This is a genomic window from Cellvibrio sp. KY-GH-1, from assembly GCF_008806975.1.
In the GTDB taxonomy this organism is placed as follows: domain Bacteria; phylum Pseudomonadota; class Gammaproteobacteria; order Pseudomonadales; family Cellvibrionaceae; genus Cellvibrio.
Genome location: NZ_CP031728.1, coordinates 4,474,638 through 4,532,308, shown reverse-complemented (window position 1 = coordinate 4,532,308; position 57,671 = coordinate 4,474,638). Strand labels below are relative to the sequence as shown.

Here is a 57,671-nt window from a genome sequence, read left to right as displayed (position 1 = left end):
GTTTGATTTGAGTCATGATCAGTGCACCTGCACGGGTTCAATTTTGAGGATAGATACTTCAAACAAGATATCGCGACCAGAAAGCGGGTGATTAAAATCTACCACAACCACCTCATCATCAAACCGCTGCACCACACCTGGCAACTCGGTTTTTTGTGCATCGGCAAACGACAACATTAAGCCTTCGCTCAATTCGAGGTCCGGGCTAAATTGGCTACGTGCAATTTCCTGAATATTGTTTGGGTTACGCTGTCCGAAGCCATCCTCGGGTTTAATCACCAGGGTTTTGTGCTCGCCTTCAAACATCCCAAATAACGCTTTTTCAAAACCGGGCAACAAATTGCCATCACCCACCGTAAAAGTGGCGGGGTTGCGTTCAAAATTGGAATCGACTACGTCGCCGTTATCCAACTGTAACGCAAAATGCAAAGTCACTTTGGTACCGGGGCCAACTGCCAAGTTACGCATGGGCTTTTTTCTCTTTACTAAACAACATATCAATAATTAACACCGCAGCCCCCAGGGTAATGGCCGAGTCGGCGAGATTAAACGCGGGCCAATAATTATCCTGATAGTGAACCACGATAAAGTCGACCACATGACCCAGCACAATCCGGTCATACAAGTTACCCAATGCGCCACCCAGAATAAAAGCCAGCGCAAACGCCTCACGTACTTTGGTGGCAGCAACTCGACCAATCCACACGATCAACAATACGCTCGCCACCATCGCAACGACACCGAAAAACCAACGCTGCCAACCACCTGCATCTGCCAGAAAGCTAAATGCAGCGCCAGTGTTATAAGCCAGAGTGAAATTAAAGAACGAGGTGAATACTTTGGTTTCACCAAACTCAAACACAGCTTCGATGGCGTGCTTGCTTGCCTGATCCAACACCAACACCACAAAAGCGACGGCATACCAAAACCAGGATTTTTGATAGATTTTTTCGGTCATTAAATTCTTACCTTTGAATCCCCTCCCAACTTCCCCTTTGACAAAGAGGAGGAGCCAACTCCCATCTTTGATGGTCAGACTGGTACTCCCTCCCTTTGGAAAAGGGAGGGTCGGGGAGGGATTTAATTACGCAAACGCGCGACTTTCGCCAGCTCCGTCCACATTGGTGACGCAACGTAAACAAATGGTTGGATGCACCGCGTTTGCACCTACGTCAGCACGATGATGCCAGCAGCGCTCGCACTTGATGTATTCCGATTTTTTCACCGCCACTTGCAGACCGGCCACTTCCGTTACTTCAGCATTTTGCGCAACGCTCAGCGCCTGCACGTTCGCCGTTGAGGTGATCAGCACAAAGCGCAATTCATCGCCCAATTTCTGCAGCTCGGTTTGCAATTTATCATCTACAAACAAGGTTACTTCCGTACCGAGCGCCCCTCCCACTTCACCAGCGGCGCGCTTGGCTTCTATAACTTTATTCACCGCCGTTTTCACATCTGCAATCAATGCCCAGTAATCATCGGCAAAAGAATCAGCCGGTAATGCTGGAACACTAAACCACTCAGCGACAAACACATTTGCATCGCGTTTGCCCGGCAATACTTGCCAGATTTCATCCGCCGTGAAACTTAAAATTGGTGCGATCCAACGCACCAGGGCTTCAATCACATAATACAAAGCAGTTTGTGCAGAGCGACGCGCGTGCGCATCGGCCTTAACGGTGTACTGGCGATCTTTAATAATATCCAGATAAAAACCACCCAGCTCCACCACGCAGAAGTTATGCAGCTTCTGATAAATCATATGCAGTTCGTAGCTATTGTAGTAACCGATAATTTCCTGCTGCAGCTTGGCAGTCTGACCAACGATCCAGCGATCCAGTTGCACCATTTGTTCCATAGGAACCAGATCCGTCTCGGGATTAAATCCCACCAGATTCGACAAAATAAAGCGCGCAGTATTACGAATACGACGATAGGAATCGGCCGTGCGTTTTAAAATTTCATCTGACACACGCATGTCGTTGCTGAAATCAGTAGCGGCAATCCACAAGCGCAACACGTCCGCGCCGTATTCATTCATGACTTTTTGCGGCGGCACTACATTGCCCAGGGATTTGGACATTTTGTTGCCGTTAGCATCCACAGTGAAACCATGGGTCAACACAGTTTTGTATGGCGGTACGGCGTGCATTGCCATAGAGGTTTTCAGCGATGACTGGAACCAGCCGCGATGCTGATCCGAACCTTCCAGGTACAAATCTGCCGGGAAACGCAGGCCCGCGCGTTGCGCCAGAACAGCGTAGTGAGTGACACCAGAGTCGAACCACACATCCAGGGTATCGGTAACTTTTTGGTAAGCCTCTGCATCGGCGCCGAGCAATGCTTTTGCATCCAGTTCAAACCAGGCATCCATTCCGCCCTGTTCAACTTTTTGTGCAACGGCTTCAATCAAACGCGGTGTATCCGGATGCAAATCCTGAGTTTCCTTGTGCACAAACAATGCAATAGGTACGCCCCAGGTGCGCTGACGAGAGATACACCAATCCGGCGAGCTTGCCAGCATTGAGTCAATGCGCGCCTTACCCCAATCAGGTACCCATTGGACACCATCAACGGCGGCAGCAACCTGATCGCGCAAATTATTTTTACTCATGCTCACAAACCATTGCGGCGTCGCGCGGAAAATCAGCGGGGTTTTAGTGCGCCAGCAATGCGGGAAGCTGTGAGTAATTTTGCCCTGCGCAAGCAGTGCGTGTTTTTCAATTAGTAATTCAACAACTTTTTCATCCACTTTATACACGTGCTCGCCCGCAAAAATTTCCACATTGGGGCGATAGGTTCCGTGGTCATCGATGTAATTGAGTGTGCCGATTCCATATTTCAAACCGACATTAAAGTCTTCTGCACCATGATCAGGTGCGGTGTGAACAAAACCCGTACCAGCATCGGTAGTCACGTGATCACCAAGAATCACCGGCACCTGCCGTGCATAGAAAGGATGTTGCACCAGTAAATGCTCGAGCGCTGCGCCCTTTACACGACCAACGATTTCGGCATTTTCCACTTGTGCACGCGCAACAACGCTGCTAACCAAAGTCTCTGCAACCAGCAAACGCTCCACACCCACCTGCACCACGGCATAGTCGATTTCGGCATTGGCAGACACCGCCTGGTTAGCAGGCAAGGTCCATGGAGTGGTGGTCCAGATCACCAGCGAAATTTTTCCGCAGCCGGTTAGACCCTCGATGACATTCTCAACCGCATGCTGATCAACAAAGGCAAACTTTACGTCGATCGAGAAGGATGTTTTATCGTGGTATTCCACTTCCGCTTCAGCAAGTGCAGAGCCACCCACTACGCTCCAGTAAACTGGTTTAAAACCACGCAGCAAATGGCCGTTCTCGGCGATCTTACCCAGTGAACGAATGATGTCAGCTTCAAATTTGTAATCCATGGTGAGATAGGGATTTTCCCAATCTCCCAACACACCCAGGCGAATAAAATCTTTGCGCTGGCCTTCAAGCTGGCCGGCGGCATATTCGCGACATTTTTGGCGAAAGGTTTTCACATCAACCTTGTCGCCAGCTTTGCCGATTTTTTTCTCCACATTATGTTCGATCGGCAGACCATGACAGTCCCATCCGGGCACATAGGGTGCGTCAAAACCGCTCAGGGTTTTGCTTTTGATAATGATGTCTTTGAGAATTTTGTTAACCGCGTGACCAATGTGAATATCGCCATTCGCATAGGGTGGACCGTCGTGCAAAATAAATTGCTCGCGACCAGCGCGCGCTGTGCGAATTTGTTGGTATAAATTATTCGCTTGCCAGTTTTTCAGCATTTCCGGCTCGCGTTGCGCGAGGTTCGCCTTCATGGCGAAATCGGTGTTAGGCAGGTTCAGTGTTGCTTTGTAATCGGTCATGATTCACGGTCAACTTTGTTAACAAATTTAAAGTAGAAAAAATTGTTTGGCCTGGGCAATGTCCATTTGCAATTGGGTTTGCAATTCATCCAGTGAATTGAATTTTTTTTCATCGCGCAATTTAGTGTGGAAAGTCACATCAATCATGGCGCCATAGGCCATGCGCGAAAAATCAAATAAATGTACTTCCAGCAGCGGTTTTTTATCGCCGGTCACTGTCGGTCGCACGCCAACGTTGGCAACACCCTTGTAAACACTGCCATCAGCAAATTTAACCGTAACAGTGAAGACACCGTGCAAAGGCGATCTATACCGACGCAAATGCACATTAGCGGTAGGCACACCCAGTTTGCGCCCCAATTGCTGACCGTAGGCAATGCGACCATTGATGCTGTAGGGCTTGCCGAGCAACTGTTCGGCACTGGCAAAATCGCCCTGTTCCAGCAGTTGGCGGATACGGGTACTGCTAACCCGTTCGCCCCCCACCTCCAGCGTGACCGTATCAGTCACACTAAAACCGCGTTGGCTGCCGATAGTTCGCAGAAGCGCAAAATCGCCGCGCCTGTCGCAGCCAAAACGAAAATCGTCCCCCACCACCAGGTGTTTAATACCCAATCCATCAATCAGCACCTTTTCCACAAAGGCTTCTGCCGAGAGGCGGCGCAAGGCATCGTTAAATTGCAGGCAGAGAACACGATTGACGCCCGCCGCTAATAACGCCTGGACTTTCTCGCGCAGGCGCATCAAGCGCGCCGGCGCTTTATCGCCGGCAAAAAACTCGTGCGGCTGGGGCTCAAAAATAATCACAACTGAGGGCAATTTGCATGCGTTGGCAACTTGCTGCAGCTGCTGGAGGATCGCCTGGTGGCCAAGGTGAACGCCATCAAAGGAGCCAATCGTAGCAACGCAGCCGCGGTGCGAGGGGCGCAGGTTGTGTAAACCGCGAATAAACGCTGGTGCCGCCGGATTCACGCTGGGTACAGCCCTCAATCAAATCGACCAAAAAATGAAGGCGGGCAGTATACAGGAGCGACAACGCCTGAGCCTACCCCGACTCAAAATCCCCGGTGCAGAATCACAAAAGGGCGACATTAGTGGTGCGCTTTGAAATCGCGCAGTCGAACACCGACCGCCAGCAGTGTCAGTATGTAGGCCAGCAACCCAGCGACACAGACCGCAGTCAGACGGATAACTCGTTCCAGCAGGTGCCATTCGGCCCACCCGGACCAAAACTGCAATAGCGCCAGAAGCACCGCTACCATGGCCAGATTCGCGGCGCCGTAACGCAACCAGATAGTCGCCCATTGGCTGGCCGGAGCGTAGACCCCGGCCTTGCGCAGGCCACGATAAAGCAGGAAGGCATTAACGTAAGCCGCCATGGCCGTCGTGAAAGCAAGGCCAACATGCCCCAAACCCCAGAGCATTGCCAGTGGAATTACCACCAGAGGCTTCATCAGAATGTTGGCGATAATCGCCACAATACCGGTACGCACCGGGGTTTTCATGTCCTGACGGGCGAAGAATCCGGGCACCAACACCTTGATCAGCATGAAGGCAAACAAGCCCAGCGCATAGGCTTTGAGACTGTAGGTGGACATAAGAATGTCTGCTAACTTCATCTCGCCGTGATAGAACAGTGTGAACAGAATTGGCTCGGCGAGAATAATCAGCGCCAGGGTGGCCGGCAATGCAATCAGCACCACAAAGCGGATTGCCCAATCGAGCATATCGCTAAATTTCTCACCAGACTGGGCCGCACTAAGGCGCGATAGCCCCGGCATAATTACCGTTGCTATGGCCACACCAAACACCCCCAGCGGCAACTCCACCAGACGATCCGAATAGAACAGCCAGCTCACTGCACCATCTCCCAACATGGTGGCGATGACCGAATCCAGCAGCAGATTAAGCTGACTTACCGAGACACCAAAAAGCGCCGGTGCCATTAACACTAAAATGCGCTTCACCCCTGGGTGAGACCAATCCAATTTGGGCGACGGCAGCAGATGAATCTGCTTTAAAAACGGCAGCTGAAACAGCAGAGAGAAAACACCTGCCGCCAAAATACTCCACGCCAGCGCATAGGCGGGATTGGGGAAAAAATCGGCCAGCAACAACGCCGCCGCGATCATAAAAATATTCAGGAACACCGGAGTTACGGCGGGAATCGCAAAGCGGTCGTAGCTATTTAAAATCGCCCCGGCAAAACCGGTGAGGGAGATCAGCATCAAATAGGGAAAGGTAATGCGCACCAGCTCCACCAACAGCGAGAACTTTTCCGGCTCATCCGCATAACCCCAGCCAAAGACGTAGGCAAAACCCGCCGCACCCAGAACCCCCAAAAGAGTAAACAGCAGCAAAATCGAACCCAGGCAGCCGGCAACCTTATCCACCAGTTCTTTTACCGCCTCACGCCCGCCCTTTTCCTTGTACTCGGCCAGCACCGGAATAAATGCCTGTGAAAAAGCGCCTTCGGCAAACAAACGGCGAAAGAAGTTGGGAATTTTTTGCGCAACGGCAAAGGCGTCCATGGCACCACCGGCACCCAATACACTGGCCAGCACTATATCGCGCACCAACCCCAAGACCCGCGAGGTCATGGTCATGGAGCCAGTCAGCAAACTTGAACGCAGCAGGCTTTTGGGGCGGGGCTTGGATTCAGGGGCGGACGGTGTTGGATCTGTAGGACGGGGAGATTCGGACACTAGGAAATCCTGTGGGGACAAAAAGATACGGCATTATCCATGGCTGATATACTCAGGCACAACACCCAAACCCACTCCAGGAATGATACCGAGGTGCCACTATGATATTAGCCGCCTATTGGTTGAGACGTTCACTATGGATCGCCGTCGCCAGTGCTTCGATAAACAGTTGGGCTACACCACCCAAGACAATCCATCCAAGCTGGGATCTGGATAAAGACGGCATCAACGATTGTGAAAAAGATGGCTCCTGTGACCACACGCAGAATTACTCCTTGCCGCGCCCGACCACAAAATCTACCCCAAGCTTTAATTGCACCAAGGCAAAATCGTCCATAGAAACGCTGATCTGCGAATCGCCTGATCTGGCGATTCTGGACAACAAACTACACGGCATTTACCACGCTGCACAACAAAAGGCGAAAAACCAACACCCTCCCCTGCTTAAAGCCGAACAACGCGGCTGGATTAAAGGGCGCAACGACTGCTGGAAAAGCGAGACGCCGAAAGATTGCGTGAACCAAGCCTACCAACTGCGCATTGCAGAGCTTCAAGCCCGCTATCAATTGGTGCCCCATCTGGGCCCATTTCGCTATCAATGCGGAGCGTCACCCGCGGATGAATTATTCGTCACTTTCCATCAAACCGAGCCACCCACCTTGATTGCCGAGCGCGGCGATAAATCATCGCTCATGTATTTGTCGCAAGCCGCCAGCGGCGCCCAATATCTCGGTCAAAATGAAAGCTTTTGGGAGCATCATGGTGAAGCCAGAGTCGTCTGGGGATTTAACGCTCAGGAGCTGGTGTGCACAAAAGAACAATAGCTTTCGCTTGCTGCAACCTTTCGATCCTCGGCACCACCTTCGGATTCTCACCACCGGTGCTTGCAGACCAGGTACGCCTCACCAACGGTGACCAAATAAGCGGATCCATCACTGCATTGGCTGAAGGGTCATTAACCATTCAAACGGCTTATGCAGGCTTATTGACGATTAACCTCAATGCCGTCCAAAGCCTGGAAACCGATCAACCACAATTCTGGAGAATTGACTCGAACACCCAGTCAACGAGGCTCCAATTTAGCGAAAAGGCTGGCCATGTAACTACCGCTGGCGCTACTTATCCACTGACGAAGCTCGCTTTGGAAAAACCCTCTTCCACGTGGAAAAAATCCGGCCGGCTCGAAGGGGCGATGGACATAGACAATGACTCCGAGCGAAAAGAAAAACAGCATTTCTATACCGAACTAGACCTCGAATCCAACGACTGGCGCCATGAATTGAAGGCCGAAACCAAGCGCGACAAATCGCATAATCGTGTCACCGAAGATACCCTTGAGACCAATTACCGGGTGGACTATTTGTTCAATTCTCATTGGTTCGTCCGCAGTGCATCCAGCTATCGAATCGAAGGAGTAGAGCTGGAAACCAGCTATTGGAACACGGGCATAGGCCCGGGGTATCGTCTGTGGGGCCAGCGCAAAGACAAACTTGATGTCATCGTTACCTACAACCGTTTTGGATTGAAGGCGGGCCCGCTAAACTGGCATTTTTCGGCTTACGCCCTGAATCTGGATTATCAGCAATTTTGGTTCAATGAGCATTTGGAAACCTTTGTCGATGTTGAAATGGCAATCCCTAATATTGATTGGGTGGATTATTTGGCTAATACCAGCAGCGGTATTCGCTATTACCTATCGCACAATATTCACCTATCGCTCAAATACGACTTTAACGAAACCCACATGGACACAGGAACCACCCAAGACAGCAGTTACACACTGGGCGCAGGCGTTAGTTTTTGATACCGGACAATTAACTTTTTGTTGACATACCCACCGCCAACAAATACTGTATATAAAAACAGTAACAACACTTTTGAGGAATTCACAATGGCAGTAGTCGCCGTTTGGCTATGTGATCGGGATGGCAGTATGTTTGAAGATAGAAAAGTTGCAGAAGAACACGATAAGTATCTGGAGCTGGCCGCCAATATCACGCAATTGATTGAAGACAATATTCCCGGCATCGATGAACAGCACAGTGAAGCCATTGGCCTGCTTTTGGCGCAGCGCCGCGAGTTACTGGCCAAAGCCTGTAAAGGCAAGCCCGATGAATTATTACAGCCTTTCACTTACGAAAAGCCTGTAACCCTGAACAGCAAGACCACCCCCGCCAAGGACTAGGAACATCAGGCAGAGGTAGTTGCTGTAAGCACCGGTTCGCCCACATCAACCGGTGCCGTTAATGGCTGCCCACACGGCTATTAACACGCAAACAACTGAATTCGCCATCAAGGCCGCTAACCGCAAGGCGGCGGCACTAATAGCTTTCTCGGTGGTTTGTGACGTGTTTAAGTGAGCTTTTTGACTGGTGAGTCACTTCTCCCCAGCAGTGATTTTGCTGCTCAACTCGCTCACTTGCTTCCAATGACTCATTGTAGCCAGGTCGTTCAGCCACACCTGAGCCAGCACTGAGCCACTTTTACCGCCGCACCTTTTCTAGTGATAACACACAGGAAACCTCAACGGGTGCGGTGGTTTTTTCCCCACCTGGCCACCGTTAAGCAGATCAAAGATGATTTATGCGACGTGCAAAATCTGTACTTTCAACTAGAGTTAGGAGACTGCAGACTAGTCGGCGAGCCGCTCCAATGAATTATAAAAAAGCAAAATCCCAGTCAATTTCATTGACCTTGATATGTTCCTTGATATTACTTTCTATGTTCATTAACCCTGCTCAAGCGCAGACCAAACTGCGCGTGGTGCAGGGCAATAACTCGATAGAAACCTATGCAAAGGGGCTACTGATGTTAGCCCTGAGCAAATCATCCAACAAATACGCATTAGACGAAGCGGTACCTAACACCAGCGAAGAGCGCATGGTGACAATGCTGATGGAGAACCAGTTGGATGTGGTCTGGTATGCGACTACCAATGATCTGGAAGAGCGCTTACAGCCAATACGGATTTGTATTTACCGCGGGCTTCTGGGTTACAGGGTATTGATGATCAAGAAAGGTACCCAAAATAAATTTAATGGTATTAAAACGCTGGAGGATTTAAAGCGCGTTTCCCTCGGCCAGGGCCGCTTTTGGGCAGATACTAATGTACTGACCGCCAATAACCTTAATGTAGTTAAAGTACTTAAATACGAAGGCCTGTTTTATATGCTGGATGGCGATCGCTTTGATGGCTACCCACGCGGCGTACATGAACCCTGGTCGGAAATGCAACGCTACCCCAAACTGGCACTGGATGTAGAGCAAAACTTGCTGCTGTCTTACACCAATCCGTTTTATTTTTTTGTAAGTAAATCCAACACCAAACTGGCCAATGAAATTGAGCAGGGGCTGCGTACAGCGATTGCCGATGGCAGCTTTGACGAGTACTTTTTTAACGATCCAACCGTGAAAGATGCGATCGAGAAATCTAATTTAAAAACCCGCACCTTGATTCACCTGGAAAATCCCACGCTTCCACCCAAAACGCCAGTGGACGACAAATCGCTCTGGTTTGATCCCTATTCGCTTTGATGGTTATCTTCTACGCATGAGCATACATATTGATGTATTGCACCATGCGTGGAAAATCCGCGCGGTTCGGGCTGCTGCCATGGGGCAGCGCCTGATGCCAAATAATTAAATCACCGGCGTTAGCCGCAATCGCTTTTACCGGCCACTGCGACCAATCCTGTTGCTGCACATCAATACCGGTTGGTTGTTGCACCAGCCAATCATCAATTTTTTTGTGGAACCCCGGCACGCAGCAAAACGCCCCCTGGTGCGCTGCAACATCGGTTAAATAAATTAATGCCTGGGTACCAAAAGCAATGGGAGGGCACAAATCCAGATCCCAATGCATACCCGGCCCGGGAAATTTCCATTGGCTGGTCTCCGGTGGATTAAATCCGGTGCGATCGGTGGAAACAACCAAATCATCGCGCTGCCAGAGTTGATTGAAGATGGCGCGGATGCGTGGCGATTGTCGCGCAACCTCCAATGCAGGATGCGCAAATAATTGCACCATGATCTTTTTCATCTCACCCGCTGGCTTATACCAGGATTCAGGATCATCCGGCGTAATATGCAGATAGTCCCAGATCGCATTGCGCGCCGCCGCCGTTTCTTCCGCAGATAAAACACCGGGAATAATTAAATAGCCGTGCTCTTCCCAATGTGCTAATTGCTCACTACTCAAGGGTGAATGATGGGTATCTGCCAATATCGATATTTCATCACGCAGACGTGCCAACAACGCAGTATTCACTCGCTCAATAATCAGTGGATCAATAGCACCACCATTCGCGAACTCTAACCAGCGTTCAAATTCAACCAAGGTATTAGCGTGGTAAACCTGCGCAATGGCGGGTTCCAACCCCACCCCCAATTTATCCAATAGTATGCGGTCCAATTGCCATTCGTCTGTTTTAATTGCGTGCAATTGCGCCCGCGCCTTAGCCGAGCGATTAACGCGCCGTTGCAATTGCGCCTTGTGCCAAAAGCGTTTCAGGTGATATACGCCAAGCGCTGTTTTTTCATAGAAATCCGGCAGCTGTACTTCATCGATACCCGGCCTGCGTTCATAGGCAAATACAAAGCGCGGGTAGTTTCCCTGTTCATAGCCATAACGCAACACACTACCCGCCTGCGGACGCGCATCGCGCTCAAACAGTGGCAAGGTTAATTGTGATTGGTTTTCGCGCAACACCAACGCATCAAATACGCGGATCTCAGTGGTTAATTTTATATTTTCCAATTGATCCGAATGGTGCGGCACCGTTAAATGCCCGTGCAATGGCGATTGATCACCACCCCCGATTAGCTGCGCCGTATGTTTATCCAATTGAAAAATGGTACCCAGATGCAAAGCGCTAATGTTGTGACTATCCATATCGGACAACCATAATTCCAACCGAATTTGTTGCGGAATTAGCCAACCGTCTACCGTCAGAAATTGTTGCAGATAGCTGAAAATAGCAACCTGCGGCTCCTGAATTAAACCCTGACGCATGGTCTCGGAAATGATCAGATCAAAATGGTGCGGCGCCTGCCATTCGCAGGCATCAGCTTGGACAATGGACTCCAGCAAATGACTATCGTGCAATTGCAATTCGTTAAGTAATTTTTGCAAATGCCCTAGCGATTCAGCGTGAATATCCAGCAAGGTTACTTTGAGCGGCTGGCCAACAAACAGCGGTAACAAAGGCACCAGCAATAAACCAAAAGGCCCGGTGCCAGCATAGAGCACACGCAGCGGTTGTTGCGTCGTTTCTGTAACCCCGGTTGACAAATAGTTTGCGAGTTTTTTCTGCAGAGCAGCATAGACGCCCTGTATAAATACCCGCGTGCGCTCTACGTCTTCTGCACACTGGGCAGCGGTAGTCGGTGATACAGCTTTGCCTTGCGCAGTAATACTGGCGCCTTCATCCAGAAAAGAATCCGGATGCAAATCCATCTGGGTTATTTCACACAAGCGCCCAATTAACTCATCAACCAAAGGTTTGGCAGCGCCGGCATGGGTGGTGTCAAGTAAGCGGGAAACCAATGTAACGAGTGGGTGAGGCATCAACCTTATCCTTAATGAAATATTATGTTTACCAGCGGTCAGTCCGCGACAGGTACCAACTCCAACAGCTGTTGCCACATCAAATGCTTGGTGACCGGTTTTAATAATATCCGCGCGGGTGCAAGCGTTTGGGCAGTTTGCACATCCTGATCAATAATATTCGCGGTGAGAAAAATAATCGGCGTATTCCGCCAGCGCTCACTGGCGCGCATGTTTTTTGCCACTTCAAAACCGTCCAGCTGTGGCATTTGTAAATCCAGAATTACCAGGTCCACCTGCGTCTGATCCTGCAACAACTCCCAGGCTTTTAAACCATTATTTGCTTCCAGTAGCTGTGCGCCCGTGTGCTTTAACTGCTTATACAAAATCATGCAATTAATCGCATCGTCATCGGCAAATACAATTGTTTTCGTGCGCAAGTCCGGCGCCTGTTCCAGTGGCGCGGCTAGCGCATTGGCAGCCTGTTGCAATTCTGGATCAGGCGAGACCAACGGGAATTGCATGATAAAACGCGATCCTTTGCCCAGCGTGGATTCAACATGAATCTGGCCACCGTGCTGCTCAACCAAATAGCGTGTTACCGTAAGGCCCAACCCGGTACCGCCCGACCGCCGATTGGCAGATGCCTCCAGTTGGCTGAAGGGGACAAACAATTTATGCATATCTTCCGGTGCTATGCCTATACCTGTGTCCTGCACCATTAATTGCAATGCGTTCGTTTCACGCTGGCTAATCACCGCAACACTGCCTTCATCCGAATATTTAATACTGTTGCTTACCAAATTAATTAAAATTTGTTCCAGACGATTAGGGTCAGCCCAGATACGCTCATCCGGTGCACTGCTATTAATCAACTGTAAATTTTTATTGGCGGCGAGCGGTTTAACAATCGAAAATATTTTTTCAATCAACGGGTGCAATTCCACCCAGCATTTAAATAATTCAATATTGGCTTCCGCCATTTTGGTGTAGTCAAGAATATCGTTAATCAAATGGCTGAGCCGGCGCCCGCTGGAAATAATCAACTCGAGTTTTTTGCGCGCCTCCCCTGGTGGCAATTGCAGCTCTTCGTCCAACGCCGACGCCAAACCGACAATACCGCTAACCGGCGTACGCAATTCGTGAGAGGTGTTGGCAAGAAAGGCATCCTTAATGGCGTTGACACGCATCAAGGCGTGATTCAATTGTTTTTCTTTTTCCAGCGCCGCCAATTCCCGTTGATGCCGGTAGAGCAAATAAAATACGCTGATCAACAACAAGAAGTAACCCGCATAGGCCCACCCAGTTTTCCAAGGGGGCGGCAAAATGCGCAGAGCGATATCCACTTGCTGGTCACTCCACTGGCCACTGCTATTTGCCGCTTTTACCTGGAAGCGATAACTGCCGGCGGGAATGTTGGTGTAGGTCGCACTATTTTTGCTGCCTATATCATTCCAATCTTTATCGAACCCTTGCAGGCGGTAAGCGTATTGGTTAAACGCCGGCAAATGGTAACTGAGCGCCGCAAATTCAAACGCAAACATGCTGTGTTGGTAGGTCAATTCTAGCTGCTCGATCAAATTTACACTCTGTGCGAGCGGGGAATCCGGGGTGCCAGAAATAACTTCGCGATTGGTAATTTTCAAGCGCGTCAGGAGCACGGGAAAACTCGCCGCCTCTCTGGTCATGCGCGCTGGATCGAACCGACTCATACCTTCCACACCACCCACATACAGCTCGCCATTGCTGGCATGCAGTATGGCCCCGCGATTAATGGTCACGGCATTAATTCCGTGGCTGCTATTGAATGCGATGATCGAGAGAGTATTCGGACTCACGCGCGCCAACCCCTGGTTAGTGCCCAGCCAGAGATTGCCATCGCTGTCTTCGGCAATTCCGGTGACCACCAAATCGGGCATGCCCTGCTCCAGTCCCAAAGGTATCAACGGCTCCTGGTCACCGATCCAGATAAACACGCCGGCATCGAGGGTTGCAATCCAGATCCGCCCGCGAGAGTCTTCAAACACATTGCGCACCATCAAGCTGGGCATGTGCCGGTTACCCGTATCATGTCGTCCAAAGTGAACGTAGCTTTCGCTGGCCGGGTCGTAACGATCCAACCCATTGGTTCCCCCTATCCAAAGACGCTGCTGGCGATCGCGCAACAAACTGTATATGTCCTGACTGGAAATACCCGCCCCGGCCCCCTGCGGCAAGAGCACCAAAAAGCTACCCGTAACCGGATCGAAGCGATTTAGTCCACCCTCCTGAGTCGCCAGCAGGACCTCGCCATTCGGACCAGGCAAAATATCCCAGACAATGTTTGCGCTTAGGCTGCCGGGGCGGTGGTCTGCTAAAAAGTGCGTGAGTTTTCCGTCAACACCCAGACGGTAAGCGCCGTCGCTCCAGGTGCCAATCCAGGTGTTACCCAAGGAGTCGCGCGTTAGGGAAGTGATAGGTTTTCTGGGTAGCGCCAGCGGCGAGCCGGTCGCCGAGAGGTCCGCAAAAAAACTATTTCCCGGATTAAACTCGTTAACACCTTTTTCGGTACCGACCCAGATGCGCCCATCGGGCAACTCCATAAAACTGAGCACGCCCCTATCGTTCAATTCGGGCGCCGTTGGATTTCCGGTTTGCTGGAAGTTGCTGACCTTGTCGCTGCTGCGATGGTAGAGACTGATACCGCTGGGGTAGTGGGTTATCCACAAATTGCCTTCGCGATCAAAAAGCAATGCCACTGTTTTATCACTTACCAGAGATTGAAGATTGCCCTGATGGTGACGGTAGCTCGTCCAGATTTTACTACTGAGGTTGTAGCGCAGCAGACCACCGCCATCCCCCGCAATCCAGAGGTGGCCCGCTTGATCGCGGCGAATGGTCCACACAGTGTTGCTACCTGCGCTGTCCAGTGGTGGCAAATGCTGAAACTCGCGCGTGCGCGGATTAAAGATATCGAGCCCGGCTATATGCTGCCCCAGCCACAGGTTTCCGTCTGCATCTTCCCCGATCGCATTAATCCGGTGCCCCGCGCTACCTGTCGCGTCGCTACGACTGTGGGGATAGAAATAAAACTTTCCGCGCTCCAAATCAAAACGCGCGAGGCCCGCATCGCTTGTTCCCAACCAAATGCGCCCGTTTGAATCTTCAAACAGCGCACGAATCGTGGTGATGCGCGCGGGGGAATTCCCGACAGGCCATTTAAACTCCCGCACCTGGGTGCGCTCGGGATTAACGACAATCAATCGGCCACCGTCGCCGACGTACAAATTGCCCTGTCGGTCCTCCAGCAAGGCATAGATATTGTTATGGGAGCCCAACTCAGCTTGGGTAAAGGGGACAAATTCATCGCGCTGGGGATCGTAGCGACACAAGGCCTGCTCGGCGCCCACCCACAAATCGCCGCGGCTATCGCTCAATAGTGCTTGCACAAAACGCCCGCAAATATTGTCGCGATCGGCGCCTCGTCCAGCATAGTTTTTCAGTTCCACACCGTCGTAGCGTAACAGTCCTTCGCCGCCACCAAACCACATAAATCCCTGCCGGTCCTGGGCGATAGCCACCAGATTGTTCATGGCCTTTTGGCTCGCCAAATCATCCAGCCGGATCTGTTCAAAATGAATATCTCCCCGCGCCAATGCGCAGGGCAGCAGCAATAGGATCAACAAACACGCGCGGTTGACGGCAGAGCTTATAGGTAACCAGTTCATGAACCAGAGTTTAGACCGCAGGGGTAGGTTTTGCCGCCTGTTAGCAGGACTTTACCTAACCGCTGCGGCGCGTAAGCAATCACAAAATCGCGGGTTATCTCCAAGCTGTCATCAAAACAGCAAAAAATTTTAACAATGCTTATATAGGTTTTGCCGGGAACCCTTAACTAAATCACTCATGAAGGAGCTTTCCATGTTTAACCCCTTGCACCTGCTGGCCAGTGCCGCGCTGGTTTTGCTGATCCCACTCACCGCTGCCGCCCACAGCGACAGAGGCGAAAGTTATGCTAAAGGAGATAACAACAGCGCCAGTGTTCAGCTCGGCCCACGCCCGTTTTATTTAGTGAATGACATGGATGAAAGTTCACTTAAGAAAAAACTGCAAAGTTGCGCGAACGGCCCTTTTAAAAAAACCAACTTCTCTATTGGCCATCGCGGTGCTCCGCTGCAATTTCCCGAGCACACCAAAGAATCCTATGAAGCCGCCGCCAAAATGGGTGCAGGAATTTTAGAGTGCGATGTTGCCTTCACCAAAGACAAGCAGTTGGTATGCCGTCACTCGCAATGCGATTTGCACACCACCACCAATATTCTCGCCACTTCGCTTGCCAGCAAATGCAGCCAGAATTTTTCGCCATTTGACCCAGTGAGCGGTAAAGCCGCCAGCGCGACTTGCTGCACTAGCGATATCACTCTTGCGGAATTCAAATCCCTGCAAGGAAAAATGGATGCATTCAATCCTAAAGCCACTACCGTGGATGAATATTTAAAAGGTACCGCCAACTGGCGCACTGATTTGTACGCGAGCAAAGGTACACTTTTATCGCACAAAGAAAGTATCGAGTTGTTTAAAAAACTCGGTGTAAAAATGACCCCGGAATTAAAAACTGCCAGCGTACCCATGCCTTACAACGGCTACACCCAAGCTATGTACGCCCAGCAATTAATTGATGAATACAAAGCCGCCGGTGTAAAAGCGCGCGATGTGTGGCCACAATCATTCGACATTCAAGACATTCGCTACTGGATTCAAAATGAGCCGGAATTTGGCAAGCAAGCCGTGTATCTCGATGATGCCGACGTACCTGCAGATGTGCCAACAGCGGCCGAATTACAAATGTACGCCGATCAAGGTTTCAAAATTGTTGCCCCACCCATTTGGGTTTTATTGGCACTCGACAAAGACAACAAAATTGTTGCCTCTGACTACGCGCGCAACGCGAAAAAAGCCGGCCTGAAAATTATTACCTGGTCATTCGAGCGCTCCGGCCCATTAAAAAATGGCGGCGGCTGGTATTATCAAAGCGTCAACCCGGCAATCAACAACGATGGTGACATGATGGTGGCACTGGACGTACTGGCCAAAGACGTAGGCGTTATCGGAATATTTTCTGACTGGCCCGCAAGCGTGAGTTACTACGCCAATTGTATGAATTTGAAATAATCAGTTAAAAAAAAGCCCGGCAATTTGCCGGGCTTCCATTAAAAATAACAAGTACAGAAACATCAATTGAGCTTTGTTTTATATTCCTCTTCAATCCTATCGATCATCAAATCAATTAACGCCGCATCTCTGCTCAAACAAACATACTCTTCGTCCTCTTCAGGAAAAATAGTGTAGTGGCAGCCCAAAACTGGCTAGCACGTGCTAATGATAATCTCCCAATAAAGCAGTACCGCCCCAGATAGTCATAGCGATGACCACCAGCACATGACCCAACGCCACCAGATACAGCCAGCCCACCAGGTATTTACGCCTGCTTTTCTCCAGATCGCACCTGTTCATCTGCACCGCTTTTTTCATCCTTTTACTTGACCAGGATCAAATCATTCTGTAATTTCAGAATATACTGAAAATTCAGGAATTTCAAAATGCCAGAAAATCTCACCCCGATGATCCAATCCTGCATCCTCCACTTTGGCGAAATGGGCAGCCGCTGGGGGATCAACCGCACGGTGGGCCAGATGTACGCCTTACTGGTGCTGAGCAAAGAACCGCTGTGCGCCGACGACATTACCGAAGCTCTGGGGATTTCCCGCTCGAATGTAAGCATGGGATTGAAGGAATTAATGTCCTGGGAGTTGGTAAAACTCCAGCATCGCCCGGGTGAGCGCAAAGAGTTTTATTCCGCGCCGGGCGACGTGTGGGATATCGCCAAAACCTTGATTGAACAACGCCGCAAACGCGAGATTGATCCTACACTTTCCACACTGCGCAATTTGCTGATCGACACTCCGGCCAATGACGCCGAGGCTTACGCACAACATCGCATGCGCGAAATGCACGAGCTGATTGAAATGCTCACGCTCTGGACACAGGAAATCCAGCGCCTGGATTCCTCCCAACTGAGCAAACTACTCAAGCTCGGCAACAGCATCGGCAAAGTGCTGGACATGAAAGACCGTTTATTAGGCACAAACAAAACAACGAAGTGACCGTAGGTTGGGTCGGGTCGCGCAGTTTAGCAGCGAGACCGTAGGTTGGGTTAGATGCGAGTACAACGAGCACCGTAACCCAACATGACCATGTCACAACACGCACCGAAAACAGCTACAAAGTAATTCATCACCACACCAAAAGGATTTTCTAATTTCATCGAGGTACATCATGCTCGAACCCGCTGTAATAGACACACTTATCCTCTCTCGCATCCAATTCGCTGCCAATATTTCATTTCATATTTTATTTCCGTCGATCTCCATCGCCCTCTGCTGGTTTCTGGTGTATTTCAAATTGCGCTACAAAGGCGACGGCGACGATGTATGGATGCGCGCTTATCGATTCTGGGTAAAGGTATTTGCGCTCACCTTTGCAATGGGCGTAGTCAGCGGCATCACCATGAGCTTTCAATTTGGCACCAACTGGCCGGGCTATATGGAAACCGTGGGTAATATTGCCGGCCCTTTGCTCGGTTACGAAGTACTCACTGCATTTTTTCTGGAAGCCACATTTTTAGGGATTATGTTGTTCGGCATTAAGCGCGTCTCTAATCGCACACACACCATCGCCACTTTTCTGGTCGCGTTCGGTACCACCATGTCCGCGTTTTGGATTATTGCGCTCAATAGTTGGATGCAAACACCCGCAGGGTTTGAAATGCGCGATGGCAAAGCCTATCCGCTCGACTGGCTGGAAATTATTTTTAATCCTTCCATGCCCTATCGTCTCGCGCATATGTTGATAGCATCCGGCTTGACTGCGGCATTTTTAATTGCCGGCTTGTCAGCCTATCGTTTATTAAAAGGCGATCATAAGCCAGCACCCCGCCTCGCGTTAAAAACAGCGGTTGCTGCGGCAGCGATTTTAATTCCGCTGCAAATTTTCCTGGGCGACATGCACGGTTTAAATTCACTTAAATATCAGCCCGCGAAAATTGCCGCCGTTGAAGCCGTGTGGCACACCGAAAAAGGTGCACCGCTAGTGTTGTTTGCGATCCCGGATAAAGAAACCCAAAGCAACAAATTCGCGATTGAAATTCCCAACATGGCCAGCTTGATTCTCACTCATCATGCGGAGGGTGAAATAAAAGGTCTTAATGAGTTTCCCAATGCGCACCCGCCCGTCGCGCCAATGTTTTTTGGCTTTCGTATTATGGTGGGCATGGGTATGTTGATGTTGGCGGTCGCCTGGTGGGGCGCGTTTACTTACTGGCGCAAAAAAGAAATTCCGCCGCTGTTACTAAAGGTATTTGTAGGAATGACTTTCTCCGGCTGGGTTGCCACCCTTTCTGGTTGGTACGTCACTGAAATTGGTCGTCAACCCTGGCTAGTCACCGGCGTGCTAACAACCGCTGATGCCGTAACCAAAACACCAGCCACTAATGTGGGCACGTCCCTCGCGATTTATTTGTCGCTCTATGCGGTCTTGCTAATCGCCTATATACGCACACTCTTTTTGATGGCGAAAAAAGCGGTATTGGTGGACAGACCCGAAGAAATCGAAACCCTGCAAGATCAACTGCTCACCAAACCTGCCTAGGAGAAATGTCATGAACGAATTGACTCAATTAACTGGCGCAGCATTTTGGTTGCCAGTAATTTTTATCGGCTTAATGGGGCTCGCCTTTTTTATCTACGCAATTCTGGATGGTTATGACTTGGGTGTAGGAATCTTATTGCCTAACGATTCCGAAGCCCAGCGCGATACCATGATCGCCAGCATCGGCCCCTTTTGGGATGCGAATGAAACCTGGTTAGTATTGGGCATCGGCCTGTTACTCATCGCCTTCCCGCTCGCGCACAGCATGATTTTATTTCATTTGTATTTACCCGTTACCGTCATGCTCGCCGGACTAATTTTGCGCGGCGTCGCCTTCGATTTTCGCGCAAAAGCGCCCGCCGATCACAAAGACTTGTGGGATAAAGTGTTTAAAACCGGCTCGCTGCTAGCCACCTTGTCGCAGGGTTATATGCTCGGCCTTTATGTGATGGGGTTTGAACAAAGCCTCGCCAGCCACGCCTTTGCCGCGCTCAGCGCAATTTGCGTGACTGCCGGCTACACCTTCATCGGTGCGGCCTGGCTAGTGATGAAAACCGAAGGAGATTTACAAAAACGCGCCGCCTGGTGGGCGCGTCGCTGCGCCTGGTTAATGACACTCGGAATAGTTGCGGTTTCCATTGTGAACCCGCTGGTGAGCGATACCATTTTCAACAAATGGTTTGGCAGCCCGCTGTTTTTAATTTTATTAATTATTCCGGTGTTTTGTTTTGTGTTGCTGTTTATCGTTGACCGCTACCTGCGCTTATTCCCCTACGAAAAAGATTTCGGTTGCTGGATTCCTTTTGCCTCTGCCTGCATGATTTTTATGTTGAGTTTTATCGGCTTGGCCTACAGTTTCTTTCCTTTCGTGGTCCCGGCAAAACTCGACATCTGGCAAGCAGCCAGCGCACCGGAATCATTAATGTTTATTTTATACGGCGCGGTAGTGGTATTACCCACCATCATCATTTACACCATTTTTTCCTACCGGATTTTTTGGGGTAAAGCGACTCAGTTGAAGTACTACTAAGTGAGGCTGCCCCCAAAACCCGGGTTTGGGGGCATTATTTCATCGTCAAAAAATTAAAATTTGTACCCAACCGACAGTTCCAAATCAATTCTGATCCCGTCCTCGGTCAACGTAAAATTGGAATTGCTATATTGTTTTTCAAACTCACCCACAGACAGGCCTGTGGAAACATTCCAACCGGACTCCCAAAGCCAGATATAGCCCGCACCAACACCATAACTTTTACGCTCATACGAATCAAAATAAGCACCCTGCTCATAGTCGTCATAACTATTGTCCTTATATTGGCTCCAATACACACCATAGAAAACAGAATCTTCATTGGCATGCATGTAGCGTTTAATCGATAGGTTACCCGGAACACCTAACCCAAGGCTCCATTTACCTTTTTGAATTTCAACACCCAACAAACCGGTGTAAGGCGATACCCCGAGCTTTCCATTAAATGAAAAATCACTACTAACTTCCTCTGCACACACGTTTACAGCCAGCAAACATAACGCAACACCAAATACCTTTCCCAATCTACTATTCCTCTATTTTTTAATGATCCAATTATTTATTTTCAAGATTATTGACCTCAAGTAATCACAATAGATTTACCGTGAAAAGTCGTCTTTCTGCCTAATCATTTTCCGCAAGTTTTTTAGCTTTGTCGGATTAATTTCACGATACATAATCTCTGCACCATCTTCCAACTTTCCGTAAATAGGCAACAATTCGGTCAATCCTTCAAATAACCATTGTACCGGAACTGCATTCGGACCACCTGAATAAGGCTTCGCCTCCAACGCAGCACATGCTTTTTCTCTTTTTATTCCGCGCGCGTAATCACATGAATTCGCACGGTGCGCGTGGCCAAATGTACTTCGCGCAAAAAGTACGCGAGCCCCACAATTAATGTGAGCGTGGATGCCGTAAACAATGCGCTGATTAGCCATTTGAATTCCACCTGCAGCAGCACTTGTAAAAAGATTACGGCAACCACAACACACACCAGTAAGGCAGAACAGGTACAGGCGGTAATCGCGAGACTGGCGTAGTGGCGGCGCCGTTCGAGGCGGTTTAACTCTTTGGGTAATTCAGGGGAATCTTGTAAATGCGCCGGTAACGGCTGCTCGGTAAGACTACGGCCGCGATCAATAATACGCGCGAGGCGACCTGCCACCACATTGAGCAACCCAGCAATACCCGTCAATAAAAACACCGGTGCTAATGCGAGCTGGATAGCATGGGCAATATCACCAAAATTGGTGGCAACTACTGCGGTTGAACTCATTAACTGGCCACCTTCAAGTCAAATGGGCGAACGTTATATTCCTTTTTATACTGTCGCGCCCACCATAAGTCGTAAGCATTCTGCAATTTTAACCAATGATCGGCAGAGGGCTCGGCAAACGCCATTTCCAAGCGCACAGCCATTTCCGGGGTAATGGCACCGCGGCCATTAATTACTTTGGAAAGGGTTTTGCGGCTGATATCCAAATTTTCTGCCACCTGGGTTAATGTCAATCCCAATGGATCAAGCATTAACTCTTTCAGAATTTCACCGGGATGGGCCGGATTATGCATAGCCATTAGTGATAATCCTCATAATTAACCAATTCAACGTTGATACCGACAAACCGAAAGGTCACTCGCCAATTTCCATTCACAAACACCGACCAGACCCCTTTCATATCACCTTTGAGCTCATGCAAGCGTAACCCAGGCAAATTCATGTCCGAAGGCTCGGCTGCGCAGTCAAGATTGGTAAGAATCAATTGTAATCGGCGCGAGTGCGCCGCCTGAATGCCGGAGAGACTTCCTGACCGGTAAAAACGCTCAAGTCCTTTGTGCTTGAATGAAATAATCATATTCCCTCATTGTAACCCCAAAGGTTACACAGTCAATCCATAGTTAATAATTAAAACCTTAAGCCTTATGCCGCTTGATCGCCTGCTGCAACTGGCTGAGGGTTACGCTGCGCGCAAGGTCCTGGCTTTTGCGGATGTGTTTGGTCATGGCTTTGCGCGCTTGGGTTTTATTTTTTTCGCGGATTAATTGGCAGATGGAAAAATGTTCTTCGCAGGTTTCAATCACCGATTGGCGATCCGGAAACCCTAACCGACGCAAAATACGGATATTGTTGTTGATGTCGCGCAGGTAATTGGCGAGCACCGGGTTGCCGCTGCCAATCGCGATACCGATATGAAAGGCTTCTTCGCGCGCTTTGATTTCTTCCATATCCAACTCGTCATCCAAACGCTCAGCATTCCAATCTTCCTGCAAACCGTCCAAATCGTCGTCGTTCATATGGTCGCACGCGAGCTCAACGGCACTCGCCTCCAGCATGATCCGCACATCGTAATATTGACTAATGGTTTCAATATCCACCGAGCGCACGAAGCAGCCCTGCTTGGGCATGATGGTGATTTGACCTTCAGTCTCCAAGCGTTGTAACGCCGCGCGTACTGGCGTTCGGCTCACTTGAAAATCCTCGGCGATTTCCGATTCGGTAATACGCGTACCCGGGTAGATTTCGAAATCGATAATCTTTTTCTTGAGCTGGTCATACACCAGTTGTGCGGCTGATTTGGGGGTAGTCAAAACACCTGCTCCAATTGCGGATTTGCGCCCGTGGCGCGCCTTTATTGCATGGTAGGCGAGCCCCAAGACCTTGTAAACAAACCCCGCACTCCCCGCCCACTGCCGCCCGCATTTCGCTCCGTTGCGGTGCACAGACAAGTACAGCGCTGCGTTTTGGCGCTTACTTCCATTCACCTCTGCTACTCACCCGATATCACCGAGAGAAATAAATTGCTCGCTAATTCAATAAGTTAATAGCTCAAAGAAGATCGATTTTTGTGCTGGCACAGCTTATGCAGAACCCAACGTTGTATACAACAATGTTCTAAAACAAGAACTTTTGAGGATGCAACCATGCCCAGCTTGAAGACCGCCACCCGTTTCGTTGCAAGTTTCATTGATGTTTGTTCTCGAGGTTTACGCCGGAGCCTTATGGCTGCCGGCGTTTTTTTTCTCGCCACCACCGCTTCATTTGCCCAGGCCGATGCGCGCTGGAGCAGCACCAATTTGCAGTATCACTACGGCACGGATTACGAGCTGGGCGATGAAGAGCGCACGCTGATTACCCTGGAGCACGCCAGCGGCTGGAAATATGGCGATAACTTTTTCTTCGTGGATATCACCAACCCGGACCGCACCGGCACGCTGACACAAACGTCCTGGTATGGCGAAATTTCGCCGCGCCTTAGTTTCGGAAAGATGACCGGCAAAGATTTATCGGCCGGCATCATTCAGGATGTTCTGCTCACCAGCACCATGGAAATGGGTGAAGGTTTTCACACTTACCTTTATGGCGTGGCGGTGGATTTAAAACTGCCCAAATTCAATTTTTTCCAAATCAATTGGTATGTGCGTAACGAAGTGACTTTCGGCACAGATCTGGGTCAGCAAATCACCTTGGCATGGGGAATGCCCTTTGAAATAGGCAAAGCCAAATTCAGCTTTGAAGGCTTCTTTGATTACGCCTGGGACGTTGGCCCCAGCGAAGACAACATAGTCACTCAACCGCGCTTATTGCTGGATGTCGGCTCGCTATTTGATTCACCCGGGGTATTTCAAGCAGGCATTGAATACCAAATATGGAAAAACAAATTCGGCATCGATGGTGTTGACGAAAGTTTTCCCGAACTGATGGTGAAATGGATCTTTTAGCGCTGCACCGACGCAACAGCCACGCGCGACAAAACTGTGATGCGAAAAAATTCAGCTCGCAAATTTTTCCGACTCACCGTGAAATTTTCATCGCCCAATGAGACAAGCCAATGATTAGTTTGAGCGCACAACCCGAAGCCATTGATTTATCGCTCGCGCAAACCGCACTGGTGATTATTGATATGCAGCGCGACTTTCTAGAACCGGGTGGCTTCGGTGCGAGCCTCGGCAATGATGTGAGCCTGTTGCGCACAGCCATTGCGCCTTGCCAATCATTGCTCGCTGCCGCGCGCGCCATGGGCATGTTGGTCATTCACACACGCGAAGGTCATTTACCGGATTTAAGTGATGCACCACCCGCAAAAATTATGCGCGGTAAACCGGAGCTGCGCATCGGCAGTATCGGCCCCATGGGGCGCGTGCTGGTGCGCGGTGAGCCGGGCCATGGAATTATTCCGGAACTCGCGCCCGTGACTGGCGAAATCATTATTGATAAGCCGGGCAAGGGTGCGTTTTATCGCACTGAATTAAATGATGTATTGAAAGAACAGCGCATCGAAAATTTATTGGTCTGTGGTGTAACCACTGAAGTCTGCGTGCACACCACGGTGCGCGAAGGCAATGATCGCGGCTATCGCTGCGTAGTCGTTGGTGATGCCTGCGCGTCTTATTTTCCCGAGTTCCACCGTGTCGCCCTGGCGATGATTCCGGCCCAGGGCGGCATTTTTGGCTGGGTGAGTAATAGCACTGCGGTTGTTGCAGCGCTATCGCCCAAACGCATGTCCACCGCTACAACGCCTTAATCACTGCCAAACAATTCCAACCGTACTTTTTTAAAAAAATTGCGAAAAAAAATTGCAAAAATATTAATCGTTATCCCTGCTAGTAAACCTACGAATAGGAGAGGACAAGACCATGAACAGCCCCATTAACCACGTAAAATTCTGGAAGCCCGGCGACTGGAATGCGCTTTTCGGGTTTGGCACCAACATTCTGGTAAACCTGTTGGTACTTACGGGGCTGCTGCGTTTTGTGCTGCAAATGCCCGACGATGTTGTATTCGGCCGCATTCTTCCCGCCGTGGGTTTAATGATGTGTTTGAGCACACTCTATTACGCTTACCTCGCCTACAAATTAGCGAAAGAAACCGGACGCACCGATGTGTGCGCTTTGCCATCCGGTATCAGCGTGCCACATATGTTTGTGGTGGTGTTTGTGATTATGTTGCCCATATCACTCACCACTGGCGACCCCATTAAAGGCTGGGAAGCGGGTTTAACCTGGGTGTTTGTGCAAAGTTTTGTGTTGATGATCGGTGGATATATCGCACCCTACATTCGCAAAATAACCCCGCGCGCCGCATTACTGGGAACACTTGCCGGCGTGTCGATTGCATTTATTTCGCTGCGCCCCGCATTGGAAATGTTTATGACTCCGGTGATTGGCGTAGTGTGCTTTGCCATTATTTTATTAAGCTGGTTTGGTGGTGTGCGCTACTTTAAAGGCATTCCCGCAGGATTAGTTGCCATAGCCGTAGGAACTTTAATCGCCTGGAGTTCAACCGCACTGGGTTTAAATTTTGGCGGATTGAGTTTGGAAAAACTCACGCAGTCACTCACCAGTTTTGGTTTTGCGGTGCCCATTCCCGCAGTGGGCCACGTATTTTCCGGGTTTGAATTTATCGGCATTATTTTAGTGACCGCGATTCCGTTCGGCATTTACGATTTAGTTGAGGCCATGGACAACGTCGAGAGCGCTGCCGTCGCCGGTGATAGCTACCCAACCACTCGTGTGCTCACTGCCGATGGAGTGATTAGTTTGGTCGGCTGCTGTATGGGCAATCCGTTTATTAATGCGGTGTATATCGGTCACCCCGGCTGGAAATCCATGGGCGGCGGCATTGGTTATTCTGCCGCAACCGGTATTTCGGTTTTAGCACTGTGTTGGCTTGGGATTATCGCGGTATTTTCCTCCGCAATTCCGCTCGTCGCTATTTCACCCATTCTGCTCTACATCGGCATGCTAATCGGATCGCAAGCCTTTCAAGAGAGCCCCAAATCCCACGCGCCTGCCATTATTGTTTCGCTAATGCCTCATCTCGCTGCTTGGGGTAAATTGCAAATTGATAATGTGTTGGGCGCGGCGGGAACCAACGCGGCCACGGTGGGAATCGACAAGCTTGCGCAAAACGGTGTGCTCTATGAAGGATTATCCGTATTGGGTGGCGGCGCCATTCTGGGTGGATTAATGCTTGGCGCCATTACCGCATTTATTATCGATCGCAGTTTTATCAAAGCAGGATTATTTGCCTGCGCAAGTTCGGTACTCACCTTCTTCGGCTTAATGCACGGTGAAGCCATTGGCATCGCGGAGTCACCTACGGTCGCATTTGCCTACCTCGCCGTCGCCGGCGTGCTATTCGCTTGCGCGAAATTCAGTGTGGTTTCGACTAAAGCACCGGAAGAACATGAAAGCCACGAAGCAATCGAACCTGCACACTAAGCAAATCAAGGAGCAATTATGACGAGCTTTAACGATTATTCTCCGCGCTATCTGAATAGTACGCCCTACAAATGGCCCTACGATGGCGACCTGCAACCGGACAATACCGCGCTGATAATTATCGATATGCAAACGGATTTTTGCGGTAAAGGCGGTTATGTAGACACCATGGGTTACGACATTAATTTAACGCGTGCCCCCATTGAACCGTTACGTAAATTATTGCCGGCGATGCGCGCCGCCGGCTTTCACATTATTCACACCCGCGAAGGGCACCGACCTGACCTCGCCGATCTGCCCGCCAATAAACGTTGGCGCTCGCGTCAAATCGGCGCGGGCATTGGCGATGCGGGTCCCTGCGGAAAAATTTTAATTCGCGGCGAACCCGGCTGGGAAATTATTCCGGAACTTGCGCCCATCGAAGGAGAAATTATTATCGACAAACCCGGTAAAGGTTCCTTCTACGCCACTGATCTGGAAATGGTTCTGCATTTGCGCGGCATTAAAAATATTATTCTCACCGGCATCACCACCGATGTCTGTGTACACACCACCATGCGCGAAGCCAATGATCGCGGTTTTGAATGTGTACTGCTTGCCGATTGCTGCGCGGCCACTGACCCGGCCAACCACAACGCGGCAATTGCCATGATCCATATGCAAGGCGGCGTATTTGGTGCAGTCGCAACATCCACTGAGTTACTAGCGGCACTGGCGAAATAAGTACGCGTTTACGCGTGGTGGGTTAACTGCAGGAGATGAGCGTGGAAAAAAATCTGGTGTGGAAAAATTTAATCAACAGGAACTTTGATGACCCCGAATGGCAGTGGCAAGATTTCCGCGAAGGCGTCGATATTTTACCCCTGCACGGCGACCCCAGCCAGGGCTGCTCTTCCGCCCTACTACGCTATCACCCAGGCGCGCAGATTCCACGCCACCTGCACGTAGGTACAGAATTTCTATTCATTCTACGCGGCAGCCAACGCGACGAGCGCGGCGAATACCACACCGGCACCTTCCTCATTAACCCCACTGACACCAGCCATGAAATTGTCAGTGAAGAAGGTTGCGTGGTATTAGCTGTGTGGGAAAAACCGGTGCGGTTTATTAAGGCGGGGTAAAAGATACAGCTGCGCAAATTGTCGAGTACCAAGCATGCGTGCTGTTATGATCAGCGTAGCTTAGATTGTAATTTCTGTATTTCCGAATCTAAGTCGTTAAGCTCTTTTGGTACTTCAATTTTTGACGAAGAATCACTATTGGGTAAAGGGGTAAAGACCCCAAAATTTAGCGTATTAACTTTTATAGAAATGTACGCAAGTAAACCATTCTCGCCCTCCCCAAGCATGATAGATTTATAATTCAAATATGGTTCATAATGAGTCAGCCAACCCAACTTAGCTGTGGGTTTAGAGTTTGGCAATGAAGTTAGCCCTATGTGTGATATTGATTCAATCGCATAAGGATATTTTTCAAATGTTGATATAGTTATCCAGTCAGAAACATCATTAACAAAAAATATTTCTATTGCTCCCGCCTTAAAAACACAATGCAATACATTTTCAACATACGGCCGATTACATTTTGATGGCTTTCCAACAATAGGCTCCACCTGTTCCAAAGACTTGCCAGCTATTGACTTGAAATCAATTAGTAATGGATCGGCCAATGTATTGAAAGCCAAAAATGATACTATAAATATTAAATTTTTCATTTCTATTATTTTCATAAAATATGAATACGGCGATAAATTGTAAAATGTAACTGCGATCTGCTTTTGAGCAGTAACTCTCCAGACTTTAACTTAGCTTACTCAAAGCAAGCGACCAATTAGGCAATAGTATTTTTAGTTGAGCGATTAATCCTTCACCACCAAATGTAATTGTGTTTTCGTGCGACCAGTAAATTAACCAATCAAACTCCCCGTTTACAACGACCAATTCAGAATAGCCATAACCAAACTCAAAGGAGCTGAATTGTAGCTCTTCTGACTCCCCCACTTCCCGCCAACACCTAATATTTAGTGGGCACTGGGCTTCCATAAATTTTTGAAAACAACCTTCAGGCAATATTGGTTCTAATAAACTTCCATCAAAAGCAAGCACATCCTTTCTTGAAATTGGATGCAGAGGATAGAAATAGTAACCAGACCAACCCCAGACACTTTTAATTTTAGCCAACAACGAATTTGCTTGTTCGGTGCTTAGAGATTTTCTATCCATATTAGCTTTATACCGTGTACATACGATCCAGCACACGAAGTGCTTAACCATAACCATTTGTTAAATATTACTTTAGAATACCCTCAGCTTCTGCGACTTTAAGTTTTTTCCTTAAATTTTCCCAAACTTGCTCACTTCCCTTAGCAATTCTGCTATTAATACTGTAAACCTGTTCAGGCGAAACATTATTATCTTTCCAACTATGTCCATTACCGTATAAGTTATGGAGCAACGGAGGTATACGATCAATAGACTTAGCGTAAATTGCGTCTGGCGTAATGCCTTCTTCAAACTCCCGCCAAAGGAGCAATAACTCTTCAGCTAAATGATCAGGCAGAAGACCAAATACTCTTTGAGCGCCGACCGCCTCTAGCTCTTTAATTTCCTTGGTTTCACCAGCATAGATAATCGTGTCGCCCGCATCTATTTCACCTAAATCGTGAATAAGCAGCATTTTAATAACGCGATCAATGTTGATCTCGAAATTTGCGTATTCCTTAAAAAGCAAAGCCACCAAACAAACATGCCAGCTATGCTCGCCAGAGTTTTCATAACGGTTTAAGCCAACTGGCTTGGTTTTACGAATTACATTCTTAAGTTTTTCAATTTCAACAATAAAGGAAAATATTTCATCGATCTGATTCATATGTTTGCTCCTGCTTGCACATTTAACAAATGAGATGCTCCCTTACCACGAATGTGTGTGCCGGGGCATTTGTTATGCACGTAAACTATCAACTAGTTTTCCTGGCATGCAACCACTTAAAGCAGATTGGACGGCATTGCCAAACATTGCGATAATTGAAAATGTATTATTGGGCATAACCACCCAATCTACTTGCTAAACGAAATTAGCCGTCCGCAGCTCAAAGTATTCAAGCACCTTCTCGTACCTACTCTCTAACTCCAAGCACTTGCTAGCTTTATGCTGAAGTATTTGTTCTTTTGTGAACCCTAGTGCAAGTTGATATTGTTCACCCCAAAAATCTTTATTTTGTGAAAAGAATTTCTTATAGAATTCAGCCCCCAAATAATCAATATAAAAATTATCATTTTCTTGATAAAGCATTTCAAGACAACTTTTAGCGCACCTTCGATTGGCATCTTGATATAAATCCATTGGACTCGATTGCAATAAATCCAGCAGATAAGCTACGCAAATTGACCCCACGGAGATTCTTCCTAACTTTGCCTTTTGCTCCTCCTTATATGCGTTGGCAACTACAGCCCCATATATTTCACAGCCATTTCTCTCCCATCCCCAAGAGATTTCCATACCCCCTCTTAACGGTTGCTTTTGCGCCAATCCAAGAAAGCAGAAAATGCCCGCATACATAAATATTTCATGTACAGCTGAAATTGATAGTTTTCTGTGATCATTATCAACAGAAGTGTACAGAACCATTCCATCGGACCACCGTTGGATTACACAATTAGCCTTTTCCACTGCGTCCGATTGCTCTTTCGTATAAAAATTACTTATTTCAGTTGATCTTCGATATTGTTTGGACAAAAGCTCGAAGTTGTCATGAAGGTTTTTAATATGACCGACTGAATTTCCTACCGAGCTTTCGAATTTCTGATATGAAGCAAGATCTGTAACCTCTGGAACTAGACCCTGCCCAAGTAAAGTATTTTTTTGTCCCAGCAAGTCAATAAAGCATGCGGCAAAATTTTTTATATCCATGTATTAACCTCAAGGCTGCTAGCACGGCGGACGCTGTTTATTGACCCACAATTGCACCGAGGGGCGCTGCCATTGTTCATTGGCATAGGCTGCGAGATGCTCTGGCACTGGGTCGCCGTGGATCATTAATCGTTGCAGCATTACCGCCAAATCCATATCAGCAATGCACCAATCGCCAAACAAATTTTTCTGCCCGGGCTTCAACAAAGTATTGGCAACGGAAAATAATTTATCTACTGCGACTAACGCTTCAGCTGAGAGCGGCTCGTATTTCTTGCCATAAAAAATAACTTCTGTCGGGCGTAGTTTGCGCAGCGCAAGCAGGTCACTGCGAATCCATGCCTGGATTTGGCGCGCTTGGGCTTTGGCTTTTTTATCGCGCGGGAATACCGGATTTTCAGGAAAGGTGTCTTCCAGGTATTCGCAAATAGCGGAGGATTCAGACAAGGAAAAATCACCGTCAACCAATGATGGCACGCGCTGGGTGCGCGATTGCTTACTGAATTCCGGCTGTTTATTTTCGGCAGCATCCAGATTAATGGAAATTAATTCGGCGGCTATCCCTTTTTCCTGCAACACCACAAAACAGGCCATAGCCCAAGGGCTGGCATAGTGGGAATCAACATAAAGCTTAAACTCTGACATAGTATTTCCCTTGGTTTACTCTAGTATTAGTGCAGCAGCGGTGTGCGCTGCAAACCTATTCCACACCTGTACAGTGAACCTTTTACCACAGTTTTATCAATAGGAAAATTCATGCCTCTGAAAGCTCTTGCCAGCCTATGCCTAGTTGCTCTACTCAGCGGCTGTTACTACCTGCAAAGTACCGTTATTCCCATACAAGCCATCCATTACCCGCACCAAGCGGCAACGCAGGAACAAAAGCAGCTAAAACAATTAATGGTATTGCTCCCCGGCATTGGCGATAGGGCTAGCGCATTTGACAAGCATGGCGTGATTGAGATGATTCGCGCTGCCTACCCAACGATGGACATAGTCGCGGTAGAAGCTCACGTTAAATATTACTCGGCGCGCACAATTATCGTGCGACTGCGACAGGACATTATTAAACCCGCGCTCGACGCGGGCTACAGTGAAATTTATTTAGGCGGGATTTCAATGGGCGGCATAGGCTCATTGTTGTATTTGAAAAACTACCCGGATGACATCAGCAAAATATTTATTCTTGCACCCTATCTCGGCGATCCGCAAGACTACAACTACCTCATTGAAAATACGGCCCCGACTCAGCCACCACGCGATGTAAACTTGTGGCCCTGGTTAACGCAACTACCCGACGCCACTAAAAATAAAATTTATCTCGCTTATGGAAACAACGACAAATTTGCTATTCCCAATACATTATTGGCAAGACAATTACCGCCAGAGCACACAGTAACCCAAGCGGGAAAACATAACTGGAAAACCTGGATTCAATTGTGGCCGCAGTTACTTAAAAATGTGCATTAATCGTTAGCCAACCCTAACCAAAGACTGACACCGCGCAACCGACGCAGCACAAGGAACTCTAGCGCTAGAAGCGCTACCAGTGAGATTGCCAATAACGGCAAAAGGATTGCCAAACCCAGGGTAATCGCGATTACTGAAAAGCCAACCCGCACCGGCATTATCGGGGGAGCACCCAGCACTGAATCCGGTTTACGTTTGCGCCATAAAATAAATCCGCTGACACTGATTAGAATTAATCCCGCACACGTCAGCACACCCAACAGCAAATTAAACCAGCCAAATAAATATCCTTCGTGTGCGGCTATACCAACACCAATGGCTTTATCGATCATCTTTTTCTCGGCAAAGCCGGATTGCTTTTCAATATTGCCCTGACTGCTGATCCAGACATCCATGCGCTGCGGGCGATTTTGCGTTTGCGATGATACTTTCCAGCGATTAAACATAGGTTCGGCAATACTGAGTTCTACCGGCGGGGCCAACTGCAATGTTTGAGCGGTGGCTAAAATTTCCGGGGTCAGGTTAAACTCAGCGCTTGCCTGTGCGCGCCCGTGCTGGTGTTCTTGTGCGCGGCTTTGAGTCCAATCTTGCTGTTGCGAAAAATCTATTGCGCGGACTTCTTTTAACGCGGCGCCCCAGACCAACGCCCAAGGCAATCCGGTAATTAATAAAAACAATGCGAGTGAAGAGATCCAAATTCCGGTAACGGCGTGCAGGTCGCGCCAAAAAGTACGCTTGCCTTCGCGCAGACGCGGATAAATAACACCAGCCATTCCGTTGGCATTGCGTGGCCACCACAAATACAAACCGCTGACGATTAATACAATCGCCCAGCAGGCCGCCAGCTCAACCAGAATTGATCCTGTTGTGCCAAGCAGCAATTCGCCGTGAATGGTTTTTACAATATTCATTAATTGCCAACTGTTTTCTTGCTTGCCGACCACAGCGCCCGTGTAAGGATTTACAAATACTTGCCAGCTACTTTCCGCTTGCACATTGATCAATACTGATTCATTGGTATGTTGCGGCAGGCGATAGCTGAGAAATTTTCCATTGGGAATTGCGTTAAGTGCCGCTTGTATTTGTTCGTTGGTGGTTAATTGTTCGCCATTAACAGTTAAATTATGGAATTGGCTTTCTTGCCAGCGTTCATAATAAGGTTTGAATAAATAAATGGCGCCGGTAATGGAAAGCAAAATCACAAAAGGGATACTGAAAATGCCGGCGTAAAAATGCCAGCGCCAGATGGTTCGATATAGGGCGCGACTGTTATTAGTATTGGCTAACAGGGTTGATGTATTCATTTTATTCACGCCTTTTTAACGTGCTCCGAATACGTTTACCGCGACGGGGATTCATTTCAAAAACGCATTAATACATCCATGTAGCTCCGTGGCGGCATCCATGCCTTTACGGTTTTGAAATGAATCCCCGTCACGGCAAACTCGAATCGTAGAAATTTATTAGCTAGTGGTTTATTTATAAATCATAAGACAGACTTAAGTAATAACTCCTACCCGGCCATGGGTGCGCCACATAACTTTCTTCATTGGTTAGGTTATCAATACCAAAACTGGCTTCGAGGTTATCCGTAAGGTCGTAACTGGTTTTAACACCAAGACGCGTGTAGCCATCCTGTGCGCCCATGACTTGCTCTGCGGTGTCGGTATTATCCAGGCGACCAAAACTTTTATCCGCGTATTGCAGATTAGCGCTTAAATCCCAGCGATCTGTAGCGTGATAAGTGGCCATGAGGTTGCCGCGCCAACGCGGCATGCGCGGATAGTTATTACCTTCAATGCTTTTAACAGTTGCCGGGTTATTGGCCTCCACCGTGGAGTTATCAGTGATGACAGATTTGGTGTAAGCAAGGTTGAAACGCAAATCCAACTCAGGGACCAATAAACCATAGCGATTTAAAATCAGCTCTACGCCATCAGTTTGCACCTCATCCACCGACGAAAAGGTTGTTACCGAGGGAACCGTGGAGCCACTCGGTAAAAAAGTGGTTTGCGATTCAATCGCATCCTGAATAGTTTCAGTAAAAATATTGATGCGCAGATAACCGGACTCCAGTTGCTTTTCCACCATCAGGTTGTGATGCAAACCGTTTTCCGGTTTTAAATCCGGGCGCGCCTGCACGACCGACGAATAGTTTTGGCTTTGGGTAAATAATTCTTCCACTACCGGGAAGCGATAGGCTTTGGCTAAGGAGTAACGCACCAACCACTCATCAGCGGGAACATAACCGAGTGAAAATTTGGGTGAGAATTGATTGCGATCTGTGTCGGCCAGGTCAACTAATTCAAATGCAGTCGTTGTGGGATTTTTGCGGCTGAAGTAACCGTTTTTACTTTCCCATTGCTCATAACGTCCACCCAGAGCAAGATCCCAACGCTCACTAATATCCCAATTCATTTGTGCAAATACTGCTGCAATGTCTGTGTCGCCACCGCTGCGACTGGTGTAACCAGCGTTATCGCCCTGCCTCCAATTAGTCGAATTAAATACATCCAGATTTAATTCATAGGCTTCGTAGCGTGCGCCAGTAATGAATTCAATTCCTTCTGTACCAAAGTCGGAAAATACCAATTTCCCTTCCAGAGTTTGCCAACCGGTATCGTCATAATTAGTGGTTTGGCCAGCGCCTTTAAACAACGGATCTTGCAACGCGTGGCTGGATGCACGCGAGTTGTCTTCCAGGATTCGAAAATCACTGAGATTGGCTTCAAAGCGCGCAGATTCGGTGAGATGGCCTTTAATACGCAGACCGGTAGATAAACTGCGACGATCCAGCTCACTGGCACCCAAGCGGGCAGCAGGAATGGTTATCCATAAATTATTTTCCGTAAAATTTCCGGACCAGAGCCTATCGCCGTTTGCATTTTTAATATAGCTGTTGGTCGCATCGCGCAAAGTGTTGCGATCTTCATAAGCGACATTAAGCAGCGCTGACCAATCGCCAAAGTCATAGCCCAATTTAATTTTATAGTTGTCGGTTGTGGCTTGCTCAACACCGGTATCACCAAAATAATAAGCTGGTTTTCCAAAAACATCTTTGTCGGCAATTAATCCGGTAACCGGGATCGCTTTGGCAAATTGTTGTTGGACTTTAGCATCGCTATGATTTTTATCCTGATCAAAATAATAAGACTGCGGCTGACTGTCGTTTTCCAAACGATTGTAGGAAAAATAAATACTTAAATCACCAAGCTTATCGCCGTAAGACAAAAACGTTTTGTAGCCGTTGAGTTGATCGTTAAAACCATAGGCAGAAAAATCTTGGGAGAAATAATCCAGGTCCACATGTACTTCGCGCTTTTGCGGAATCGCGGTTTCAATAAGCACCACACCGCCCATGGAATTGCCACTGTATTCAGCTGAAAAAGGCCCGTAGAGAATTTCTACCTGCGCAATTTCACTCGCACTTACCATGGTCCAGCGCGGGGCGCCGCTCCAGCGGGTTTGCAATAAATAATGCAGCGGCACACCATCGGCAAATACCATGGAGCGCGCAGTGGCAAACATATTGGAACCACGCAGGCCGAGGGTGCCGTTGGAGTCACCAATGTAGCGTTTGCGAATCACTATGCTGGGTTCGTATTTCACCAGGTCTTCGGTGGTGGAGCTGTTAATCGCCACCATGTCTTCCTGGGTCAATAAACTGGAAGGATTGGTATAACCGGCGCTGGCACTGTCGCGCGCCTCGCCCCAGACTTTCACCTCTTCAACATCTGGCGGGTTTTGGTTGCGCTTTTTTTTCAGCACTTCGTCGTGTGCCATAGCGCCGGCACTCAGGTTGGCCAGCACTATGGCGACCACCAGGGTTAGTCGTCTCACCGAATTGCCCCTCAATCTTTTTTTAATGGATTTTGGGGCAGCAGGGTAGGAGTTTTAGCGCGCGAGCAACAGTGACAAATTGTCGCAGGCGGCCGCGTGTACTCTGTCGCGGCTAATCCAACCAGCGGCGCATAGCAGGAATGTGGGAGTAACCCGCGCGCAAATCGGCAAGGGAATCCCCCATGATTTCGTCCGGGCAGTTAGGCAAGGGGGCGATGCGCAGCAGATACTCTTTGGGCGCATTGTGCGGATCGCGATCCAGCGGCGTTACAAAGGACTTCACCGGCAGCGCGCCAATGTCGCGCGCAAAGCTATCAAACAGCGACCAGGACACCGTGTTTTTAATCGCGATGGCAGTAACCATCCGCGTGCAATGCAGGCAGTCCGCCTGTTCCACTAACCAATGCAGCATGCGTTTGCCCAGGCCGTGCTCACGCCATTGCGGTGCAACGACTACCTGCCACACAAACAAGGTATGGGGTTCACTGGGCGGGCAGTAGGCGGAGACAAACCCCACCAAATCGCCATCATCAAAGGCGGCCGCCGAGGTTTTGGCAAAGTGACCGCACTGCAACAGGGTGCATTGCACGGAATTGCCATCCAGCAAGGGGGTAGTGGCAAGCAGGCGATTTAGATCATCGCCATCGGTGGGAAGGGGGTGGCGCAATTCAATCTTATCGAACAAAAGATCGTTTCTGGCGTTCATAAAAACCTCCATACGGCGTCTTTGTCTACACAGATGCAGACTTTCAGATCACATAGTTATCGTTCATTCAGGGATGATCCCAAATAGTAAGGGGAGTAGTTCCGACCCTGCTCATTCCGACAAGGTTCCCGATCTTTACACTTCTAATAGATTGAATCGCTATAGCAACCAGGGCTGGCAATTGCCGCCCCGAAGTCATCAAAACATCACGAAACCGACCAATTCCCGCCACAGCGCCGTAACATTAGGTGCCTAAGCTGCGCCCCACGATAACCAATACCCTGGGGAGCCAGCCATGACATTCCGCCCTTTAAAAACCCTCCATCAACCCTTGGCCATTGCCATCGCGAGCCTTTGCGCCCTGCCCGCCAGCGCCGATTTGTATTTCTCGGAATACGTAGAAGGCAGCAGCAATAACAAAGCGCTGGAGATTTATAACAGCAGCAACAGCGCGGTGAGCCTGAGCAACTACAAGGTGGAGATGTATTTCAACGGCAGTACTACCACCGGCCTGACCATCAACCTCACTGGCAGCATCCCCGCACAAGGCGTGTTTGTGCTGGCCCACGGCAGCGCCAGCACCACCATTCTTGCCACTGCTAACCAAACCAACAGCGCCGGCTGGTACAACGGCGACGATGCGATTGTGCTGAAAAATGGCAACACAATTATCGACAGCATCGGCCAGGTGGGCGTTGACCCGGGCGCTGAGTGGGGTACGGGTTTAACCAGCACACAAGACAATACCCTACGCCGCAAAACCTCCACCACCACCGGCGATGTGACTATCAGCAATGCATTCGATCCGGCCGCAGAGTGGGAAGGCTATGCGCAAGACACCTTCGATCACCTCGGTACTTACCAAGGCAGCAGCAATGGTGGAGGCAACACAGGTGGGGGCAATACTGGTGGTAATACTGGCAACTGTGGTCAGGCAGCGACATTGATCAGTGCAGTACAAGGCAGTGGTGCCAGCAGCCCGCTGGTCGGTAACACCCTTAGCATCGAAGCCATAGTGGTTGCCGATTACCAAAATGCCAATCAACTGGGTGGCTTCTTTGTTCAGGAAGAAGATGCGCAGACTGACAGCAATGCGCAAACGTCAGAAGGGATTTATATCGCGAGTACCAGCGCCGTCAATGTCGGTGATCGCGTACGTATCAGCGGTAGCGTGGCGGAAACCTTTGGCGTAACGCAACTCGCGAGCGCTACTGTCACTGTATGTGCCAGCGGACAAACCCTGCCAACGCCTGCCAATGTTTCTTTACCCGTTGCATCCCTGGATAACTTCGAAACTATTGAAGGCATGTCAGTTGCAATCTCACAAACACTCACCGTCAATGAAACCTATCAATTGGGTCGTTACGGCCAGGTATTACTCGCCAATGGTCGCCTGCAAACGCCGACCAATATTGTTGAGCCGGGCCCGGCGGCCAGCGCACTGCAAACACAAAATAATTTGAATAAGTTGATGATGGATGACGCAAGCAATCTGCAAAATCCTGACCCGGTAATTTTCCCTGCGCCCGGTTTGTCGGCGGAAAATACCTTACGCAGTGGCGATACTGTTGCGAATTTGCAAGGTGTGATCACTTACGATTTTGGTGTGTATCGCCTATTACCCACGAGCACACCGAACTTTATTCACACTAACGCACGCCCACTCTCCCCCATAACAGATTCAGCCGCGAATTTAAAAATCGCCAGCTTTAACGTGCTGAATTTTTTCAACGGTAATGGTACGGGCGGTGGTTTCCCAACCTCACGCGGCGCCAATACGGCGGCGGAATTCGCTCGCCAGAAGGCGAAAATTGTTAGCGCGTTGGCAGGCCTGAATGCCGACGTAATTGGCCTGATTGAAATTGAAAACGATGGCTATGGTAGCACCAGCGCCATCGCCGAATTAACCGCGGCATTGAACACCGCAACCGGCAGTAGCGCGTGGAAATTTGTGAACCCCGGCCGCAACAAAATTGGCTCCGATGAAATTGCGGTGGGATTCGTTTATCGCAGTGACAAGGCCTCAGCGATTGGTAATGCAGCAATTCTTGATTCAAGTATCGATTCACTATTTATCGACACCAAAAATCGCCCGGCACTGGCGCAAAGTTTCCGTGTTAATAGCAACCGCGCCGTCGCCACCGCCGTCGTTAACCATTTCAAATCCAAGGGCTCGGATTGTAACGATCTCGGTGATCTCGATATCGGCGATGGTCAGGGCAATTGCAATATCACTCGCACCCAGGCAGCTGCCGCACTGGTGAATTGGTTGAACACCAACCCCACCGGCGTAAATGATCGCGATTATTTAATCATCGGCGATTTAAATGCTTACGCCAAAGAAAATCCCATTACCAAAATTATTAACGGCGGTTACACCGACCTGATTAATAAATTTGGTGGCAGCAGCGCTTACTCCTATGTGTTTGACGGTCAGTCCGGTTATCTCGATCACGGCCTCGCCAGCGATGCATTAACACCACAGGTATTGTTTGCGGCGGATTGGCATATCAACGCCGACGAACCCATCAGCCTGGATTACAACACTGAATTTAAATCCGCAGTACAACTTAACAGTTTCTATTCCGCGGATGCCTATCGCTCATCTGATCACGACCCATTAGTCGTTTCATTGAAACTGGTATTGGATTTGGATGGCGACGGCGACGTGGATAAAAACGATGTGCAAATCGTTACCAATGCGCGCGGCGCAATTCCAACCGCATTTGACCAACGCGATGTGAATGGTGATGGAGCCATCAACGCACTGGACACTCGCGCATTGACTTTGCAATGCACGCGCACGGGCTGCGCAACCAACTAAGACTCTATTGAAATATTTTTTGCGGGAGCAAAGCATGAAACATCTGAGAAAATTTTGGGTATCACTGGTGCTGTTATTTACCGTGGATGCCCATGCAATCAGTATTGATTTGGTTGCGGACCAAACCAGTGTTGCTACGGGCAACCTTGTGTCAGTAGCGGTAAATATCAGCGGTTTGAATGACATGTCTGCACCCGCATTGGGCGTGTATGATCTGGATGTCGTTTTCAATAACAGTTTATTCGCATTCAGCAACCTGATCTGGGGCGATAGCAGCAAAGGCAATCAACTGGATTTAACTGGCTTTGGCAGCGTGCAATCAAGCAACCTCAGCACCGGCTTGATCAACCTGTTCGAATTATCGGTTGATGACATTGCCAGCTTGAACAATGGGCAAGCAGGGGAATTTACGCTGTTTACTCTGGTGTTTAACGCAATTGCTATCGGCAACGGCAATTTTTCGCTGGGCGCGAACTCATTAGGTGATGCTGAAGGTGAATACCTGTCGCTCAACACCATCAACAACACCCAGGTTGCTGTCACCAACGTGACTGTTCCTGAACCCTCCAGCTGGCTATTAATGCTCGGCCTGGTTGCGGTAGTGATTCTACGTTCACGAATGGCGCAATCGTCGAAATAATAATTGCGCTGAGATAGACAATAAAAAGCCCGGTCATTGTCAATGACCGGGCTTTTTTCTATTGGCGAAATGAATACTAAAAATTAACTCAGCACTAAATTATCGCGATGAATTAATTCGTTATCATCCTGATAACCGAGAATCTCGACGATTTGACTGCTGGGTTTGCCGATAATTTTTTGTGCTTCCTCGGCGTGGTAATTTACCAGACCACGTGCAATTTCTTTACCTTGCAAATCGACACAAATCACCATGTCGCCGCGGGTAAAATCGCCGCGCACTTCTTTAACACCGACCGGCAATAAACTTTTGCCCTGCTCGCGTACTACGCGCACGGCACCGTCATCCAGCACCAAAGTGCCACGCGTTTGCAATTGCCCGGAAATCCAGCGCTTGCGCGCCGCTTGCGGTTGCTGATCGGCCCATAAAAAGGTGCCGATATTATCACCCGCTGCAATTCGCAGCAGTGCATTTTCAATACGACCACCCACAATCACAGTATCCGCACCTGAGCGAGCGGCAACGCGAGCGGCACGCACTTTGGTGATCATCCCCCCGCGCCCTAACGCACCGCCAGTGCCACCGGCCATTTGTTCGAGGCGGGTATCGTCAGCTGCAATTTCACTCAGCAATTGTGCGTTAGGATTGGAACGCGGGTCGCTGTCGTACATACCTTTTTGATCGGTAAGGATCACCAGCAAATCGGCTTCAATTAAATTGGCGACCAAAGCACCCAGGGTGTCGTTATCGCCAAAGCGAATTTCATCGGTCACTACCGTATCGTTCTCGTTAATAACCGGAACGACATTCAAGCTGACCAGTGTTTTTAAAGTAGAGCGTGCATTTAAATAGCGTTGACGCGAAGAGAGGTCATCGTGATCCAACAACACTTGTGCAGTAAGTAAACCGTAGCGCTGGAATTCCACTTCATAGGTTTGCACCAAACCCATTTGGCCAACCGCCGCCGCCGCTTGCAACTGATGAATTTCAGTGGGGCGTGATGCCCACCCCAACCGGCGCATTCCCGCCGCTACCGCCCCGGAAGAAACCAACACCAATTCAATGTCGCGCAAACGCAGCTCGGCCATTTGTTTTACCCAACCGGCAATTGCTTCAGCATCCAGCCCTTTGCCGTCGTTGGTTAAGAGTGCGCTACCTATTTTTACTACCCAGCGTTTCGCTTGGGGAATTATGTCTCTTTTGCTCATGAGAGAAATGCGCTCGGGAATATTCGTCAGTTATTAATGTAAAAAGCCCGGAGGGGATCCGGGCGTGAGGTTACACTATTTTGTAAGTGGCGCTAATCGCTTTTGCGATTCAGGCAATTCGACAATGATTAGTAATTCACGTAAATCACTTCAACGTCGTAATCGTCTTCGTTGAAGTTATCATCATCTTCACCGCGTGCACGACGCGCTTCACGCTGCGCCTGACGCAGCTCTTCAATGCGTTCACGCGCTTCTTGTGCCATTTGGTTTTGCAACTCCAGTTCACGCTCGCGCGCTTCGGGATTGGATTTTTCTTCTTCCCAGATTTCTTCCAACAAATCCATCGCCTTGCCCGCCAGCGGCATAGTACCTTCGCGATTCAATGCCGAAATACGGAACACCGGGCCAGTCCAACCCAGCTCATCCACCACTGCCTGGCAGCGCGCTTCCACTTCGTCGGGCGGCAACAAATCTATTTTATTCAACAATAACCAGCGCTCGCGCTTGGCCAGGGTCGGGCTAAATTTTTCCAGTTCGTTCGCAATCATCCGCACGTTTTCAGCGGGGCTGGATTCATCGACCGGGGCCATGTCCACCATGTGCATTAATACTCGGCAACGGGTTAAATGCTTGAGGAAACGCACCCCCAAGCCAGCGCCTTCTGCCGCACCTTCAATCACACCGGGGATATCGGCGATCACAAAGCTGCGATGCTGTTGCACTTTAACTACACCAAGATTCGGCACCAAGGTGGTAAACGGATAATCTGCCACTTTGGGTTTTGCGGAACTTACCGCGCGAATAAAGCTGGATTTACCCGCATTGGGCAAACCGAGCATACCCACATCGGCAAGTACTTTTAATTCGAGTTTCAGGTTGCGCATTTCACCTTCCGTTCCCGGAGAGGTTTTGCGCGGAGTGCGGTTGGTACTGGTTTTAAAACGAGTGTTACCCAAACCGTGGAAGCCACCTTGCGCGACTTTTAATTTTTGGCCGTGCTCTGTCAAATCGCCGAACACTTCTTCAGTATCGGTATCGATAACGGTAGTACCTACCGGCACCGGCAAAAATAAATCCGCACCTTTTGCGCCAGTACAATCCTTACTGCCACCTTTCTCGCCATTTTCAGCGCGATACTTGGGCACAAAGCGGTAATCGATTAGCGTATTCAGGTTTTCATCGGCAACCAGATACACACTGCCGCCGTCGCCGCCATCGCCACCGTCCGGGCCACCTTTGGAAATAAACTTTTCCCTCCGGAAGCTCATGAATCCGTTGCCGCCTTTACCGGCTTCGACATGAATTGGGGCTTCATCAACAAATTTCACAACAGACTCCAGAGGAAAAAAGAAAAACTAAAAAATAATCGCAAACTGCGAACAGGCTGCTCATCAGCCTGAATATCGTCGCTCCTGTGCATCCATGCCTCGCGACATACGACCGCCATGGATGGCGGAAGTGCAGGTTATGCAGGAGCAATCACCTGCCCGTTCTTCCTGAACATCGCCGCTCCTGTACATCCATGCACCCGCGGCATACCGTTCTTCCTAAACATAAAAAAGCCCTGACGTTTTCGACAGGGCTTTTTTATTGTTCTTCATTGCCTACTGCACGCAGCCGGCTGGTTATTCAGGGCGCAATATTAAACAGCAGGAATAATGCTGACGTATTGACGACCAAAAGCACCTTTGATTTCGAACTTAACAGTACCGTCCACTTTCGCGAACAGAGTGTGGTCTTTACCCAGACCTACGTTTGGACCAGCGTGGTATTTGGTACCACGTTGACGAACAATAATGCTGCCGCCAGAAATCAATTCACCGCCGTAAGCTTTAACACCAAGGCGTTTCGCTTCTGAATCGCGACCGTTACGGGAACTACCAACCCCTTTCTTGTGAGCCATTTTCTAAACTCCTCAATTAACCTTTGATTGCAGTGATTTTCACTTCAGTGAACCACTGACGGTGACCTTGACGCTTCATGTGGTGCTTACGACGACGGAACTTGATGATTTTCACTTTGTCCGCACGGCCGTGAGCAACTACTTCTGCAGTTACGGTAGCGCCATCTACAACAGGAGCGCCAATCTTGACGTCTGCACCGTTGGCAACCAGGTAAACTTTGTTGAATTCAACAACGCCACCGGTGGCGAAATCGATTTTTTCGAGTTTGAGGGTTTCGCCCACAACTACGCGATGCTGTTTACCACCGCTTTCAAAAATTGCGTATGCACTCATTATGGATGCTCCAAAACACTGGACGACGCGAAGTAGCCGGGCGACATGCCGATGGCGTTTGGGACTAGCGTCGTATACCCGCTTTTACAGGGGCGGCGATTGTATGCCAAGCGCCTGCCTGACTGCAAGCCAAATACTGTTTATTTTATGACCTGCAACCCTGCGAGCCACGCCTCCAACGCTTGCGGCCAATTGGACACACTGCCCTGGCCCTGAATCATCCCTACGCCATGAATGCTGGTTTGATAGATATGAAGTTCAGATTGCTTATTGTGCTTTTGCACTTCGGTAAAAAACGCCAAACTGTTGCCGACTGGCACCGCCTGGTCGCCAATGCCGTGCAGTATAAACACCGGCGGCACCTTGTCGGTGACCTGATACTGGAGGGAGTTTTCATGCAGCAGTTGTGGCTCCGGGTTTTCACCCAATAGTGCCTTGCGCGATCCAGCATGAGCATCAGGGCCGTAAAGGGCGATAACCGGGTAACCCAGTACCGCAAAATCCGGGCGCGCACTCACATCACCCAAAGGGTCATCGAGCAGATTGGTAAAGGTAAAACGCGTGCTGACACTGGCTGCCAAATGCCCGCCCGCCGAAAAGCCCACAACGCCAATTTTCGCCGGATCTATACCCCAGTCCGCCGCATTTTTGCGCACCAACCGCACGGCGCGCAGGCCATCCAATAATGGCGCGGGAAAGCCATATTCCTGCATGCGATACTTCACCACAAACGCCGCCACCCCACGCTCGGCAAACCATTTTGCGATGTCATAGCCCTCATGATTAATCGCCAAGCGGACGTAACCACCGCCGGGGAAAATCACCACTGCGGCGCCGTTGGCCTTAGCCTCGGTTGGCCAGAAAGGCGTCATGGAAGGATTATCTACCGCATACACACGCTGGTCTTTGATATGTTCACGGTCAGGTTCAATTAACGGCTTTTCCGCCCAAAGGTAAATAGGCTCGGCAGGTAATTCACTCACGGGTTCGGCAACTCCAAAAACGGGGACTAGCATAAATACTAAAGCGCCCAGGCGGGCGCGCAGGGATAAAGACATGGTTCTCTCACTGGATATAGTTATAGTTCAGGCACGAGAGAGCTTAACAAACTTATCGGATAATTGGGCTTTAACCGTTCAGCAAGCGCTGCTAATGCCGCATCTGCGATTCTTCATCACCCCACCAACGGTGCGCTTGCCAATCTACGCGGGTAGGGTCGGCTGCTGTCAGCAGCAACTGCCCGGTCGCCAGCTCCCAATTAAGAAACTCCTGTTTAAGGTCGCTCCAGAAATGGCCTGCATCTTCCTTTAAATATTCGCGCGCGAGCCGCACCTCATTTCCCACCATTTCCTCGGCAGTGAGTTCGAGCTTGACGAGGTCATCAACCTCATGGGCGAAACCTTCCTTCAATGTTCCAAGCGCGCCCGTCTCCTCCGGGCTGAAGGGTAGATCCATCTGGTGGGTGTGATAAGGATTATTTGGGGTTGGAGCTGTGGATCTATCGCCGGATTTCATAAAAACACCTCTCGCGGTTGCATCAAGATATTTATACCCACACAAGCGGCAGTGCCTCTATAATCACCGCCTTTCTCACATTTCACCTTCAGTATAGGCCGTACACGTCCATGCAAGAGCGCCCGATTCAAGAACAGTATAATCCCGCCGAAGTCGAAGCCGAGGCCCAGCAGTATTGGGAAGCCAATGACAGCTTCAAAGTGGTAGAAGACACCAGCAAAGAAAAGTTCTATTGCCTGGCGATGTTCCCCTACCCCAGCGGCAAATTGCACATGGGCCATGTGCGCAACTACACCATTACCGATGTGATCGCCCGCTACCAGCGCATGCAGGGTAAAAATGTACTGCATCCCATGGGTTGGGATGCCTTCGGCCTGCCAGCGGAAAATGCGGCGCTCAAGCACAATACCGCGCCCGCGAAGTGGACTTATTCCAATACCGACCACATGCGCAGCCAGTTAAAGCAGCTGGGCTTTGGTTTTGACTGGTCGCGCGAGCTGACCACCTGTACCCCGCAGTACTACAAGTGGGAGCAGTGGTTCTTTACCCGTTTGTATGAGAAAGGCTTGGTGTACAAGAAGATGTCCACCGTGAACTGGGACCCAATCGACCAGACGGTACTGGCTAACGAGCAGGTAATTGATGGTCGCGGCTGGCGCTCCGGCGCCCTGGTGGAGCGCAAAGAAATCCCCCAATGGTTTATTAAGATCACCGATTACGCCGAAGAGTTGTTGAACGATCTGGACCAGCTGCCCAATTGGCCAGAGCAAGTGAAAACCATGCAGCGCAACTGGATCGGCAAAAGCCGCGGCCTGGAAATGCGTTTTGATTTGCAATCGACAGTAGGCGAATTTACCGGTTTTGAGATCTACACCACTCGCCCCGACACCTTAATGGGCGTGACCTACGTAAGCCTTGCTGCTGAACATCCCATTTCCAAATTTTTAGCCGAGAGCAATCCAGCGCTCGCACAATTTATTGCCGACTGCAAAGTGCAATCCGTAGCGGAAGCCGATATGGCAACTATGGAAAAGAAAGGTATGGATACCGGCATTAAAGCACTGCACCCAATCACTGGCGAACCAGTTGCGGTATGGGTCGCCAACTATGTGCTGATGGATTACGGCTCAGGCGCGGTGATGGCCGTACCGGCACACGATCAACGCGATTACGAATTTGCGCAAAAATACAATCTCGCCATCACGCAAGTTATTGCGCCCGCTAATGGCGAAGCAATCGATTTAGCCAAAGCCGCTTTCACCGAAAAAGGCGTACTGGTTAACTCCGGGGAGTACGATGGCCTCGATTTTAATGCTGCATTTGATTCCATCGCCAGCACGCTGGAAATGGCGGAAAAAGGCCGTGTAAAAACCAATTACCGTTTGCGCGATTGGGGTGTATCCCGCCAGCGCTATTGGGGCGCACCTATCCCCATGTTTAATCTGCCGGAAGGCGGCGAGATTCCGGTGCCCGCGCACAAGCTTCCGGTTTTGCTGCCGGAAGATGTCGTGATGAACGGCGTGCAGTCACCGATCAAAGCCGACCTCGAGTGGAAAAAAGACGAGCTCGATGGCAAGTACGTTGAGCGCGAAACTGATACCTTCGATACGTTCATGGAATCCAGCTGGTACTACGCGCGCTACACCTGCCCGAACTTTACCGATGGCATGATCAACAAAGCGGCCGCTGATTATTGGTTGCCGGTGGATCAATACGTGGGCGGTATCGAACACGCGATTTTGCATTTGCTCTACTCGCGTTTCTTCCACAAATTAATGCGCGATGAAGGTCTCGTCAGCGGCGATGAACCCTTCGAACGCTTGCTCTGCCAGGGCATGGTGAATGCCGAATCTTTCTTCACCAAAAGCGAAGGCAAAGAAAACTGGATTGAACCGGAAAATGTTGTTATCGAACGCGATGACAAAGGCCGTTTTATTTCTGCCAAACATAAAGCAACCGGCGAAGCGGTGGAATTTGGTGGCGTGATTAAAATGTCCAAATCCAAAGCCAACGGCGTGGACCCGGAAAGTGTAATCAGCCAATACGGCGCCGATACCGTTCGCCTGTTCACCATGTTTGCCGCACCACCAGAGCAAAGTCTCGAGTGGAGCGACTCAGGTGTAGACGGCGCGAGCCGTTTCTTGCGCCGTTTGTGGAAAGCCGTTGAAGGCCACGTAAATGCTGGCACACCTGGCGCACTGGATGTTTCAGCATTGCCGCAAGCACAGAAAGATTTGCGCCGCAAAACGCACGAGACAATTCAAAAAGTGAGCGACGACTACGGCCGTCGCCAAACGTTTAATACTGCGATTGCCGCAACCATGGAATTGCTGAATGAAACCAGCAAGCTCGCTGACCGCGCCAATCCGCAAGGTTTAGCCGTTGAACGCGAAGCACTGGCAGCGGCGATTTTGTTGCTCGCCCCGATTGTTCCGCACATTACCCAGGCACTCTGGCAGGCTCTCGGTAATGACACTATTCCACTCAACGAAAGCTGGCCAACGCTGGATGAAAGCGCATTGGTGCGCTCAACGGTTGAGGTGGTTGTGCAAGTGAATGGCAAGTTGCGCGGCAAGCTGGATGTCGCCGTTGATGCACCCAAAGATCAGCTTGAACAGTTAGCGCTCGCACAGGAAAACGTCCAAAAGTTCCTGGAAGGCGTAACCGTGCGCAAAGTGATTGTTATTCCGAATAAATTGGTGAATATCGTCGCCAATTAAGTTGAAGCTTCTCCCGTTAAAACGGGAGAAGCTCACCGCTAAAGAATGAGATTGTTATGAAAAAAATTATCGCCAGTTTATTAATTCTTTCGCTCTCTGCTTGTGGCTGGCATTTGCGCGGCTCTACATCCGGCAGCGATAAACTGGCGATGACACAACCACTCAATCTGACCATCGAGAGCAGCGACAACCACAGCCAATTAGTGAACTCGTTGCGTCAGGCATTGCCCGGCTACAAAATTACCGAAGTCGAAAAAAACACCGCGCAAACACTGGTGCTGAATATCGGCAGCGAAACGCTGGATAAACGCACCGCCGGCGTAGGCAGCGATGCACTGACCAGCGCCTATGAAATTATATTGCGCGCGCCGTTCAGCATCAGCAGTGCCGGTAACCTAATCACGCCTAAAGATACTGCTGCGAGCATTACTCGTACCTACAACTACAACGTAAACAACGCCAACAGTGCCGCACAGGAAGAAGAGTTGGTCTTGCGCGAAATGCGCCGTGAACTCGCGCAGACGATTCTGCGCCGGGTAAAAAACCTCGCCGCCAAACAATCAACAACACCTGCATCATCCACGCAAACGGCCCAATAACATGCCCAAGCTGCGCGCTGAACAACTGGGTGCCGCACTCACCAAGCAATTGGTACCGATTTATTTGGTTTCCGGCGAAGAGCCGCTCTTGATTCAAGAGTGTTGCGACCAAATTCGCGCTGCCGCGCGCAAGCAAGGGTTTAGCGAGCGCGACCTCTATCATGCCGACACCAGTTTTGATTGGGGGCAATTGCTCGCCGCCGCCAACAGCCTGTCATTGTTTGCCGAGAAAAAAATTATCGAACTGCGTATGCCCTCCGGCAAGCCGGGCGATAAAGGCGGAAAAATTTTGCAAGAATACGCAGAATCTCCTGCACCGGATAATGTGTTGCTAATCGTTACCGATAAACTCGACAGCGCCACGCAAAAAAGCAAATGGTTTAAAGCCATTGAAGATGCTGGCCAACACATTCAAATCTGGCCAGTAACCATCGCCCAACTTCCGCGCTGGATAGGGCTGCGGTTGCAATCGACCGGTTTGCGCGCGGATGCCGACGCCATTGAATTATTGGTATCGCGTATTGAGGGCAACCTGCTCGCAGCCGCGCAAGAGATTGAAAAATTAAAACTGCTCGCGCACAACAATCATATCGATTATGAATTGATGGCATCAGTCGTTGCCGACAGCGCGCGCTATGATGTGTTCGGCCTCGCCGATAAAGCATTACATGGCGATGCGCGCGCCGCAGTAAAAACATTACAAGGTTTACGCAGCGAAGGCACGGAGCCCATCAATGTGCTCTGGGCTATTACTCGCGATATACGCACACTGATCCAGGTTTCGCAGGCCGTCGCCCAAGGCAAGCATTTTGATTGGGCGGCAAAGCAAGCCGGTGTGTGGGAAAAACGCCAGCCATTAATCCAGGCCGCACTGCGCCGTTTAAAACCCGCGCACTTGCAACAATTGTTGCGCAAAGCCAACGGGATAGACAAAGCGGTAAAAGGAATGCGCAACGCAGAACCCTGGGATGAATTACTGGATTTGGTGTTAAATATCGCCGGCGTACAAAGCTTGAATATGCAGAACGAGCGACTAAGCTTGAAGCACTAAAAATCAAACACGGTTTTTTAAAACAACAAGCGCAACCTTGATTGCGCACCAACAATAAACACACAGCAAGCATAGATTTTCTGTTGCCAGTTAATGGCAGCGTGTAACCCCACTACAGGAATAACAACTATGACTCTGCACCACAAAAAATTATTTTCTGTTTTTGCTTCATTTGGCATTGGCCTATTCTGTCAATCCACACTGGCCCTCTCACCGCTACCACCTTCAGGCATAGTTCCCACCAAACGCGCCGTAGATTACGAGTGGATGTCCATTAAGGCTTGGGAAAAGCAACATGCAGATGACACTGTAATTGCAGAATTTGAGCAGGTCGATGTGCTTTTTGTCGGCGACTCAATTACCGCCGGTTGGGATTGGCAAATCTGGCAAACCAATTTTGCCCCCTTAAAAGCAGCCAACTTTGGCATAGGTGGCGATAACACCGGCAACGTACTCTGGCGTTTGCAGCACGGCGCGGTTGGCAACCTGCAACCCAAATTAATTGTATTGCTGATTGGTGTAAATAATATTGGCGGATTGCAGGAATCGCCCGAGCAAGCAGGTGACGGCGTTACACGCGTTGTGCAACAACTTCAATTAGCCTGGCCCAACAGCAAAATTTTATTAAATGCTGTTTTTCCTTTTGAGCAGGATCCCAAATCCCCCAATCGCGACAAAGTGAAACAGCTGAATAAAATAATCGGCAAACTGGGCAATAACAAAACCATTTTCTTTAAAGATTACGGTCCGCTACTGTTGGAAAAAGACGGCAGCATTTCCCCCGAGATCATGAAAGACTTTTTGCACCCAACACCCAAAGGCTACCAAGTCTGGGCGAATGCCATGACCCCGGATATAACTGCACTCCTCAAGCCTTGATATTTTCCCGCAAGCGCACATCCAGTGCGCTTTTGCGTTATAGGAGAATGAAACACATGATTAAAAAATTATTTAACCTAACGCTCATGACAGTCACCCTGATCAACCTGAATGCCTGCACCACCTCGGCTCCCAAAAGTACGCACCTGTACGCGAGTGATAGCATGATCAGCCGCACCGGGCGCACGCATACCAACGCCGACCAGAGCCTGACTTTTGGCTTTCCCGGCGTAAGTTTTAGCACCGAAGTGGAAGGCTCGCAGCTGAGTGCCAGCATGCAGAGTAGTGGCGGCAACTCCTGGGTAGATATTATTGTCGATGGCGGTGCCCCCAAAGCAGTAAAGCTAGGGCCACAAGTACAGAGTATCGAACTATTTCACTTTCCTGCATCAGCCAGGCACAGCGTTGAAATTATTCATCGCTCGGAAAATTGGCATGGCAATGTGACCATTAAAGAATTTGTACTTACCGGAGAAGGTTTTTTCCCGTCCGCAAAATTACCCAAACGTAAAATGCTGGTACTGGGCGATTCCGTAACCTGTGGCGAAGCTATTGACCGCGTTGCTGGCGAACAAAAAAATACGCGCTGGTGGAATGCGCGTGAGTCCTACGGCATGCTCACTGCCAAAGCGCTTAACTCACAAGTAAATTTAGTGTGCTGGGGTGGGCGTGGGTTAATTCGCAGCTGGAATGGCAAAACGGATGAAGCTAACTTGCCGGATTTTTATGAATATGCGGTCGGTGACAACAACCCGGACTTCAAATGGGATCACAACCAATACCAGCCGGATTTAATTGTTAGCGCCGTTGGTACCAATGATTTCAGCACCGGCATTCCGGACCGCGAAACTTATGTAACTGCCTATGTAAAATTAATTAACAAGTTACTCGCTAACCACCCACAAGCGCACATTGCAATCACCGAGGGTGCAATTTTAAATGGCGAGAAAAAAGCCGCATTAATTGATTATATTCGCGAGGCCATTTCACGTGTAAACAACACTCGTGTGCACCAGGTTACCTCTACTAATTATCCTGGCGATACTCAGGATGCACATCCAACCAAAGCGCAGCACGCCGCTATGGCAAACGATTTAACACCGCAGTTAAAAGCGTTAATGGATTGGTAGGTTTGTAAGCCGACCATCCCGGTCGGCTATTAACATTACCCAGCGATCCTTGCGGAAACCTCGAACGGCAAAACATCGGAAATTAACGCGCCCCAGATGTTGTCATTAATGTGCAAGCAAACGGAATTCGTTGCGCAGTTCACGCCAAACTGCAAGTCCAACCGCCATTGCCACCGCCATTACCATCACGTAAATCGTCATCACGTAGGAGTAAGGTGCAACGTTGTTCCATGGACGCGCAATTCCCAAGTAACAGGAATACAACCAGGAAACCAGTGACACGACGGCGGTTACCAACACAAACAGTTGCTCCGTGCGGCCTGCCCCCAGAAAACCAACCGGCGACATCAACTTGGGAAAACTGTAGTAGTGCAAAATTAAACCATTAATAGTCAGTATGCTAACGACGGTAAATTTTCCCCACAACTTTTGGTTCATAAGGTACGCAGGGTTATCGAGATACCCAATGATCACTATCGCCAAACCTGAAACCCATAGCACAACAAGCGCCAAGGTCACGATACCGGCATTTTGATGAAGATTGGCTCGCGCTTCTGCGTCCATCGCGCGGCCCCGCCATTTGGCGAGTGCCAGGTCTTGCATAAGTAGTACGCCCACAGCCAGGCAGGCGGCGATTAAATGAATGTACACCAGGAAGGTTTTAAACATCGTCTGATTCCTCTATTGTTATTGTCAGGCGATACCATTATCGGTGCGGATAAACCCCCAATATTTGATGTAGAACAAATGAATAGCGCTAAGCGCTTGAAAAAACGCAGGCCCTGTCGTCGCAAATCACAATCTGTGCCCCTTGAAGTTTACCGGTAAAACCCCACATCCGCGGTTTATCGAGTGAACGCACCAGGAGTAGTCATGAGCGAGCTCTTTATTCTGCAAAATCAGGAAAAGCTGTTTTTAGGTAAACAAAACAATTGGCTGGATGGTCGCGACCTGGGAGCACTATTTAAAACGGCGCATAAAGATGAAGCTATAAACCAAATGTTTGAAGCCAGCTCCAAAGACTATCGCCAGCGTATTAAGGTAATTAGCTGTACTGCGAACGAAAAAGGTCTGCCACAGATTGATCCGGAACTCATGCCGGAACCCCTACCCAAAGTAGGCAAGGATCTGTTAGATCAGCTACCACCAACAACAGACGCGTTGGCCGTCGCCGAGTTTGCACCGGAAGACAGCCCCGCTGATATCGAGCGTGCGTCTGCCGCGAGCGATGTTCCGCTGGCATAAATCTCTCCAGCTCATCTAGACTGACTCAACTACTTCCCGCGCCGGTGCGCAACCACCGGCCTATCCAAATGCTCTCTGAGCAAAAAGGAAACTGACGTGTCTGCACCTCAAGGCCTATCACAGGATCTACTGGCAGCATTTGCTACTGCCGACAACAACGCCAGCCTGCGCGGTATTTTACGTGGCCTGGAAAAAGAAAGCCTGCGCGTAACTCCTACCGGGACCCTGGCGCAAACCGATCACCCGGAAGCATTGGGTTCAGCACTGACACATCCGCACATCACGACAGATTACAGCGAAGCACTGCTCGAATTTATTACCGAGCCTTTTGCTGATGTAGAACCGCTGCTGAAGCAGCTGGATAATATTCATCGTTATACCTACTCCCAACTTGCCCCCAATCACGAGCGCCTCTGGCCAGCCAGTATGCCGTGCACCCTGGGGTCCGATAATGAGATTCCTGTTGCGCGTTACGGCAGCTCCAACAGCGGCACAATGAAAACCATTTATCGCATTGGCCTTGGGCATCGCTATGGCCGCGCGATGCAAACCATCGCCGGCATTCACTACAACTTCAGTTTGCCCGATGAGTTTTGGTCGCTATTACAGGCACAGTCGCAAACCGGCAATCAACAATCGTTGCAGGATTTTAAAACCGAGCGCTATTTTGGTTTGATCCGTAATTTCCGCCGCAATTTTTGGCTGTTGATTTATCTGTTCGGTGCGTCGCCGGCGGTTTGTTCCTGCTTTGTTAAAAATCGCAATCACCAGTTACAGCCGTTCCCGTTTGCGGAGCAAACCCACTATTTGCCCTTTGCCACGTCGCTGCGCATGGGTGACCTTGGCTACCAAAGTGATGCGCAAAAAAGTCTGGTAGTGAATTACAACAACCTGAGTGACTATTTAAAAACGCTCTGCGGCGCCATCACCCAAAGTCATCCCGCCTACGAACACCTAGGCGTGAAAGATAGCGACGGCAACTATCAGCAGCTCAACACGAGTTTGCTGCAAATTGAAAATGAGTTTTACTCCAGCATTCGCCCCAAACGCACGACCGAACGCGGTGAAACAGCATTGCAAGCGCTGCGGTTGCGCGGCGTAGAATATGTAGAAGTGCGCTGTGTCGATTTAAATCCCTACGAACCGCTGGGGATTACCAGTGAGCAAATGCAGGTAATGGATGCGTTTTTACTCTACTGCTTATTGAGCGATAGCCCGCAAACCGATGCGCGCGAATTTTACCAAGGGCAGGAAAACCAAAAGCGGATTGTGAATCAGGGGCGCGAGCCCAATTTGGAACTATTGCGCGGCGATGACTCGATTACCATGCGTAGCTGGGCCCAAGAAATTATTGCCGGTAGCCTGGCATGCGCCGCACTGCTGGACCAAGCCAAAACCGGAAACCAGTATCAACAATCTGTACAACAACAGCTCGCCAAACTTGAAAACCCCGCGTTAACTCCCTCTGCGCGCGTACTGCGTGATATGCAGGAAAAGCAGCAAAGTTTTTACGCACATACACTACAACTGGCGGAGCAACACCGCGCCTGGTTTGCCACGCGGCCGCTGGATGAAAAAGGCTACGCCGAATTCGCTGCGATGGGTGAAAAATCTCTACAAGAACAGGCCGCGCTGGAGCAGCGACAACAAGTTTCATTCGATGGATATCTGGAAAATTATTACGCGCAATATCGCGGGTGCAGTTGCGGGCAATAATTAAATAGATGGGCAAGAAACAGGCACCGAAAAACGGTGCCCACGTGCGGTTACTTTTGTACTACAAAATTATTGAAAAATAAGTCAGAAGCTGGCCCCTTGACTGGTATTACATCAGCAGCAGATGGCAGCACCACTTCCCCGTGCTCAGGTTCGCCCGCCGCAGATTTGCCCGCGTGCTTATCGTCAGCATCTGCATGTTTTTTTCCTTTATCTTTCGCGTGATCTTTACCGTGATCTGCATCAGCGTCATGGTCCTCGGCATGATGATCGTGACCCTCCACTTTCAGCAGCGCTTTATTAATCTCAGCCAGCGCATACACCCGTAAATATTCTTTACCCTCCGCGGTACTGATAACTTCTTCGGTTTGCGCACTAAGAATGCTAACCAAGCGATCGCGAATCAGCGGCAGGTGATGCATTACTTCTGTAGCATCGGCGGCATTTTCCGCGCGCAGTGATAATTCTGCTTTTATATAGCGCACTTTGCCCGGGCCGCCGTAGTTCACAATTAACGGTGGACTAATCGCAATATAATTAACCCCTTCCGCCGGCGCGTTACCGCCCCCTGAGGCAAGGGCACCGGAAGCCCCCAGGCTCAGCCCCAATATCGCCAACCATTTTTTCTTCATACCCATTCCTCACCCATGAAACTTGCGCCGCTTTTGAGGCTCCAAACGAGCGGAAACTCGCCCACCAAGCATAGCCTATCAGCCGCTCAGCGCCCGGGCTTTCCGCAAAATGCTGGCCCAGTTGCTGCGGAATTGCTTACCATAGGTAAGCATCACTGAAACTCTCATTAACAACACTATAAGCCCAATAAGGATCGCACATGTTTTCCGCCCTTCACCAAATTAATAGCCGCCAACTCAACTTGCTTATTTTTGTCGCCTGCACTGCGATGATGCTCGCCGCTGCGTATATGGAACATGTGCTTAAAATGATTCCCTGCTCACTGTGCATAACCCAGCGCGGCTTTGTGGTGCTAACCGGGGTACTTGGGCTGGTAGCCGCTATTCATAACCCGGCAACAACAGGTCGCCGCGCCTACGCACTACTCGGCATTATCAGCCCTATCCTCGGCGCCTGCTTCGCTGGTCGCCAGTTGTGGCTGCAAAGCTTGCCGGAGGATCAGGTTCCAGCATGCGGCCCGGGGCTTTCGTATATTTTTGAAGTGTTCCCCTTTATGGAAGCGCTCAAACTGCTGCTGCAAGGTGATGGCAACTGCGCCCATGTCGATAAAATCTTTGGTCTGAGCTTGGCAGCATGGACCCTGATTGCCTTTATCGGCCTCGCCCTGGTGAACCTGTTTCAATTGGTGCGCAAGGACAACAAACTCGCCTGATTGGCTTGCCCTGTGTGAGCAGATGGCCTATTGTGGACGGCTCATAACGAGCCGGGGCCATCATAAGCTCCGCAAGCGCGACTCCTGTTTGAAGTCATAGGTTGAAGAATCATAGGAACATCTGATGTTAGAGAATTGCAAAACTGCCAAAGAGCGCTGGGGTGGCGTCAGCGAAATTATCGATCGCTGGCTGGAAGAGCGTCAGGAAATGCTGGTGCAATACTGTGCACTGAGTGGTTTGAGTGAAGACTTGAGTGATGTCCAGCGCGGTGAAAAATTGCGCAGCTTTTGCCAAATTCTGGTGGATTATGTTTCTGCGGGCCACTTCGAGGTTTATGATCAACTGATTAAAGAGGGCCGTGAGTTCGACGATGCAGATGCCTTGCAGGAAGCCAGCAAGCTCTATGATGTAGTTGATAAAACCACAGAGAAATTGCTGGATTTTAACGATAAGTATCTGGAGACCGATGACCTTACGGCCCTCACGCCAGACCTTTCGCAATTGGGCGAAGCGCTGGAAATTCGCTTTAGCGCTGAAGATCGACTGATTGCTGTGCTGCACACTGCCCATAAGGATTTGGTTAGCTAATCAGCCTCAAGCACAAACTTGCAGCAATAAAAAAACCCGCACACTGGCGGGTTTTTTTATTGCCTGAAAACAGGCTTATTTTTTCGCTTCTTCAGCAGCTGCTTCAGGCGCTTTAATTTCCAGCAATTCAACTTCGAAAATCAGAGTTGATGAAGGTGGAATTGGACCTTGACCGCCAGCACCATAGGCCAAGTCAGATGGAATAACGATTTCCCACTTGGAGCCTTGTGGCATCAATTGCAGAGCTTCAGTCCAACCAGCAATTACGCCGTCCAGAGGGAAAGAAACCGGGCCACCGTTTTTAGCGGAACTGTCAAACTCGGTGCCATCAATCAACTTACCGGTATAGTTCACGGTAACAGTGTCAGTTGCTTTTGGCTTGGCGCCTTTACCTTCGGTAATTACTTTATACTGCAGGCCGCTGGCAGTCGCCGTTACGCCTTCTTTAACTTTGTTTTCTTCCAGGTATTTTTGACCAGCAGCTACGTTAGCTTCGCTTTGTTTCTTTTGCTCTTCTTCTTGCTTGGCCATGGCTTTGGTTTGCACTTCTTGCATGATCTTTTGCATGTCTTCCTGGCTGATGCGCGACTCTTTGCCATCGCGAACATCGGTCAACGCCAACGCCAAAGACTCAGGCTCAATTGCCAAACCGCCGTTTTGCAGGTTTTTAGCCAGGTTTTGACCAATGATGTAGTTGGCTTTTTGCTCCAGGGTGGCCAGCTTGGCGCTGTCATCAACCGGCTTAACTTCTTCCTTTTTGCAGCCGATCAGGCCAGCAGTAGCAGCCATCAGGCCAACAACCAGTAAGCGTTTAGTAAACATAAGTCACCTTAATCTGTAATCTTTTAATGATTGGTTTGTAATGATTGTGAACGCGCGATGCGTCTGTTCCTAGCCGACACCTTCACAGCGCCAGAGCAGGCGGCAATGGTATACCAACTTCGGGCAAATGTGCGCGTTTTTGGCGGCAATCTAAT

General features: G+C 49.6%; 56 protein-coding genes (1 of these 56 only partly in view). 25 read left to right on the top strand and 31 right to left on the bottom strand.

The features are described 5' to 3' along the window. The 6 genes from ispH to murJ all read right to left on the bottom strand — a co-directional run. Nucleotides 1-16, bottom strand: partial view of a 4-hydroxy-3-methylbut-2-enyl diphosphate reductase gene (gene ispH, locus D0C16_RS19100; protein ID WP_151033831.1) — the beginning only. It extends 923 nt beyond the left edge of the window; the window shows 16 of its 939 coding nt (coding positions 1-16); its start codon is at nt 14-16; its stop codon lies off the left edge, out of view. 2 nt (nt 17-18) lie between these two features. Further along, nucleotides 19-468 carry a peptidylprolyl isomerase gene (locus tag D0C16_RS19095; RefSeq protein WP_151033830.1) on the bottom strand — a complete coding sequence of 150 codons (450 nt, stop codon included), beginning with the start codon at nt 466-468 and terminating at the stop codon, nt 19-21. Continuing rightward, nucleotides 461-958 (bottom strand): signal peptidase II, encoded by a 498-nt coding sequence (gene lspA / locus D0C16_RS19090; RefSeq protein WP_151033829.1) that lies wholly within the window; start codon nt 956-958, stop codon nt 461-463. Before lspA ends, D0C16_RS19095 begins: the two co-directional genes overlap by 8 nt. A gap of 126 nt (nt 959-1,084) precedes the next feature. Next, complete coding sequence (gene ileS / locus D0C16_RS19085) at nt 1,085-3,883, bottom strand: isoleucine--tRNA ligase (RefSeq protein WP_151033828.1); 2,799 nt, start codon at nt 3,881-3,883, stop codon at nt 1,085-1,087. 27 nt (nt 3,884-3,910) lie between these two features. After that, the gene (gene ribF / locus D0C16_RS19080) at nt 3,911-4,855 is read right to left on the bottom strand and encodes a bifunctional riboflavin kinase/FAD synthetase (RefSeq protein WP_151033827.1); all 945 of its coding nucleotides are present in this window, start codon (nt 4,853-4,855) and stop codon (nt 3,911-3,913) included. A gap of 119 nt (nt 4,856-4,974) precedes the next feature. Continuing rightward, nucleotides 4,975-6,489, bottom strand: a complete 1,515-nt coding sequence (murJ, locus tag D0C16_RS19075) for a murein biosynthesis integral membrane protein MurJ (protein ID WP_255482113.1) — start codon at nt 6,487-6,489, stop codon at nt 4,975-4,977. Nucleotides 6,490-6,689: 200 nt separating this feature from the next. Between murJ and D0C16_RS19070 the strand changes: the two genes are divergently transcribed. The 4 genes from D0C16_RS19070 (at nt 6,690) to D0C16_RS19055 (ending at nt 10,122) form a co-directional block, all read left to right on the top strand. Then, nucleotides 6,690-7,412 (top strand): MliC family protein, encoded by a 723-nt coding sequence (locus D0C16_RS19070; protein WP_151033826.1) that lies wholly within the window; start codon nt 6,690-6,692, stop codon nt 7,410-7,412. After that, nucleotides 7,394-8,392, top strand: coding sequence for a DUF481 domain-containing protein (locus D0C16_RS19065; RefSeq protein ID WP_151033825.1), 999 nt, complete (start codon nt 7,394-7,396; stop codon nt 8,390-8,392). The genes D0C16_RS19070 and D0C16_RS19065 overlap by 19 nt, the downstream gene beginning before the upstream one ends. Nucleotides 8,393-8,479: 87 nt before the next feature. Then, nucleotides 8,480-8,773, top strand: a complete 294-nt coding sequence (locus D0C16_RS19060) for a YebG family protein (protein WP_151033824.1) — start codon at nt 8,480-8,482, stop codon at nt 8,771-8,773. 536 nt (nt 8,774-9,309) lie between these two features. Then, a complete protein-coding gene (locus D0C16_RS19055) occupies nt 9,310-10,122 on the top strand; it encodes a transporter substrate-binding domain-containing protein (RefSeq protein ID WP_225318764.1) in 813 nt (270 codons plus the stop codon). 10 nt (nt 10,123-10,132) lie between these two features. Here the strand turns inward: D0C16_RS19055 and D0C16_RS19050 are convergent, their stop codons facing one another. After that, a complete protein-coding gene (locus D0C16_RS19050) occupies nt 10,133-12,154 on the bottom strand; it encodes a phytanoyl-CoA dioxygenase family protein (protein ID WP_151033823.1) in 2,022 nt (673 codons plus the stop codon). 38 nt (nt 12,155-12,192) lie between these two features. Next, nucleotides 12,193-15,840, bottom strand: coding sequence for a hybrid sensor histidine kinase/response regulator (locus D0C16_RS19045; protein WP_151033822.1), 3,648 nt, complete (start codon nt 15,838-15,840; stop codon nt 12,193-12,195). A 193-nt stretch (nt 15,841-16,033) separates the two neighbouring features. Here D0C16_RS19045 and D0C16_RS19040 point away from each other — a divergent pair, with 193 nt between their 5' ends. After that, a complete protein-coding gene (locus D0C16_RS19040) occupies nt 16,034-17,284 on the top strand; it encodes a glycerophosphodiester phosphodiesterase family protein (protein WP_151033821.1) in 1,251 nt (416 codons plus the stop codon). Between the two features lie 204 nt (nt 17,285-17,488). Here D0C16_RS19040 and D0C16_RS24085 read toward each other — a convergent pair whose 3' ends face one another. Then, a complete protein-coding gene (locus tag D0C16_RS24085) occupies nt 17,489-17,626 on the bottom strand; it encodes a hypothetical protein (protein ID WP_191968553.1) in 138 nt (45 codons plus the stop codon). A gap of 86 nt (nt 17,627-17,712) precedes the next feature. Here D0C16_RS24085 and D0C16_RS19035 point away from each other — a divergent pair, with 86 nt between their 5' ends. From D0C16_RS19035 to D0C16_RS19025, 3 genes are all read left to right on the top strand, one after another. Continuing rightward, nucleotides 17,713-18,276 carry a GbsR/MarR family transcriptional regulator gene (locus tag D0C16_RS19035; protein ID WP_151033820.1) on the top strand — a complete coding sequence of 188 codons (564 nt, stop codon included), beginning with the start codon at nt 17,713-17,715 and terminating at the stop codon, nt 18,274-18,276. A gap of 172 nt (nt 18,277-18,448) precedes the next feature. Further along, the gene (locus tag D0C16_RS19030) at nt 18,449-19,819 is read left to right on the top strand and encodes a cytochrome ubiquinol oxidase subunit I (protein WP_151033819.1); all 1,371 of its coding nucleotides are present in this window, start codon (nt 18,449-18,451) and stop codon (nt 19,817-19,819) included. A 10-nt stretch (nt 19,820-19,829) separates the two neighbouring features. Beyond that, complete coding sequence (locus D0C16_RS19025) at nt 19,830-20,849, top strand: cytochrome d ubiquinol oxidase subunit II (protein ID WP_151033818.1); 1,020 nt, start codon at nt 19,830-19,832, stop codon at nt 20,847-20,849. 53 nt (nt 20,850-20,902) lie between these two features. On the opposite strand, the gene D0C16_RS19020 is transcribed toward D0C16_RS19025, so the two are convergent. The 5 genes from D0C16_RS19020 to D0C16_RS19000 all read right to left on the bottom strand — a co-directional run bounded on the left by D0C16_RS19020 (nt 20,903) and on the right by D0C16_RS19000 (nt 23,438). Then, on the bottom strand, nt 20,903-21,373 hold the full coding sequence (locus D0C16_RS19020; protein ID WP_151033817.1) for a hypothetical protein: 471 nt from the start codon (nt 21,371-21,373) through the stop codon (nt 20,903-20,905). 290 nt (nt 21,374-21,663) lie between these two features. Continuing rightward, entirely contained in the window at nt 21,664-22,128 is a 465-nt protein-coding gene (locus D0C16_RS19015) for a DUF2721 domain-containing protein (protein ID WP_151033816.1), read from the bottom strand. Further along, on the bottom strand, nt 22,128-22,427 hold the full coding sequence (locus D0C16_RS19010; RefSeq protein ID WP_151033815.1) for a HigA family addiction module antitoxin: 300 nt from the start codon (nt 22,425-22,427) through the stop codon (nt 22,128-22,130). Before D0C16_RS19010 ends, D0C16_RS19015 begins: the two co-directional genes overlap by 1 nt. Next, nucleotides 22,427-22,705, bottom strand: a complete 279-nt coding sequence (locus D0C16_RS19005) for a type II toxin-antitoxin system RelE/ParE family toxin (protein WP_151033814.1) — start codon at nt 22,703-22,705, stop codon at nt 22,427-22,429. The genes D0C16_RS19010 and D0C16_RS19005 overlap by 1 nt, the downstream gene beginning before the upstream one ends. 58 nt (nt 22,706-22,763) lie before the next feature. Next, nucleotides 22,764-23,438 (bottom strand): GntR family transcriptional regulator, encoded by a 675-nt coding sequence (locus D0C16_RS19000; RefSeq protein ID WP_151033813.1) that lies wholly within the window; start codon nt 23,436-23,438, stop codon nt 22,764-22,766. A gap of 411 nt (nt 23,439-23,849) precedes the next feature. Here D0C16_RS19000 and D0C16_RS18995 point away from each other — a divergent pair, with 411 nt between their 5' ends. From D0C16_RS18995 to D0C16_RS18975, 5 genes are all read left to right on the top strand, one after another. Next, nucleotides 23,850-24,569 carry an outer membrane protein OmpK gene (locus D0C16_RS18995; RefSeq protein WP_191968552.1) on the top strand — a complete coding sequence of 240 codons (720 nt, stop codon included), beginning with the start codon at nt 23,850-23,852 and terminating at the stop codon, nt 24,567-24,569. A 110-nt stretch (nt 24,570-24,679) separates the two neighbouring features. Next, nucleotides 24,680-25,372, top strand: a complete 693-nt coding sequence (locus D0C16_RS18990) for a cysteine hydrolase family protein (RefSeq protein WP_151033811.1) — start codon at nt 24,680-24,682, stop codon at nt 25,370-25,372. Nucleotides 25,373-25,484: 112 nt separating this feature from the next. Continuing rightward, nucleotides 25,485-27,071, top strand: a complete 1,587-nt coding sequence (locus D0C16_RS18985; protein ID WP_151033810.1) for a regulator — start codon at nt 25,485-25,487, stop codon at nt 27,069-27,071. Between the two features lie 18 nt (nt 27,072-27,089). Next, nucleotides 27,090-27,794, top strand: coding sequence for a cysteine hydrolase family protein (locus D0C16_RS18980; protein WP_151033809.1), 705 nt, complete (start codon nt 27,090-27,092; stop codon nt 27,792-27,794). Nucleotides 27,795-27,835: 41 nt separating this feature from the next. Beyond that, nucleotides 27,836-28,192, top strand: coding sequence for a cupin domain-containing protein (locus D0C16_RS18975; RefSeq protein ID WP_225318763.1), 357 nt, complete (start codon nt 27,836-27,838; stop codon nt 28,190-28,192). A 50-nt stretch (nt 28,193-28,242) separates the two neighbouring features. Here D0C16_RS18975 and D0C16_RS18970 read toward each other — a convergent pair whose 3' ends face one another. The 5 genes from D0C16_RS18970 to yfcF all read right to left on the bottom strand — a co-directional run bounded on the left by D0C16_RS18970 (nt 28,243) and on the right by yfcF (nt 31,625). Further along, a complete protein-coding gene (locus tag D0C16_RS18970) occupies nt 28,243-28,800 on the bottom strand; it encodes a hypothetical protein (RefSeq protein WP_151033807.1) in 558 nt (185 codons plus the stop codon). 70 nt (nt 28,801-28,870) lie between these two features. Beyond that, nucleotides 28,871-29,293: a hypothetical protein gene (locus D0C16_RS18965; RefSeq protein ID WP_151033806.1), complete on the bottom strand. Its 423-nt coding sequence runs from the start codon at nt 29,291-29,293 to the stop codon at nt 28,871-28,873. Between the two features lie 67 nt (nt 29,294-29,360). Further along, a complete protein-coding gene (locus D0C16_RS18960; protein ID WP_151033805.1) occupies nt 29,361-29,939 on the bottom strand; it encodes an HD domain-containing protein in 579 nt (192 codons plus the stop codon). A gap of 195 nt (nt 29,940-30,134) precedes the next feature. Then, nucleotides 30,135-30,980: a hypothetical protein gene (locus tag D0C16_RS18955; RefSeq protein ID WP_151033804.1), complete on the bottom strand. Its 846-nt coding sequence runs from the start codon at nt 30,978-30,980 to the stop codon at nt 30,135-30,137. 18 nt (nt 30,981-30,998) lie between these two features. Further along, nucleotides 30,999-31,625 carry a glutathione transferase gene (gene yfcF, locus D0C16_RS18950; RefSeq protein ID WP_151033803.1) on the bottom strand — a complete coding sequence of 209 codons (627 nt, stop codon included), beginning with the start codon at nt 31,623-31,625 and terminating at the stop codon, nt 30,999-31,001. A gap of 111 nt (nt 31,626-31,736) precedes the next feature. Here yfcF and D0C16_RS18945 point away from each other — a divergent pair, with 111 nt between their 5' ends. Continuing rightward, on the top strand, nt 31,737-32,450 hold the full coding sequence (locus D0C16_RS18945; protein ID WP_151033802.1) for a hypothetical protein: 714 nt from the start codon (nt 31,737-31,739) through the stop codon (nt 32,448-32,450). On the opposite strand, the gene D0C16_RS18940 is transcribed toward D0C16_RS18945, so the two are convergent. The 3 genes from D0C16_RS18940 to D0C16_RS18930 form a co-directional block, all read right to left on the bottom strand. After that, a complete protein-coding gene (locus D0C16_RS18940) occupies nt 32,447-33,754 on the bottom strand; it encodes a PepSY domain-containing protein (RefSeq protein WP_191968551.1) in 1,308 nt (435 codons plus the stop codon). The two genes, D0C16_RS18945 and D0C16_RS18940, sit on opposite strands and share 4 nt — an antisense overlap. A 175-nt stretch (nt 33,755-33,929) precedes the next feature. Continuing rightward, on the bottom strand, nt 33,930-36,290 hold the full coding sequence (locus D0C16_RS18935; protein WP_225318762.1) for a TonB-dependent receptor: 2,361 nt from the start codon (nt 36,288-36,290) through the stop codon (nt 33,930-33,932). A 112-nt stretch (nt 36,291-36,402) separates the two neighbouring features. Next, entirely contained in the window at nt 36,403-36,996 is a 594-nt protein-coding gene (locus D0C16_RS18930; protein ID WP_225318761.1) for a GNAT family N-acetyltransferase, read from the bottom strand. Between the two features lie 295 nt (nt 36,997-37,291). Here D0C16_RS18930 and D0C16_RS18925 point away from each other — a divergent pair, with 295 nt between their 5' ends. Both D0C16_RS18925 and D0C16_RS18920 read left to right on the top strand, forming a co-directional pair. Next, nucleotides 37,292-39,820, top strand: a complete 2,529-nt coding sequence (locus tag D0C16_RS18925) for an ExeM/NucH family extracellular endonuclease (RefSeq protein ID WP_151033800.1) — start codon at nt 37,292-37,294, stop codon at nt 39,818-39,820. Between the two features lie 34 nt (nt 39,821-39,854). Continuing rightward, the gene (locus D0C16_RS18920) at nt 39,855-40,460 is read left to right on the top strand and encodes a cohesin domain-containing protein (RefSeq protein ID WP_151033799.1); all 606 of its coding nucleotides are present in this window, start codon (nt 39,855-39,857) and stop codon (nt 40,458-40,460) included. An 83-nt stretch (nt 40,461-40,543) separates the two neighbouring features. Here the strand turns inward: D0C16_RS18920 and proB are convergent, their stop codons facing one another. The 6 genes from proB to D0C16_RS18890 all read right to left on the bottom strand — a co-directional run bounded on the left by proB (nt 40,544) and on the right by D0C16_RS18890 (nt 45,420). Then, nucleotides 40,544-41,668 (bottom strand): glutamate 5-kinase, encoded by a 1,125-nt coding sequence (gene proB, locus D0C16_RS18915; protein ID WP_151033798.1) that lies wholly within the window; start codon nt 41,666-41,668, stop codon nt 40,544-40,546. Nucleotides 41,669-41,796: 128 nt separating this feature from the next. Continuing rightward, the gene (gene cgtA / locus D0C16_RS18910; protein ID WP_151033797.1) at nt 41,797-42,996 is read right to left on the bottom strand and encodes an Obg family GTPase CgtA; all 1,200 of its coding nucleotides are present in this window, start codon (nt 42,994-42,996) and stop codon (nt 41,797-41,799) included. A 314-nt stretch (nt 42,997-43,310) separates the two neighbouring features. Beyond that, nucleotides 43,311-43,571: a 50S ribosomal protein L27 gene (gene rpmA, locus D0C16_RS18905; RefSeq protein ID WP_151033796.1), complete on the bottom strand. Its 261-nt coding sequence runs from the start codon at nt 43,569-43,571 to the stop codon at nt 43,311-43,313. A gap of 16 nt (nt 43,572-43,587) precedes the next feature. After that, nucleotides 43,588-43,905, bottom strand: coding sequence for a 50S ribosomal protein L21 (gene rplU, locus D0C16_RS18900; RefSeq protein ID WP_039912424.1), 318 nt, complete (start codon nt 43,903-43,905; stop codon nt 43,588-43,590). Nucleotides 43,906-44,045: 140 nt separating this feature from the next. Beyond that, the gene (locus D0C16_RS18895) at nt 44,046-44,963 is read right to left on the bottom strand and encodes an alpha/beta hydrolase (protein WP_151033795.1); all 918 of its coding nucleotides are present in this window, start codon (nt 44,961-44,963) and stop codon (nt 44,046-44,048) included. Nucleotides 44,964-45,054: 91 nt separating this feature from the next. Next, nucleotides 45,055-45,420 carry a zinc ribbon-containing protein gene (locus D0C16_RS18890; RefSeq protein WP_151033794.1) on the bottom strand — a complete coding sequence of 122 codons (366 nt, stop codon included), beginning with the start codon at nt 45,418-45,420 and terminating at the stop codon, nt 45,055-45,057. Nucleotides 45,421-45,545: 125 nt separating this feature from the next. Here D0C16_RS18890 and leuS point away from each other — a divergent pair, with 125 nt between their 5' ends. The 5 genes from leuS to axe2C all read left to right on the top strand — a co-directional run bounded on the left by leuS (nt 45,546) and on the right by axe2C (nt 51,799). Further along, complete coding sequence (gene leuS / locus D0C16_RS18885; protein WP_151035013.1) at nt 45,546-48,140, top strand: leucine--tRNA ligase; 2,595 nt, start codon at nt 45,546-45,548, stop codon at nt 48,138-48,140. Between the two features lie 56 nt (nt 48,141-48,196). Then, nucleotides 48,197-48,739 (top strand): LPS assembly lipoprotein LptE, encoded by a 543-nt coding sequence (lptE, locus tag D0C16_RS18880; RefSeq protein ID WP_151033793.1) that lies wholly within the window; start codon nt 48,197-48,199, stop codon nt 48,737-48,739. 1 nt (nt 48,740) lies between these two features. Then, entirely contained in the window at nt 48,741-49,790 is a 1,050-nt protein-coding gene (gene holA / locus D0C16_RS18875) for a DNA polymerase III subunit delta (RefSeq protein ID WP_151033792.1), read from the top strand. A 129-nt stretch (nt 49,791-49,919) separates the two neighbouring features. Next, entirely contained in the window at nt 49,920-50,669 is a 750-nt protein-coding gene (locus D0C16_RS18870; RefSeq protein WP_225318760.1) for a GDSL-type esterase/lipase family protein, read from the top strand. Nucleotides 50,670-50,725: 56 nt separating this feature from the next. After that, nucleotides 50,726-51,799, top strand: a complete 1,074-nt coding sequence (gene axe2C / locus D0C16_RS18865) for a bifunctional acetylxylan esterase/glucomannan deacetylase AxeC2 (protein ID WP_151033791.1) — start codon at nt 50,726-50,728, stop codon at nt 51,797-51,799. Between the two features lie 105 nt (nt 51,800-51,904). Here axe2C and D0C16_RS18860 read toward each other — a convergent pair whose 3' ends face one another. Next, on the bottom strand, nt 51,905-52,468 hold the full coding sequence (locus D0C16_RS18860; protein ID WP_151033790.1) for a DUF2214 domain-containing protein: 564 nt from the start codon (nt 52,466-52,468) through the stop codon (nt 51,905-51,907). Nucleotides 52,469-52,672: 204 nt separating this feature from the next. Here D0C16_RS18860 and D0C16_RS18855 point away from each other — a divergent pair, with 204 nt between their 5' ends. Continuing rightward, a complete protein-coding gene (locus tag D0C16_RS18855; RefSeq protein ID WP_225318759.1) occupies nt 52,673-53,044 on the top strand; it encodes a hypothetical protein in 372 nt (123 codons plus the stop codon). A 96-nt stretch (nt 53,045-53,140) separates the two neighbouring features. Next, nucleotides 53,141-54,760, top strand: a complete 1,620-nt coding sequence (gshA, locus tag D0C16_RS18850; RefSeq protein WP_225318758.1) for a glutamate--cysteine ligase — start codon at nt 53,141-53,143, stop codon at nt 54,758-54,760. 50 nt (nt 54,761-54,810) lie between these two features. On the opposite strand, the gene D0C16_RS18845 is transcribed toward gshA, so the two are convergent. After that, on the bottom strand, nt 54,811-55,392 hold the full coding sequence (locus tag D0C16_RS18845; RefSeq protein ID WP_225318757.1) for a flagellar basal body-associated FliL family protein: 582 nt from the start codon (nt 55,390-55,392) through the stop codon (nt 54,811-54,813). 200 nt (nt 55,393-55,592) lie between these two features. Between D0C16_RS18845 and D0C16_RS18840 the strand changes: the two genes are divergently transcribed. Further along, nucleotides 55,593-56,105 (top strand): disulfide bond formation protein B, encoded by a 513-nt coding sequence (locus tag D0C16_RS18840; RefSeq protein WP_151033788.1) that lies wholly within the window; start codon nt 55,593-55,595, stop codon nt 56,103-56,105. 124 nt (nt 56,106-56,229) lie between these two features. Beyond that, nucleotides 56,230-56,694, top strand: coding sequence for a sigma D regulator (rsd, locus tag D0C16_RS18835; RefSeq protein ID WP_151033787.1), 465 nt, complete (start codon nt 56,230-56,232; stop codon nt 56,692-56,694). A gap of 75 nt (nt 56,695-56,769) precedes the next feature. On the opposite strand, the gene D0C16_RS18830 is transcribed toward rsd, so the two are convergent. Continuing rightward, complete coding sequence (locus tag D0C16_RS18830; RefSeq protein WP_151033786.1) at nt 56,770-57,516, bottom strand: FKBP-type peptidyl-prolyl cis-trans isomerase; 747 nt, start codon at nt 57,514-57,516, stop codon at nt 56,770-56,772. Nucleotides 57,517-57,671 lie beyond the last annotated feature (155 nt).

Bases quoted from the DNA above. Each gene is read 5' to 3' on its own strand.
- D0C16_RS18995 (WP_191968552.1), top strand. From the start codon at position 23,850: ATGGCTGCCGGCGTTTTTTTTCTCGCCACCACCGCTTCATTTGCCCAG.
- D0C16_RS18870 (WP_225318760.1), top strand. From the start codon at position 49,920: ATGACTCTGCACCACAAAAAATTATTTTCTGTTTTTGCTTCATTTGGC.
- D0C16_RS18860 (WP_151033790.1), bottom strand. From the start codon at position 52,468: ATGTTTAAAACCTTCCTGGTGTACATTCATTTAATCGCCGCCTGCCTG.
- D0C16_RS19055 (WP_225318764.1), top strand. From the start codon at position 9,310: ATGTTCATTAACCCTGCTCAAGCGCAGACCAAACTGCGCGTGGTGCAG.
- D0C16_RS18925 (WP_151033800.1), top strand. From the start codon at position 37,292: ATGACATTCCGCCCTTTAAAAACCCTCCATCAACCCTTGGCCATTGCC.
- D0C16_RS19050 (WP_151033823.1), bottom strand. From the start codon at position 12,154: ATGCCTCACCCACTCGTTACATTGGTTTCCCGCTTACTTGACACCACC.
- D0C16_RS19045 (WP_151033822.1), bottom strand. From the start codon at position 15,840: ATGAACTGGTTACCTATAAGCTCTGCCGTCAACCGCGCGTGTTTGTTG.
- D0C16_RS18985 (WP_151033810.1), top strand. From the start codon at position 25,485: ATGAACAGCCCCATTAACCACGTAAAATTCTGGAAGCCCGGCGACTGG.
- D0C16_RS18930 (WP_225318761.1), bottom strand. From the start codon at position 36,996: ATGAACGCCAGAAACGATCTTTTGTTCGATAAGATTGAATTGCGCCAC.
- D0C16_RS19040 (WP_151033821.1), top strand. From the start codon at position 16,034: ATGTTTAACCCCTTGCACCTGCTGGCCAGTGCCGCGCTGGTTTTGCTG.
- D0C16_RS19070 (WP_151033826.1), top strand. From the start codon at position 6,690: ATGATATTAGCCGCCTATTGGTTGAGACGTTCACTATGGATCGCCGTC.
- holA (WP_151033792.1), top strand. From the start codon at position 48,741: ATGCCCAAGCTGCGCGCTGAACAACTGGGTGCCGCACTCACCAAGCAA.
- murJ (WP_255482113.1), bottom strand. From the start codon at position 6,489: ATGACCATGACCTCGCGGGTCTTGGGGTTGGTGCGCGATATAGTGCTG.
- D0C16_RS19005 (WP_151033814.1), bottom strand. From the start codon at position 22,705: ATGATTATTTCATTCAAGCACAAAGGACTTGAGCGTTTTTACCGGTCA.
- lspA (WP_151033829.1), bottom strand. From the start codon at position 958: ATGACCGAAAAAATCTATCAAAAATCCTGGTTTTGGTATGCCGTCGCT.
- ileS (WP_151033828.1), bottom strand. From the start codon at position 3,883: ATGACCGATTACAAAGCAACACTGAACCTGCCTAACACCGATTTCGCC.
- D0C16_RS18920 (WP_151033799.1), top strand. From the start codon at position 39,855: ATGAAACATCTGAGAAAATTTTGGGTATCACTGGTGCTGTTATTTACC.
- D0C16_RS19030 (WP_151033819.1), top strand. From the start codon at position 18,449: ATGCTCGAACCCGCTGTAATAGACACACTTATCCTCTCTCGCATCCAA.
- D0C16_RS18840 (WP_151033788.1), top strand. From the start codon at position 55,593: ATGTTTTCCGCCCTTCACCAAATTAATAGCCGCCAACTCAACTTGCTT.
- D0C16_RS18845 (WP_225318757.1), bottom strand. From the start codon at position 55,392: ATGAAGAAAAAATGGTTGGCGATATTGGGGCTGAGCCTGGGGGCTTCC.
- D0C16_RS18955 (WP_151033804.1), bottom strand. From the start codon at position 30,980: ATGGATATAAAAAATTTTGCCGCATGCTTTATTGACTTGCTGGGACAA.
- D0C16_RS18830 (WP_151033786.1), bottom strand. From the start codon at position 57,516: ATGTTTACTAAACGCTTACTGGTTGTTGGCCTGATGGCTGCTACTGCT.
- D0C16_RS18990 (WP_151033811.1), top strand. From the start codon at position 24,680: ATGATTAGTTTGAGCGCACAACCCGAAGCCATTGATTTATCGCTCGCG.
- lptE (WP_151033793.1), top strand. From the start codon at position 48,197: ATGAAAAAAATTATCGCCAGTTTATTAATTCTTTCGCTCTCTGCTTGT.
- D0C16_RS18965 (WP_151033806.1), bottom strand. From the start codon at position 29,293: ATGGATAGAAAATCTCTAAGCACCGAACAAGCAAATTCGTTGTTGGCT.
- D0C16_RS18895 (WP_151033795.1), bottom strand. From the start codon at position 44,963: ATGTCTTTATCCCTGCGCGCCCGCCTGGGCGCTTTAGTATTTATGCTA.
- D0C16_RS18890 (WP_151033794.1), bottom strand. From the start codon at position 45,420: ATGAAATCCGGCGATAGATCCACAGCTCCAACCCCAAATAATCCTTAT.
- D0C16_RS18945 (WP_151033802.1), top strand. From the start codon at position 31,737: ATGCCTCTGAAAGCTCTTGCCAGCCTATGCCTAGTTGCTCTACTCAGC.
- axe2C (WP_151033791.1), top strand. From the start codon at position 50,726: ATGATTAAAAAATTATTTAACCTAACGCTCATGACAGTCACCCTGATC.
- D0C16_RS19015 (WP_151033816.1), bottom strand. From the start codon at position 22,128: ATGAGTTCAACCGCAGTAGTTGCCACCAATTTTGGTGATATTGCCCAT.
- D0C16_RS18855 (WP_225318759.1), top strand. From the start codon at position 52,673: ATGAGCGAGCTCTTTATTCTGCAAAATCAGGAAAAGCTGTTTTTAGGT.
- D0C16_RS18980 (WP_151033809.1), top strand. From the start codon at position 27,090: ATGACGAGCTTTAACGATTATTCTCCGCGCTATCTGAATAGTACGCCC.
- proB (WP_151033798.1), bottom strand. From the start codon at position 41,668: ATGAGCAAAAGAGACATAATTCCCCAAGCGAAACGCTGGGTAGTAAAA.
- D0C16_RS19025 (WP_151033818.1), top strand. From the start codon at position 19,830: ATGAACGAATTGACTCAATTAACTGGCGCAGCATTTTGGTTGCCAGTA.
- D0C16_RS18970 (WP_151033807.1), bottom strand. From the start codon at position 28,800: ATGAAAATAATAGAAATGAAAAATTTAATATTTATAGTATCATTTTTG.
- rpmA (WP_151033796.1), bottom strand. From the start codon at position 43,571: ATGGCTCACAAGAAAGGGGTTGGTAGTTCCCGTAACGGTCGCGATTCA.
- D0C16_RS18960 (WP_151033805.1), bottom strand. From the start codon at position 29,939: ATGAATCAGATCGATGAAATATTTTCCTTTATTGTTGAAATTGAAAAA.
- D0C16_RS24085 (WP_191968553.1), bottom strand. From the start codon at position 17,626: ATGAACAGGTGCGATCTGGAGAAAAGCAGGCGTAAATACCTGGTGGGC.
- rplU (WP_039912424.1), bottom strand. From the start codon at position 43,905: ATGAGTGCATACGCAATTTTTGAAAGCGGTGGTAAACAGCATCGCGTA.
- D0C16_RS18940 (WP_191968551.1), bottom strand. From the start codon at position 33,754: ATGAATACATCAACCCTGTTAGCCAATACTAATAACAGTCGCGCCCTA.
- D0C16_RS19035 (WP_151033820.1), top strand. From the start codon at position 17,713: ATGCCAGAAAATCTCACCCCGATGATCCAATCCTGCATCCTCCACTTT.
- D0C16_RS19095 (WP_151033830.1), bottom strand. From the start codon at position 468: ATGCGTAACTTGGCAGTTGGCCCCGGTACCAAAGTGACTTTGCATTTT.
- D0C16_RS19010 (WP_151033815.1), bottom strand. From the start codon at position 22,427: ATGGCTATGCATAATCCGGCCCATCCCGGTGAAATTCTGAAAGAGTTA.
- yfcF (WP_151033803.1), bottom strand. From the start codon at position 31,625: ATGTCAGAGTTTAAGCTTTATGTTGATTCCCACTATGCCAGCCCTTGG.
- rsd (WP_151033787.1), top strand. From the start codon at position 56,230: ATGTTAGAGAATTGCAAAACTGCCAAAGAGCGCTGGGGTGGCGTCAGC.
- D0C16_RS19060 (WP_151033824.1), top strand. From the start codon at position 8,480: ATGGCAGTAGTCGCCGTTTGGCTATGTGATCGGGATGGCAGTATGTTT.